The following is a 53748-nucleotide window of genomic DNA, read 5'->3' as shown; positions in this document are numbered from 1 at the left end:
CCCGTGCTCCCGTGCTCCCGTGCTCCCGTGCTCCCGTGCTCCCGTGCTCCCGTGCTCCCGCGCTCTCGCGCTCCCGCGCTCCCGCGCTCTCGCGTCCCCGTGCGCCCGTGCGCCCGTGCGCCCGTGCTCCCGTGCTCCCGTGCTTCCGTGCTCAGGCGCTCTCGTGCTCCGGCGCTCAGGCGCTCTCGTGCTCCCGCGTACTCCGCGCTTCGTCCCCGGTGCATTTGTGATCCACTCCGCAACCTGGATCGAAACTGCAGCCGCCTCCGCGCTGCGCGGTGCTTTTGTGATCCAGCCCGATGCGCGCGGGTGCGTTTGTGATCCAGTCCGATGCGGGCGGGTGCGTTTGTGATCCAGTCTGATGCGAGTGGGGGCGGGTGGATGAGGCGGGCGGATGCGGGGTGCGAGTCCTCCTGCACAATCGGGCAGATCGACGAGTTGTCCACGGATGCTGGGTTTCCGGGGATCACGGGATGCGCGCGTCGGCGAGCATGGGCGGATGCGACACAGAGTCACACTCCCGGAGCAGTTGGGCCGGCACTTCAGCGTCAGGCAGGCGGCGTCCGCCGGCGTCGGTCGGGGCAGAGCGGATGCCCGTGACCTGGCGCGCCCGTTCCACGGCATCCGCTCTCTGAAGGAGCCGGAGACGTTCCACGATCGGGTGCGCAGCTATGCGCCGCGGATGCGCCCGGGGCAGGTGCTGGTCGGGCGCAGCGCGGTGCGCTGGTGGCGGATGCCCTGCCCTCGCGGATGGGATGCAGATGCGGACCTGGAGATCGCCGTGCCGCAGCAGCTGAGTCCGCCGCGCACCGCCGGTGTCGCCGGCCGCCATCTTCAGGCGTCGCGGGCTCAGCCCTGGACCGTCGGATCGGTCGCGGTGGTCGATCCTGTCGCGGCGGTGTTCAGCTCTGCCGGGCACCTGAGCGTGGCCGACGCCGTGATCCTGCTGGATGCCCTGCTGACCGACGCCGACAACTATCCGGGGCTGGTGGACAAGCATCCGATCTGCACCGTCGCCGAGATCGAGGAGCGCCTTCGCTCGTGGAATCGGTTCAAGGGCAGCGCGACCATCCGCGAGGCGCTGCCGAGGGCACGGGCGCATGTGGAGTCGCCCAAGGAGACCGAGACTCGCCTGGCGATCGTCGATGCCGATCTGCCTGAGCCGGTCGTGCAGTTCGAGGTGAATGACGGTGACCGTCTGATCGCCCGCGTGGATCTGGCGTATCCGCAGTGGAGGATCGCCATCGAGTACGAGGGCGACGGCCATCGCACCGACAAGGAGCAGTGGCGGCGCGACATCCAGCGTCAGCGCGAGCTCGAGGACCGCGGCTGGATCGTCATCCGCCTCACCCAGGCCGATCTGAACGCTCCCGCGACATTCCTCGCCCGCATCCGCCGTGCGATCGCCTCACGCACGGTCTGATGCACGGCATCCGCCCCGCATGCTGGTGCGGGCTGGATCAGAAGTGCATCTCACTGCCTTGGGCTGGATCGAATCCGCACCCCGCAGCGCGGTGCGCGGTGGGTTTTTGATCCAGGTTGCGGAGTGGATCGAAAGTGCACGCGCGTTGTGGCGAGGTGCCAATGCGGGCTGCGGAGGGCTGCCACCAGGTGCCGGTGCGGGCTGGATCAGAAGTGCATCTCACCGACTCGGGCTGGATCGATTCCGCACCGCGCAGCGCGGTGCTGGGTGGGTTTTTGATCCAGACCGCGGAGTGGATCGAAAGTGCACGCGCGTGCTCTCAGCGGGCGAGCAGCTCCAGGGTCTGGATGCGGCCGGGGGCGGTGTCCAGGGGCTCGGAGTCGAAGGCGCCGGCGACCGGGGAGATCATGATCTCGTCGACCTCGTGCTGGGCGGCGAACGCCTCCAGCCGCGCGCGCACGTCGTCACCGGTTCCGATGAACCAGTTCGCGCGCATGCCGTCGATGAGAGCCTGCTCAGAGCCCGGAGCATCCGAACCGGCCTCCGCCAGCCCCGCCTGAGCGTGCTCGACGGTCTCCAGCGGGGTGAGCGGCCGATTCGAGCGCAGCCGCGCCATCATGCGCAGCTGCGGCAGGGCCCGCGCCGACGCCTCCTCGGCAGTCGGGGCGGCCACGACGTTCGCCGTCAGGAACGTCCGGGGCTCCGAAAGCGTCTCCGACGGCTGGAACTGCGAGCGGTACAGGTCGAGCGCGCGCTCCAGCCCGTGACCCGAGAAGTGGTTCGCGAACACGTACGGCAGACCACGGGATGCCGCCAACTGCGCCGAGTAGTCGCTGGAGCCCAGCAGCCAGAGCTCAGGAGAGCCGGATGCCGCGGGCGTGGCCCGCACGGTGTACTCGCCGCCGCTGGTGAACTGCAGCGTCGCGCCCTCGGCGTGCAGCATCAGGCCGATGTCGTGCACGTGCTGCGGGAAGCGCTCCACGTCGCCGGAGGTGCCGGACTGCCGCAGCAGCTGCGTGATCACCGGGTCGCTGCCGGGCGCGCGTCCGATGCCCAGGTCGATGCGCCCGGGAGCGAGCGCCTCCAGGGCGGCGAACTGCTCGGCGACGATCAGCGCGGCGTGGTTGGGCAGCATCACCCCGCCCGAGCCCACCCGGATGCGCGAGGTGCGGGCGGCCGCCGCGGCGATCAGCACCGGGGGAGTGGTGGAGGCCACCGACGGCATGTTGTGGTGCTCGGCGAACCAGTACCGCCGGTACCCGAGCTCATCCGCGCGCTGCGCGAGCGCCATCGAGGCGTTCACCGCCTGCCCGCTGGATTGCACGACGCCAGTTTCAGAAGCAGCGCCGGTTCCAGGATCACCACCGGAAGAGGCAGCGCGAACGGGAACGAGGTCGAGGACAGACAGCGCGAGAGAAGACATCATCCAGCCCAACGCGCGACGCGCACAGCGCATTCCAAGCGACGAGCGGATGCGCAGAACCCGTCCGTCTGTACAGTGTCCTTGTGTCATCACAACGACGTCCTCCAGGCTCACAGGCTTCATTGCGTGAAGCCAACCGGCGTCGTGTGGTGGCTGCGATCAAGAAGCAGGGCAGCCTCACCCAGGTGGAGCTGGCGGGTGCGACGGGCCTGTCTCCTGCATCCGTCTCCAACATCGTGAAGGAGCTCGCCGCGGCCGGCGTGCTGCGCACCACACCCAGCACCCGCAGCGGTCGGCGGGCCACCCTCGTGTCGTTCGCACGGGCGGTGGGCCTCGTCGCCGGCATCCACGTCTCCGCCCGTCATCTGCGCGTGATGGTGGCCGATGTCAACGGCACCGTGCTGGGCGAGAACCACATGCCGCTGGCGCGCGATCACCGCGCCGACAACGAGCTGGACCGCGCGTCGCTGCTGCTCTCCGACATCCTCGGGGGTCTGGAATCCGGTATCGACGAGCTGCGCGGCGTCGGCGTCGCGCTGTCGGCGCCCATCGATCGCGACACCGGTCGCGTGGCCGGCCGAGGGATGCTGCGGGGCTGGACCGGCGTGGACATCGTGGATGTCGTGCACCGGCGGCTGCGGCAGCCGATCTTCCTCGACAACGCGTCCAACCTCGCCGCGCTCGCCGAGTCCAGGCTGGGGGCGGCGCGCGGCCAGCAGAACGTGGTGTTCCTCGACGTCGGCGACGGCGTGGGCTCCGGTCTGCTGCTGGAGGGTCGGGTGCTCCGCGGGCACAACGGCATGGCCGGCGAGCTGGGGCACACCGTCATCGACGAGGACGGCCCGGTGTGCAGGTGCGGCAACCGCGGATGCCTGGAGGCGGTGGCCGGCGGCCCCGCCATCCTCGAGCGGCTCCGCGACGAGGGCGGGGTCACCAAGATCGGCGACATCGTGGTGCGCGCGATGGGCAACGACCCGGCGTGCCTGCGTGCGCTGGCGGAGGCCGGCAAGCACATCGGCGTGGCCACGGGCAACCTCTGCAACCTCTTCGATCCCGAGCGCGTGGTGGTCGGCGGCGACCTCGCCAGGGCCGGCGAGCTGCTGCTGGGGCCGATCCGCCAGGCGATGGAGGCCACGACGCTCGCGGGCGGCGACCTGGTGCCCGACGTGGTGCAGGGCCAACTGGGGCTGAGCGCCTCGGCGATGGGTGCCGTGGTACGCGCGATCGACGAGACGAATGTGAGCGGCGCAGTGCTCTGATCACAGTCCGGACACGATGTGTGCAAATCCTTGAGTTCAAGTCTTGACGTCAAAGTGTGAATGCTGTCATGCTCAGGATGTCGCCACAGTGGTCGGCACAGCAACGGAGGTTTTCGATGAAGATCACACCCATGCGGGCGCTCGTCGCGACGACGACGATCGCCCTCTCGCTCGGAATGCTCTCGGGGTGTTCCAACGGCACCCAGACCGGCGGTGACCAGCCCGCCGCCAGCGCGAAGGACGGCGCGGCCACGATCGGCCTGCTCCTGCCCGACAACGTCACCGAGCGCTACGCCAGTGCGGACAAGCCGTACTTCGAGAAGAAGGTCAAGGAGCTGTGCGCGGACTGCACGGTGCTCTACGCGAACGCTGACGGCGATGCCGCCAAGCAGCAGCAGCAGGCCGAGTCGATGCTCACGCAGGGCGTCGACGTGCTGGTCCTCGACCCGTTCGATGGCAAGGCTGCGGCGGCCGTCGTCAACCAGGCCAAGGCCAAGAACGTGCCGGTCATCTCCTACGACCGCCTGATCGACAGCGCCGACGTCTCCTACTACGTCTCGTTCGACAACGAGAAGGTCGGCGAGCTGCAGGCGCAGGCCCTGGTCGACCAGATGAAGAAGCTCGGCCTTCCCGCCGATTCCGGCATCATCATGGTGAACGGCTCGCCGACCGACCCGAACGCCGCCCAGTTCAAGAAGGGCGCGCACAGCGTCATCGACGCCTCCGGCCTGACGGTGCTCAGCGAGTTCGACACACCCGGATGGGAGCCGCCGAAGGCTCAGGACTGGGTGTCCGGCCAGGTGACCAAGTTCGGCAACAAGATCACCGGCGTGTACGACGCCAATGACGACACCGCCGGCGGTGCGATCGCCGCCCTGAAGGCCGGCGGCATCACTCCGCTGCCGCCCGTCACCGGTCAGGATGCCTCGCTCGCCGGCATCCAGCGCATTCTCGCCGGCGACCAGTTCATGACGGTCTACAAGGCGTTCCTGCCCGAGGCCAACCAGGCCGCCGAGCTGGCCGTCGCCCTGGCCAAGGGCGAGAAGCCCAAGGCCGACACCACGGCCGACACCGCCAGCGGCGCGTCCATCCCGTCGTTCCTGCTGAAGCCGGTCGCGGTGACCGTCGACAACATCAAGGACACTGTGGTGAAGGACGGTCTGTACACGATCGACCAGATCTGCACGGCAGCGTACGCCGACGCGTGCGCCGCGCACGGCCTGAAGTGACCAACCCCGCGGTGCCGGCTCCGGCCGGCACCGCGGTCTCACAGCGAAAGGGAGCCGCAGTGGCTTTAGCATCCGATCTCGATGAGCAGCACGACGCGGTGCGTGAGCCCGTGCTGTCCATCCGAAGCATCTCGAAGGGCTTCGGCGCCGTCCGGGCGCTGACCGACATCGACCTCGACGTCTATCCCGGCGAGGTCGTCGCGCTGGTCGGCGACAACGGCGCCGGCAAGTCCACGCTGGTGAAGATCCTCGCCGGCGTGCACCCCGCCGACAGCGGTGTGATCACCTTCAACGGCGCACAGGTCTCGATCCCGTCCCCGACCGCATCGCGCGAGCTCGGCATCGCCACGGTCTTCCAGGACCTTGCGCTCTGCGACAACCTCGACGTGGTGGCCAACCTGTTCCTGGGTCGCGAGCGCGGCGGGGTGCTCGTCGACGAGGAGCTCATGGAGGAGCAGGCCTGGACCCTGCTGCGCCAGCTCTCGGCGAAGATCCCCTCGGTGCGGATCGCGGTGGCGTCCCTCTCCGGCGGCCAGCGCCAGACGGTCGCCATCGCCCGTTCGCTGATCGGCGAGCCCCGCGTGGTGATCCTCGACGAGCCCACCGCGGCGCTCGGCGTCGCGCAGACCGCGGAGGTGCTGAACCTCATCGAGCGGCTGCGCGAGCGCGGGCTCGGCGTCATCCTGATCAGCCACAACATGGCCGACGTGCAGGCCGTCGCCGACCGCGTGGTGGTGCTGCGGCTCGGTCGCAACAACGGCGTGTTCCGCACGGCCGATGTCACCTACGAGGACATCGTCGCGGCGATCACCGGCGCCACCGACAACCCCGTCAGCAGCCGCAGTGCCGCCAACTCGGCCGGGAAGGACGCAGAATGAGCGAGCACACGAAGGACAACTCCGCGCCCACGACCATCGCCGTCGATCTGCAGGACGAGCGGGTCATGCGCGGCGAGGGGCTGGGCGGCGTGGTGCGCGGCTTCGGCACGCGTGTGCGCACGGGGGATCTCGGCTCGCTGCCGGTGTTCCTGGGGCTGATCGTCATCTGGGTCGTGTTCCAGATCCTCAACCCGCGGTTCCTATCGGCGACGAACCTCGTCGACCTCACGCTGCAGTGCGCGGCGCTGGGCGTGATCGCCCTCGGCGTGGTGGTCGTGCTGCTGGTCGCGCAGATCGACCTGTCGATCGGCTCGCTGGCGGGCCTGTCGTCGGCGATCCTGGGCGTGGCGTTCATCAGCTGGCAATGGCCGATCTGGGCTGCGGTCGTGGTCGCCCTGCTGGTCGGCGCCGCGATCGGATACGTCTACGGGTTCCTGTTCACGCGGTTCGGGGTGCCCACCTTCGTGGTGACTCTGGCAGGTCTCATGGGCTTCCTCGGCCTGCAGCTGTGGGTGCTGGGGCCCACCGGCACCATCAACCTGCCGTACAACTCGTGGATCGTGCAGTTCGCGACCACGTGGTTCCTGCCGCCGTGGCTCGCGTACACGGTCGCCGGGCTCGTCGTGCTGGCGATCGTCTTCACGGACGTGTCGAAGGCCCGTCGCCGTGCGAAGTCGGGGCTGTCCACCGGGCCGGTGTCGCTCATCGTGATCAAGGCCGTCGTCATCGCCGTCGTGGCCGCAGCCGCGATCACGTGGCTGGCCACCAACCGCGGCGTCGCGGTGTCGTTCCTGCTGTTCATCGTGCTCGTCGCCGTCATGGCGCTGCTGCTGACCCGCACGCGCTGGGGGCGCTGGGTCTACGCGGTCGGCGGCAACGAGGAGGCCGCGCGTCGCGCGGGCATCAACGTGAAGGGGATCTACATCTCGGCGCTGATGGTCGGCACCGTGCTGGCGACTCTCGGCGGCCTGATGCTGGCGGCGCGTCTGACGGCGGCGAGCATCTCGACCGGCGGCGGCACGACCAACCTCGTCGCCATCGCCGCCGCGGTGATCGGCGGAACCAGCCTGTTCGGCGGGCGCGGATCGGCCTGGTCGGCACTGCTGGGCATCTTCGTCATCCAGTCCATCGACAACGGATTGACGCTGCTGAGCCTCGACTCGTCCGTGCGGTTCATGGTCACCGGCGCGGTGCTGCTGCTGGCCGTGATCATCGACTCGCTCTCGAGGAGGTCCCGCGCGCAGCACGGTCAAGCCTGACCTGCTGACCCGGAGGGATGCCCCGCCACACCCGTCTCGGTGTGTGGCGGGGCTTCTGCATGCCGGTGGTGGTGATAGCATTTGCTATATGTCAATCGGCGGGGGAGTTCTCGAGGGCATCCGTGCGCAGTCGGTGGAGGCGGATGCCCTTCAGCGGCGTGCTCGGGATCTGCTGCTGGATGCCGTCCATCGAGCCGCTGCGGAGGGGCTCTCGCAGAGGGAGATCGCGCAGGTCGTGCGTCGAAGCCAGCCCGAGGTCTCGCGGCTGCTTCGGCAGAAGCCCCCGGGGCCGTTGGCGCTTCGAGTGTGGGATGAGCGTCGCGCGATGTCCACGGCACTGGCGAGGTACGGCATCACGAACGCGAGGATCTTCGGCAGCGTCGCCACGCGGTCGGAGCGGGAAGGATCGGATCTGGACGTACTGGTCGACACTCCGCAGGTGCTCAGCCTCGGGACGCTGTCTCGCCTCGAGCAGGAACTGTCAGCGATGGTCCACGCGTCTGTCGACGTGGTTCCCGTACGATCGCTCCCCGAGCATCTGCGTGACCGCGTGCTTGCTGAGGCCGTGCCACTGTGAGTCGCACCATCGACGAACTGGTGCGCGAGGCACTCTCGCATCTCGAAGCGGTGCACCGACACTTGGCCCGAGGGTCGGTGGAAGACGAGACCGTCGCATACGCCGTTTCGCTGCGCATCGCGGCGATGATCGAGACGCTCCATCGGGGCGCACCGGATCTGACGGACGGCTTCTTCGGCGATGAATGGGCGGTGATCTGGGGGATGCGCAACCGCATTGCGCACGGTTATGCGTGGGTCGACATCGAGACTGTGCGGGCGACCGTGGAGGAGGATCTTCCCGGTGTCGAGGCGAAGCTGAGGGCCTTGTCTGGAATGTCTGCCGACGCAGAGGCTGATCCGGAGGTCTGACCCTGCCCTCGTCGCCGAGAGCACGGTACCTCGCCGAGCGCACGGGTCGTTCGCGCGGATTTCCCGTGCGCTCGCCGAGATCCCGTGCTGTCGACGTCCAGCAAGGGTGCGCGCATTAGCCTCTTCTCATGGACGCGAGCATCTTCTTCGTCATCGTCGGAGCCGTCGCGGTGGCGGCGGTCGCACGATGGCGGGGCTGGCCCGCGCCCCTGCTGGTCACGGTGGTCGCGCTCGCGGCATCCTTCATCCCGATCGTGCCGAACATCTCGATCGACGGGCACGTGCTGCTGAACCTCGTGCTGCCGCCGCTGCTGTACTCGGCGGCGCTGGATGTCTCGTTCGTCAGCTTCGCGCGCGCGATGCCGCAGATCCGCCGGCTCGGGATAGGCCTGGTCGTGGCCACCACGATGATCGTCGGCCTGGTCGCCTACCTGCTGCTGCCGGAGCTCGGCGTGTTCGGCGCGCTGCTGCTGGGCGCGATCGTCGCGCCGCCGGATGCCGTGTCGGCCGCCGCCATCGGCCGCAAGCTCGGGCTGCCTCGGCGCATCATGACGGTGCTGTCGGGGGAGAGCCTGATCAACGACGCGACTTCCCTGACGCTGTACCGCGTGTTCGCGGCGGCGGTCGTCGCAGGGCCGGCGGCGTTCCACATCTGGTCGACGGTCTGGCAGTTCGTGCTGGCGGTGGTCGTGGGTGTGCTGATCGGCGTGGTGTTCGGCCTGGGCATGCACCAGCTGCGCATGCGCAGCGACGACGCCGTGATCAACGGAACCGTGGGGCTGCTGGCGCCGTTCGGGGCGTACGCGATCGCCGAGCAGCTGGGCGGCTCCGGCGTGATCTCGGTGGTGGCCATGGGGCTGTTCGTCGGGTTCAACGCCCCGCGCACGAGCTACACGACCAGGCAGCAGGAGGCGCCGCTGTGGCTGAGCGCCGACTTCCTGCTGGAGTCGTTCGTGTTCGCGTACATCGGCCTGCAGCTGCCGCGGGTGATCGGCGACCTGGCCGACGGCGAGGTTGGACCCGTGATCGTGCTGTCGATCGTGGTGCTGCTGGTGGTGCTGGTCGTGCGCCCCCTGTTCGTCTACCCCGCGAGCGTGTGGGGGCAGTGGTGGACGCGTCTCAAGCTGCGCAGGTGGCAGCGGATGCGGGAGTCCGGCGTCTCCGAGGCCATCGCGGAACGCCGCGGCCGGCATCCGCTCACCGAGGAGCAGTTGAGGCAGCAACTGGCCGAGACGAAACTGTCCTGGCGCGACAATGCGGTGATCTCGTGGGCCGGGATGCGCGGCGTGGTCACACTGGCGACCGCGCTGGCCGCGGCCGACCTCGCCCGGATCGGCGACCAGGCGTCGCATGCGATCGTCGTCGTCGCGTTCGTCGTGACGGTGGGAACGCTGCTGCTGCAGGGGCTGACGCTGCCGTGGCTGATCAAGGCGCTCGGGGTGGTGGACGGGCGGGAGGCCGCCCAGGATGCCAGGCAGCTGGCGGCCGTGCGCGTGCGCAGCCGTGAGGTGGGCAAGGCGTACCTGCGCGACATGCGCAAGCAGTGGGCGACACAGCACGGCGAGGAGTCGCTGAAGACGTTCGACGCGTTCGCGAAGCGGCTGATCCGGGTGGAGACGGATGCCGAGACCAGCCAGATCGACCTGACGCCGCGGCCGTCGTACGAGCAGTTCATGACCATGTCGAAGGGCTGGCTGTCGGTGCGCCGTCAGCTGCTGCTGACCGAGCGCGATGCCGGCAACCTCAGCGAGGAGGTCATGCACGAGCTGGTCACGGCGATGGATGCCGAGGAGCTCGCGCTCGACACCCGCGCCGCGACGAGGCCCCAGTCGCGGGTGTAGAAGCCCCCGGAGCGCCCCGCCCCTCGTGAGGGCAGGGCGCTTCGGCGAAGAAGGTCAGCGCGTGGCGGCCGGCTCGCCGGCATCCACGTCATCCGCCTCTTCGATGTCCTCCGCGAACGGAAGGCCGTTGCGGCGAGCGTTGTACAGGTCGAGGTCGAGGATGCCCTCGCGCTTGGCCACGATGGTCGGGACCAGCGCCTGGCCCGCGACGTTGACGGCGGTGCGGCCCATGTCGAGGATCGGGTCGATGGCCAGCAGCAGGCCGACGCCTTCCAGGGGCAGGCCCAGGGTCGAGAGCGTGAGGGTCAGCATGACGATCGCGCCGGTGGTTCCTGCGGTGGCGGCGGAGCCGAACACCGAGACGATGACGATCAGCAGGTACTGCAGCGGGCTCAGCGTGATCTCGAAGAACTGGGCGACGAAGATCGCGGCGATGGCCGGGTAGATGGCGGCGCAGCCGTCCATCTTGGTGGTGGCGCCCAGCGGCACGGCGAACGAGGCGTAGCCGGAGGGGACGCCGAGGTTGCGCTCGGTGACGCGCTCGGTCAGCGGCAGGGTGCCGATGGAGGAGCGGCTGACGAAGCCCAGCTGCACGGCCGGCCACACGCCGGAGAAGTACTGCTTGATGGAGAGTCCGTGGGTCTTCACGAGGATCGGGTAGACGACGAAGATCACCAGGGCCAGGCCGATGTAGATGGCGCCGGCGAACCAGGCCAGCGCGGTGAGCTTGTCCCAGCCGTACTTGATCACGGCGGAGCCGATCAGGCCGAAGGTGCCGATCGGGGCGATGCGGATGATCCACCACAGCACGCGCTGGATGATCTTCAGCAGCGACTCGGTGAAGGCCAGGAACGGCTCGGCTTTCTTGCCGGCCTTGAGGGCGGCGATGCCGACGACCGCGGCCACGACGATCACCTGCAGGATGTTGAATCCGACGTTGGAGGTGAGCGCGCCGGTCTCATCGGCGGAGGTCGAGACGGAAAGGCCCAGGAAGTTCTGCGGGATGAGTCCGAGCAGGAAGTTCCACCAGGTGCCGACGGTGTACGGATCGCCGGTCTTCAGGCCCGCGCCGGCCTTGCTGCCCGGCTGGATGACCAGGCCCAGCACGATGCCGATCGACACGGCGATGAACGCGGTGATCGCGAACCAGAGGAGGGTCTGACCGGCCAGGCGGGCGGCGTTCTGCACGCGGCGCAGGTTTGAGATGCTGGCGACGATGGCCGTGAAGATCAGCGGCACGACGGCAGCCTTCAGCAGGGTGACGTACGAGCTGCCGATGCGGTCGAGGGTGTCGGAGAGGATCGTGTGGTTCTCTCCGGTGGCTCCGGCGGCAGCGCCGATGAGCCCTGTGGCGATGCCGAGGACGAGGGCGGCCAGGATCTGGAACCCGAACGAGGTCAGCAGCTTGCGGACCGGTCCTCGGGTGTCGGGCGCCTTGGGAGCGCGTGCGGTGGTGGTCATCAGTTCTCCATGTTCAGGGAGTGGGGCACGCCAACGTTAGGAGCTTCCACAGCGCCCCGGGCGAGATGTGTCACCGCGTGACGTCACATTTCAGGCTGGATGCCGGGGACCGCCGCTCATTGAGCGAGCGCAGCGAGACGAAATGCGACCGATGCGGGCAGCTGCGTCGCTGACCCTGTCGCCAGTACTGAGCGATCTCAGCGAGCCGAAGTGAAGCGTTGTCCCGTCGTCCGGAGCACCCATCACTGGGTGAGGTCACGGCGTGACGAGCTGCAGCTTCGGGAAATACGTCGAGTAGCGGTTCCTGTCGCGCGTGAGCAGGGTGTAGCCGTGAACCAGCGCATGCGCACCGATGTAGAAGTCCGCGATCGGAGTCGGACGTGTCCCACCATTGCGTCGGTAGCGTTCGAATGCCTTGCCGGCGAGGAAGCCCGCGGGGTAGGAGAGCGGCTCTCGATGGAAGTACCGTTCGGGCAGCGCGTCATCGAGTTCTTCTGCACGCTCGAACCCGACGGACACCTCGGCATACACGATGGGATTGATCAGCACTCGACCGCGTTCGAACGCTGCTGTGAGTTGCTCCGTCGACCATTCGACCCAGCGCGGATCCTCATCGAAGACGTCCAGAAGCACATTCGTGTCGACGAGAGTGCCGTTGTCACTCATCGCGGAGCAGCGCCATGATCTCGTCGGTGCTCATGCGGCGCGTCTGGCTGGTCGCGCGCCCGCGCATTCGGGCCACCACTCGTTCTGCCGGGCTGAGGTCGGACTGCGTGTGGACGATTCGAAGGGTCGCGCCATCTTCGACGACCTCGATCTCGTCGCCCTCGACGAGTCCGTGACGGTGGCGCAGTTCGGCCGGGATCGTGACCTGTCCCTTGCTGTTGAGCTTCATGGCGGCTCCTTCTGGATGTAACACCATGATACGTCTACCACGTATTACAACGGAGTTCACCACCCGCTGCGCCGACGCCCATCCGTCGCCGACGTGATGAACATCTCCACGGTCACCTCGTTGAGCAGTTCTCCCGGATGCACGTTCAGCGCGTCCGCGACGCGGACCAACGTCTGCACGCTCATCATCGCGCGGCCCTTCTCGTAGCCGCGGATGTTCGACGAGTCGATCTGCGTGCGCGCCGCCAGCTCGTCCTGCGTGATGCCGCGGTGCTTCCGTGCTGCGGTCATCAGCTCTCCCATGCGAACAGCAGCAGGAGACGAGACGCGGGGCACCCCTCAAGCGTCGGCAATGTCCGTGACTTGTGCCAGGGTTAACAAACTCGGGTACTTGTACCTATTCGGTGAGATTGAAAGGCAGCGACGTGGCAAATGGTTGATGGATCGAACATTGATTCGCCACTTGCTGCGTTGCGGACCACAGCAAGCCACACCATCGCGGTTCCGCACCTGGTCGAGCTTCTCAGAGTCGTACCCGCGGGTGCGTCGTTGGAGGAATACCGCTCTGCGGTGGTGGACGAGAACGTGTTGGCACGCCCGACGCTGGCAGGCCGTCAGCGCAGCTTTCGACATCTCCGCGAGCTGTATCTTCTCGACCCGCGGCGGCGGTCCTTCGCTGCCTTGCGACGGGTTTGGGATGTGGATGTTGACGCACAGCCGTTGCTGGCCGGTGTCTTTGCGGTTACACGTGATGAGATCCTTCGTGCTTCCTACGCCGCCGTCGTTCGAACCCCGATCGGCGCAGTGGTGACGTCTGCCGCTCTGACCGAAGCAGTGCGGATGCAGATCGGCGACAGTCTGTCTGACTCGACCCTGAACAAGACCGGTCGGAACACGGCCGCTTGTTGGACGCAGACCGGCCACCTCATTGGTCGCACCAACAAGGTGCGTGCCGCAGTCGAGAGTCGCCCAGTTGCTATCGCGCTGGCGGCGTACCTCGGCCACCTCTCCGGAGGCCGCGGAGTGGGTGTCCTAGAGAGCCCGTCCTCACTCGTCCTAGACCTCCCTTCCGGAAGGCCGCTTGAAGTGCTGCGTCAAGCTCACGCCCAGGGGCTCCTTGACCTCCTTGTGGCAGGGAATGTCGTGGATGTGAGCTTCTCGATGCTGGAAGGCTCGCTATGAGTCGCGTCTCCGATCTCGTCTATGCCTACAAGGCTGAGTTGTCTCTGACCTGGAAGAGCAAGGTCTCGGGTGGCGAACGGGTTTGGATGCTTGTCTATCCACCAGGCCTGGAACGCCAGATGCGGCACGCTCAACCGGACATCGAGTTGGCGACTGCCCAGGCCGGCCGCGTCTGGGCTGTACTCGACGTCAGCGACGACTTCGGGCTTTGGCTGTCTGCTCACCGGCATGCGGAAGCGTTCTACGAGGACCCAAGCGACCTCACTCCGTCGATCCTGGATCAGTTTGAGACAACACTTGTCGCGCGCATCCGTCAGGCTCTCGAAGCGGCACCTGAGAACGCTGTCGTGGCACTCGTTGGCATCGGCTCGATCTTCCCGTTCCTACGTGCATCGAGCGTGATCAAGTCCATCGAGTCCGCGGTCACCGGTCGCCTTCTCGTCCTTTTCCCCGGGATTCATGACCCGGAAACTCATTCATTCCGCTTGCTCGACGCACGCGATGGGTTCAACTACCGCGCTCGTGTCATCGATCCACAGAAGGACATCGCGTGACGACCAACAATGACCTCTTCGTCCGGCCTCCACTCAGCTTCGAGATCCCGAATGACGGCGTAACCAATGTGGACCGTCCCGAGGACTCCAACCAGTGGGACGTCCTCAAGTACGAGCTGGAGAGCTTCGTCTGCGAGGGCGAGTATGAGCACGGCCTCCAACGCATTCTTGACTCCTACACCGGGCACCGGAATCGGACGACGCAACCTGCCGTGTGGGTGTCGGGTTTCTACGGCAGCGGCAAGTCCCACCTCGTCCGCGTCCTCCAGCATCTGTGGGCCGATACGAAGTTTCCGAACGGTGCGACCGCGCGCGGTCTGACGAGCATCCCCCAGGACATCAGGACCAGTTGACAGAGCTGACAACTCTCGGACGACGTGACGGCGCCGCACCGTGGGCGGCAGCAGGCGCACTCGATCGCAGCGGCGACACCCTCAACTCGGTGTTCCTTTCGATCGTCCTCGGGGCGGCAGGACTGCCCACGCGCGTCGCCCCCGCGCAGGTTGCTCTGTGGCTCGCGGGCAATGGGCACCTCAACGCCGTTCGTGATCACGTTGCGGCCAACGGCGGCGACCTCGTCGAAGAGCTGGGCGAGTACAACCTCAGCACGCTGCTCGCGAACGCGATCCTCGTTGCCGACCCGCAGTTTGCCGCGACGGCCAAGGACGTGCGCGCCGCGCTGCGCAGCCAGTTTCCGCCGGGCACCCGTTCGTTCTCCACGGACGAGACGATCGCGCTGCTCAAGAAGATTCTTGAGTACGTCGGCGGTGGCCAGATTCCGCCGTCGCTGATCGTCCTCGACGAGGTGCAGCAGTACATCAGCGGCGATGGCGGCCGAGCGATGGAGGTGCAGAACCTCGTCGAGTCCGTGTCGCGCGAGCTGAACGGTCGTGTGCTGCTTGTAGCCACTGGCCAGCAAGAGTTGACTGCTGATTCGACGCTTCAGAAGATTCAGGACCGTTTCACCGTCAAGGTCGTGCTCAAGAACCAGGACGTCGACGCCGTTGTCCGCCGTGTGCTCCTCAGCAAGGAACTCGCCGAGAAGCCCGGTCTTGACACCACATTGGCGTCAGTTGCGGGGCAGATTTCCCGCCAGCTCATCGGCAGCAGGATTCAGCACACCGCGGCGGACGACAAGGACCTCATCGAGGACTACCCGCTGCTTCCGTTGCGCCGTCGTTTCTGGGAGAGCGTGCTCCGCCAAGCCGACGCCGGCCGCGCTGGTCAGCTGCGTTCCCAGCTTCGAATCGTGCACGAGGCGAACCGCCATGTCGCTCCCGAGCCGGTGGGCACTGTGGTCGGCGCCGACTTCCTGTACTCGCAGAAGAACGAAGACCTCAACGGCGCGGGCCTTCTTCTTAAGGAGACGCAGACGCTGATTCACGAGCAGGGGCAGAAGGACCCCTTGCGCGGCCGCATCCTCGGCCTCATCCACCTCATCGGTCTGCTCCCGACATCGGGTCATGGCGACATCGGCGTCCGCGCGACGGCAGACCATCTCGTCGACCTCCTCGTCGAGGACCTCGCCCACGATGGGGACCGGCTCCGGCAGCAGGTGCCTGCGGTGCTCGAAGCGCTCGCCGAAGAGGGCGTCATTCAGCAGGATGGCGAGGAGTTCCGCCTTCAAACTAAGGCGGGCCGCGAGTGGGACGAGGCATTCCGCAGGCACCACGCTCAAGTCACGGACAGCGAGGTAAGCACAGATCGTGATTCGCTGTTGCTCACTGAGGTCGGACGGTCGATACCCGCTTCGATCCAGCAGGGTCGTGCCAAGGAATCCCGCAAGCTCGCGCTGCACGCCGACGCCTCGCTTCCGCCGGAGTCCGATGCGATCTCGGTGTGGTTGCGCTCCGAGTGGGACGAGGGCATCACGGCGAAGCAGTTCGACGAGGACGCGCGCAGCCTCGGAGTTGACTCGCCGATCGTTCTCATCCACCTTCCTCGACTCCAGGCTCCCGCGTTCGTAGCGGCAGTCCGTAACAAGCTCGCCGCGCACCGAGTGATCGACCAACAGGGAATCCCGCGGGACGACGAGGGGAAGCAGGCGCGAAGCGCGATGCAAACCCGCCTCGACCGTGCGACGGACCAGGTGAATGCCCACGTTCGTGACGTAATCTCCAAGGCAAACGTACTCCTCGGGGGCGGGACTTCGCCGAGCGGCGTCAGCCTGCGCGAGCGGATCGAGGCGGGCGCACAGTCCGCCGCGACCCGCCTATTCCCGCGGTTCTCCGAAGCTGACGACGACCGGTGGTCGATGGTTAGGGACCGAGTGAAGAACGGGTCGGCAGCTGACGCGCTGAAGGTGCTCCAGTTCGATGCCGACCCAGAGCAGCATCCTGTTGTCAAAGAGATTCTCGGCCACGTCGGCCCGGCGGGCACGTCCGCGAGTGAGGTCGAGAAGGCCCTGACATCGAAACCGCTCGGCTGGCCGCGCGACGCGCTCATGGCCGCCCTCGGCGTTCTCCTCGACACAGGAGTGATCTGTGCGACGCTCAACGGGAGCGACGCGACCACGGCCGATGTACTCAAGCAGACCCGCCTCGGCAACGTGCAACTCCGCCGCGAGGTCACGGTGCTCAAGCCCGCCGAGAGAATCCAGGCACGACAGGTGCTGAGCAACCTCGGCTTCCCAACCGACAACGACGGGCTCGTCTCGGCCGTCGAACGGGTCGTCCAGTCGCTCGTCGACCGCGCGAAAGGCGTCAGCGGCCATGCTCCGCTCCCTGACATCACAGTGCCAGGCAGCATCCAGGTGATCGTGAGCGCGTCAGGAAACGATCGCGTGCACGCCCTGCTGGCAGCAAAGAGTGCCCTCACGAGCTTCAGCGACCAACTCGGAGACCTGGAACGCAGGCTCAAGAGTCGCACGCCTTCGCTCGAACTGGCGCGTTCGCTTGCGTCCTCGGCCGCGGGGCTGGAGCCCGCGTCGGCAGCCCGTGAGCGGCTCTGCGTGCTGACTGCGAGCCGTGATCTCCTTACCGAGGCCGATCCAGTCGCCCCGATCGTGAAGGAACTTGCCGAGGCGCTCCGCGATGCGATCCACGAAGCCGCAGTGGCGTTGCGCGACGCCCGAGCAACGGCCGTAGCAGGCCTCGAACAGCAGCCGGCATGGACGGCTCTCGACGATGCGCAGCGCGAGGCTCTCCTCATGGAGCATCACCTCAGCACCGAAGTGGAGCCAAACCTCGCAGATGCAACTGCCGTCCTGACTGCGGCACAGGCTCGGCCGCTCCAGGGATGGACCGCTGAACTCGACGCCATCCCACAGCGGGCTTCGCGGGCACTGGAAGCCGCTATTCAGTTCGCGACACCTGTGGCCAAGGTGACAACGGTGCGCGTTTCAGCGGCGAGCCTGAGAAGCGCCGAAGAAGTAGAGCGATACGTCGAGGCACTGCGGGTAGAACTTCTCGACGCCCTGAATAGCGGTAATGACGCCGTGGTGGTGAAAGGCTGACCATGACGACGGCAACAACCAAGGTCCTCAACTCCGACCAACGACGATTTCTCGACGCCCAGACGCAGCGCGCTCGCGAGGCTGCACAGCGGGCTGCCGAGGATGCTCTGCGCGCTCTCGCTGTCGCCGAGCCGAGCCGTCCGAACTACTTGAGTGACGAGCAGAACAACCTCCGGCTTGCGCTACGCGACAAAGCACGGCAGCTCGGCGATGACACCGCACGCACGGGTGCACTCACCAACCTCGTGCACGACATCGCCTACGAGCAGTGGCATCGCCTGCTGTTCGCTCGCTTCCTGGAAGTCAACGGTCTATTGCGGCATCCGGACTACCGCGATATTCCGTTGTCATTGGACGACTGCGGCGATCTCGCGCCTGACCTTGGCGAACCGGACGCCTGGGCCGTTGCCGCACGGTTCGCCTCGGAGATCTTGCCCGGTGTGTTCCGCCTCACCGACCCCTCGGTACAAGTCCGGTTCGCCGCCGAGCACCGCGACGCGCTGGAACACCTGCTTATCGACATCCCATCCGAGGTGTTCACAACCGAGGATGCGCTCGGCTGGGTGTATCAGTTCTGGCAGACAGCCGAGAAGAAGCGCGTCAACGACTCAGGCGTCAAAATCGGCGGGGCCGACCTCTCTCCCGTCACGCAGCTGTTCACCGAAAACTACATGGTTCGGTTCCTGCTGGAGAACTCACTCGGTGCATGGTGGGCTGCACTTCACCCCGAGTCCTCGCTCGTTGACGGCTGGGAGTATTTGCGTCGCAACGAGGACGGCACACCCACGGCGGGCGCGTTCAGTGCGTGGCCCGAGCGTGCTGCCGAAGTTACGGTAATAGACCCCTGCTGCGGCTCCGGTCATTTTCTCGTTGCAATGTTCGGAATGCTCTGGCGTATGCGTGCCGAGGAAGAGGGCCTCACGCCGGACGAAGCGCAGGATGCCGTCCTCCGGGACAACCTCCACGGGCTCGAACTCGATCCGCGCTGCACCCAGATCGCGACTTTCAACGTGGCGCTGGAGGCATGGAAGCAGGGTGGGTTCCGTGAGCTTCCCGCCCCGCATATTGCTTGCTCTGGTGTTCCCGTGCGGGGCACTAGAGAGGAGTGGCTTGAGTTTGCCGCTCACGATGAGGAGCTTGCGAAGGTGCTCGGGCGCCTTCACTCGTTGTTCCGCAGCGCTGACACCCTTGGGTCGTTGATCACGCCGCAAATCAGTGACCTGGAGGGAACACTCTTCGGCTCTGATATGAGCATTGGTGCAACCTGGGATGATGTCGGTGCTGCTCTTGGCCGGCTACTTGCACGCGAGCGGCAAGAGGCGACAGTATTGGGTCACGTTGCTTCGGACGTAGTGGAGGCAGCGAGCCTGCTGTCCCGCAACTACACTTTGGTGGCCACCAATCCGCCGTACTTGCAGCGGCAGTCGATGGATGCCCGGCTTGTCAGCTACGTGGACCTGCATCACCCGGCGGCCAAGGCAGACATCTCGACCGCATTTATTGAGCGAGCACTGAATTTCGCGTCGGCGGGCGGTTCGGTTGCTGTCGTGTCGCCACAGAACTGGGGGCTCGTGAAGAGCTACACCAAGTTTCGAAAGGCTCTTCTGGCTAAGGAGTCGTTCGCGATCGCGGCGCGACTGGGGGCTGGTGCCTTTCGTCAGATTTCCGGGGAGGTCGTTAAGGTTACTCTCACGGTCATGTCGCGGAGGGTGCCGGAGGCCTCCCACCAAATATCTGCGTTGCTTGCGCACAAGGAGCGTGGGGTTGAGGCCAAAGCTGCTCTCTTAAGGAGCGGACCAGTCTCGCGAGTTGGTCAAGCGGACCAAGTGAGGAACCCCGACTCACGCATCACGCTTACACGGGTGGACGCGGCGACACTGCTCGAGTTTCGTGCAAGCGGCCTCAACGGAACCACTACAGGCGACTATGCGCGGTACGGCCGTTGTTTCTGGGAAGTTAACGACTTCACCCGCTGGGAGTATCAGCAGAGCACGGTGCGTTCGACGCGCCCGTTCGGGGGGCGGGAGCACGTAATTCTCTGGTGCAATGGCAATGGCCCACTTCAGGACGATCCTGGAGCAACAATTCGTGGTAAAGCGGCGCTTGGAAAAAGTGGCGTTGCTGTCTCCCAGATGGGGATGCTTCCCGTCACGCTCTATTCGGGAAATCACTTCGACAATAACACCGCGGTGATTCTTCCTCGCGACCCTGCTGATCTTCCGGCGATCTGGGCATATTGTTCAAGCGACGAGTTTGGCGAAGATGTCCGCGATATCGACGACACACTTAAGGTCACCAATGCAACAGTAGTCAAGGTCGCGTTTGACAAGGAGCGATGGCAGAAGGTCGCGGAGCAGGTTGGGTCGCTGCCGAGTCCTGCTTCGGACGATCCGACGCAGTGGCTGTTTCGAGGTGACGTGGCATCGTCAGATCATCCGCTTCAGGTGGCCGTCGCACGGCTCCTTGGGTACATGTGGCCTGAGCCCCACGGAGACTCACTGGACGACCTGTCCGACTCAGATGGCATCGCAGCGTTGATGGCACTCCCCGGCGAACCAGACCTTGCTACGCGGCTCCGCGAACTTCTCGCTCGTGCGTACGGCACGGAGTGGTCCAGTGCGCTTGAACGGAAGCTAGTGATCGAGGCCGGCGGCAAGAACGGGCGACTGGAAGACTGGCTTCGCGACTCGTTCTTCACCCAGCATGTGAAGGTCTTCGACAACCGACCGTTCCTGTGGCACATCTGGGATGGGCGGAAGGACGGATTCTCGGCAATCGTCAACTACCACCGCCTTGATCGGCGGACCCTTGAGAAGCTCACTTTTACTGCGCTCGGCGCATGGATTGACCGGCAGAAGCATGAGGTGCGGGCGGAGCGAGCCGGTGCCGATGCCCGACTTGCCTCGGCTGAGGAACTTCAGCGCAAACTCAAGCTGATCCTCGAAGGCGCGCCGCCGTACGACATCTACGTGCGATGGAAGTCGATGGCTGAGCAGCCAATCGGCTGGGCGCCTGACCTCGACGACGGTGTCCGTCTCAACATTCGGCCGTTTATCACTGCTGGCGTGCTGCGCTCCAAGGTCAACGTGCACTGGAAGAAAGACCGCGGGACGAATCCCGACGGGTCGGAACGGCACAACGATTTGCACCCGACGCTTGAGGAGCGCCGTGCCGCCCGGCGCGAGGCGGGAGGTGCCGAATGACGCTCGTCCGCGCCGTCGTCGCCAAAGCCCTCCGTGACGCTGCTGCCTTCAACGCGGGGGCGAACTCGGCCCCAGCGGCTGTTCTGTGGGCCGACCCTGAGCACACCTGGGAGCCAGTGATAGGCCTCCTCCAGGAGGCAGTGCCCATCTTGGTGCTCGGAGAGTACGACCCCGCAGCCGCACGAGGTCCCGCGCTTTGGCTTCGAGCCGTTCTTGCCTCACCCGAGTCAGCGGAACTGCCAACCCATCTCGCCGAACGGGATGAGCGCAATCCGTGGGTGATCTACCTGCCTGGTGTCAGCCGAGGTTCCGTCGACGAGGCAGCGGTCCTCGATGACTCGCTCGCGCCACTGGCCGAGGTTGCGATCCGCTCGAACTGGTGGCCCTCCGCCCATGGCCAGACGCCATGGACGCCGCACTCGTTCCTCGCGTCGAAGCAGGGCGCCGGGCTCGACATCGCGAGCGACAGTGCAACGAAGGCGGCCCTCGCTCAGGTGCTGGACAAGTTCCTCTTCGAGGACATCGACGACCTCAGGCGTATGGGGCGCCTCGATTCCTCTCGCCTGCACCACCTCGTGCTCGATGACACGGTTCGCACCCTCCTCGAATGGATGAACGACCCGGATGAGGTGAGGGCTTCGCTCGAAGGTGCGCAGTGGCAGGCCCTTGTCGCCTCCTGCAAGTCCGTTTACGGCTTTGGCCCTGAGAAGGACGGCGCGCTCACCGCAGCCAGCAAGCTCGGCGGCCGAAGGGGCGAGTGGGGAGCTGTCTGGCAACGGTTTGCGGAGAACCCAAGCCGTTACCCGCACCTTCCTGCTTTGCTCGATCAGGCGCGGCCCTCTGTGGTGCCGCTCTTTGGAGACGCCGACCCACACCCTGACTCGTGGCCCTCATGGAACCGCGACGAGGAGGACGCGCTTAGGTCGGCGCTCGATGCATTGGGAACTCATCCCGACCCACGTGGTCGCGTTCAGGAGCTCGCTGCCGAACACACGTCGCGCGAAGAAAGCGTCTGGGCTGCTCTCGGACAGGCGCCCCTTGCGCGGGCAGTTGGCCACCTCGCGGAACTGGCAGACCGTGTCGCGACCGCTTCGAAAGCAACAGACCTCAAGACTCAGATTGCCTGGTTTAGCGACGAAGGCCACGTGATCGATGGCCTCGCGCTGCGGACGATCGCGACGGCCAAGACCGCGCAGGATAGGTCCGCTGTCACTCACGCGCTCGCCGCGATCTACGACCCCTGGGTCGATCAGTCGGCACGAGCATTCCAAAAGGCCGCAGTTGGCAGGTACAGCGGCCAGACGGGCCTCGACATAGTCGCCGGAACGTGCGTGGTCTATGTCGATGCACTGCGGTACGACCTGGCCGCCCGTGTTGCTCGCCGGCTGTCAGATCTCGCGGTAGTTGTGGAGCCGCGCCAGGCAGCATTCCCCAGCGTCACGCCAACCGGCCAGCCGGCGGTGGCACCGATCAAAATCAGCATCGCTGGCGGCGCTGCTTTCGACGCGGCCGATGATCAGGGGCGATCTGTGAAGGGTGCAGTGCTGCGGTCGGCCCTCGCCGCAGCAGAGGTGCAGTTCCTCGACTGGGACACCGCTCAGGTCGGAGACCCGGCCGGAAAGGCCTGGACGCAGACGAACATGATCGACTCGCTGGGCCACTCGCACGGGCACCAGATGGCGGACCTCGTCGACCACCACCTCGACCTCGTCGCCGAGCGGGTTCGTGCACTGCTCGACGCAGGCTGGCGCAAGGTTGTCGTGGTCACCGATCACGGCTTCCTCTTGCCCGGCCGAGCAGCGCAGAAGGTCAACCTCCCGATACAAGTCACGGAAGGCGATGCTGCTCGTAAGCCGCGTGTGGCGCGGTTGAAGGCTACCGCGGCGCGCCCGGACTTTCCGATCCTGGCCTGGACTTGGGACTCGTCCGTTGACATGGTCAGCGCACCGGGAACTGCTGCATTCGAGTCGGGCCGCCTGTACGAGCACGGCGGTTTGAGTCCCCAGGAGTGCGTGATTCCCGTCGTCACCGTGACGCGTGGTCGTTCGGCCGCTGCACCCGTCCAGATTGAAGCTGTTCGATGGACCGGACAGCGATGCCGCATCGACTACGGCCCTGCCGAGGCCGAAGTGGTTGCCGAAGTTCGGCTTCGCCCCGCCGACGCATCGAGCGCCGTCGGCGGTCCGAAGCCGCCCACCGAACCGGGCGAGGTCAAGGTGCTGGTCGACGAGGAACAGGCCCCTGCCGGGGCGAACGCATGGGTCGTACTACTCGACTCGAGCGGTGGAGTTCTAGCGCAAGCGCCAACCACGGTAGGAGGCGTCGAATGACCGAAGCAGTCACACTCGACGAGATCGACACGACCGCAGCGTCAGCCTTCGAGGGGTACGTCGTTCGCAAGGATCTGGCTCAGCAATTCAAGGGTGCGTATCCCGTCCCGACTTACGTCGGAGAGTTCCTCATCGGACGCTACTGCGCCACGACCGACCCGGAGGAGATCGAAGAAGGGCTTCAGGTCGTGCGGCGGCTGCTCGCCGACCGCACTGTGCGGGCTGGTGAAGAGGAGCTCTTCAAGTCGCGCGCGCGTGAGCGCATGACTGTCAAGCTCATCGATCTCGTCAAGGCCCGTCTCGATGCGAAGTCGAACGCTTATGTCGCCGAGCTGCCGAGCCTTGGACTCCGAGACGTGCGTATCGACGATGCCGTTGTCCGCGAGAACGAGCGCATGCTGACTGGTGGCTTCTACGCCGAGGTCGACCTGGTCTACGACGCCGCGATCGCTGACGAGAACAACGGCAAGCCTTTCGCTGTCGGGTCGCTTCGCCCCATTCAGCTGTCAACCCGCGACTCGCTCTCGCGTTTGGCCGAAGGTCGCTCACGGTTCACTACAGAGCAGTGGAAGCACCTCCTGCTTCGGTCAGTGGGCTTCGAACCTGCGCAACTCACCGAGCGCGAACAAGACGTGCTGCTGCTGCGCATGGTCCCGTTCGTGCAGCGGAACTTCAACATGGTCGAACTAGGACCTCGTGGCACCGGCAAGTCCCACCTGTTCCAGCAAGTCTCGCCCTACGCGCACTTGATCTCCGGCGGCAAGGCGACCGTTGCCCGGATGTTCGTCAACAACGCCACTGGACAACGCGGCCTCGTCGCACAGTACGACGTCGTCTGCTTCGACGAGGTCTCCGGCGTCTCTTTCGACCAAAAGGACGGCGTCAACATCATGAAGGGCTACATGGAGTCGGGTGAGTTCTCTCGCGGCCGTGAGTCCATCCGGGCTGACGGTTCGATCATGTTGGTCGGGAACTTCGACGTGGACGTCGCCCACCAGCAGCGGATCGGCCACCTGCTCTCGCCGCTGCCCCCGGAGATGCGCGATGATACGGCCTTCATGGACCGCATCCATGCCTACCTACCCGGCTGGGATGTTCCCAAGCTCAACCCGACCTACTTCACCCAGCACTTCGGGCTCGTGAGCGACTTCCTCTCCGAGTGCTGGTCGCGCCTTCGTGACCAGTCGCGCCTTACCTCGATCCAGGGCCGGGTCAACTATTCCGATGCGCTGTCTGGCCGAGACCTGTCGGCCGTCAACAAGACGGTCGATGGCCTGCTCAAGCTCGTGTATCCCGACGCTGAAGCCGCGATCTCCGATGAGGACCTCGAATGGGCGGTGCGTATCGCTCTGGAGTGCCGCCGTCGCGTCAAGGAACAGCAGCGCCGCATTGGCGCAGCAGAGTTCCGCAACACCCAGTTCGGCTACCGCCTCGGCGAGGGAGTCGAGCAGTTCGTCTCGACTCCCGAGCTCGCGAGCCCCGACTCGATCGGCCTTGATCCACTGCCCCCTGGCCAGGTGTGGGCGATCTCTGAGGGTGGCGGCGACGTTGGCCCGGGACTCTACCGAATCGAGGCGGCGGACACGCCCGGCTCTGGCGCACGCGGTCTCCTCAACCAGGCCGCACCCGCCACGCTCCGGGAGAGCTTCAAGGTCGCGGAGCAGAACCTCATCGCCCAGGCGAGACAACTCGTGGGCGACCGCGACCCGCGCGAGCATAACCTCACTGCTCAGATACGCGCGCTCGACGCAGCCAAGACTGGCGCCGGGCTCGGACTGCCGATCCTTCTCTCGCTGGCCTCGGCGATGCTCCAGCGGTCTATCCGTGGCGGCCTGATCGCTGTCGGCAACCTGTCGCTCGGCGGTGGCGTCGAGACGATCCTCAACGCAGCGCAACTCGCCGAGCACGCGATGGAAAAGGGAGCGACGGCCCTTTTGCTCCCGGTGTCAGCTCGCCGCCAACTCCTCGACGTCAGCGACGAGGTCGCTACAAAAGTCTCGTTCATTTTCTACAACGACGCACAGGATGCCCTCGTGAAAGCGCTCGACGAATAGGTTCACCGCGCTCAAGGACCCGACGGCCCTGGTCCGATCAGATGCCCGAAGCAGTGCGTTACGGGAAGTTCAGGTTCTTGCGCCTCAACCCACCTTTGCCCTGCGACATGACGAACGGCGGGTGAGCTGACGACATCCGATGGATGGCCTTCTCGTACTGCAAGCACAGGTCGCCCATCTCTGTCGCTGTCAGGTTGCCGTTCGCGAATGCGATCGCACGCGCGTCATGCATATAGATCGCCCGAGCTTCGAGCGGACGGGACGCGATCCGGTGATCCTTCGCCAGCAGGATGAATCCGGATGCTGTTCCGGATGCGATCCACTCGTCGTCCGACATCGCCTGGGCGCGCGCATCGCCATATTCTTCTGCGAGGGTGCGAGCATTCCACCCGGCACCACGCAACCGCGCGATCAGCAGCTTCCCGCCCAGTGAGCGGTCGAGCAGGAAGCGGGCGTCGGCCATGGTCTCAGGCGGCCTGAACCCAGAGCGATCGCATCTCGGCATCCGACAGTCCGAAGTCGTCTCCGACCTCCATCATCGACTCACCGGCACGCACCCGGCTGACCACATCTTCCACGCGTACCCCCAGCTTCGCGATGGTCGGCTGGCCGGAGTTCCGCAGCGGGTCGACGACGACTGCGGCACCCTCGTACGTCGGAAGCTGCACGGACTGGACCAGTCCGTTGCTGTACGTGATCGTCTGCAGGTACTGTTCGACCACGTCGCGGAACACGCCCTGATGGTTGCGGACGACCACGAGGTCGCGATCACCGTTCTCGAACAGGATCTCGGCGCCGTCGGTCTTGAGACGATCGCTGAGCAGCGCGTGCTCCAGGCCCAGCTCATCGCGCAGGATCTGAACCGCGGGTCGGATGCGTGCCATGGGCAAGCCGGCCCGGCGGAACGCTTCGACGACGTATCCCTCGGCGAGAGCGTCGAACGGAACGGTGAATCCTCGGCCGTTGCCGACGCCCGTCAGAATCGGCTCGCTCCAGCCCCACTTGCCCTCGCTCCGCTGGCGAAAACGGTGCCCGTGGGCCCACCGTGCGAACGACGAAGCAGGCGCGCGGATGATCTGCGCCGCCTCGTTCAGCGAGTAGATCGGCGTCGTGTAAGCCGTCTCGGTTGCTCGTGTTTGCATGCAAACAGTGTACTTCTCATCGCATGGTGATAGGCGGCATTTCGGCGACTGACTCGCGGCTGACGTAGCCGGTAGCGATTGACGTGTTCTCCTGACACGATCGATGTAGGCGTATGGCCGGAGGCGGAACTCGGATGACTGTTGCAACGATCGAAGTCGATACAGATGCACTCCGAATGGCGAAGGAACTCACCGGGAGCTCCTCGGATCGAGAGACCGTTGAGCTCGCTCTGCGAACGCTTATCGCCGTTCGGAATCAGCCCGCTGCGGTCGAGCGAATCATCGGCCGGACGTCCGTCACTCCGCCCCACCCAGCTCGTCCATGAACCCGTCGACCACGCCTGGCACCAGGTGCGTGGAGATGACCATCGTCACGGCGCGGGCGACGGTCGAGCGCAGCGCGTCGGGCACCGTATGAATGCCTGATGCCGAGCGCGTCACGAACCCGGTGCGCTCGAGGTTCAGCATCCGCAGGCCGGGCTCGTCGGCGATGAAGTCGGAACCGTTGCCCAGCGCCGCGACCACGCGGGAGACGGTGTCCGTGACAGTGAAGCGCTCGCGGTCGTCGTCCAGGCCGATGTACGCGTTGGCGATCACCTGCGCGGCGACCAGTGCGGCCAGGAACTCGGTCAGCTCGAGGGGCATCCGGTCGTGCCACGCGTCGGCAGTCACGCCCGGCCGCACGCGGGTCGGGCTCAGCTCGATCACCTCGGCGATGATCAGCGCCTGCCACCAGGCCGACAGCAGCGGCAGCTGGTTCATCGACGTGACGTGCTCCACGCCGTCCGCCGCCGGCATCCGCCTGCTCACGCCGACAGCGGAGACGCCGATCATCGCTGCGACCCGCTGGATGTCGGCACGGCGCAACGCGCCCGTCGACGAGACTGGCCGCCCCGCCCCGATCCACTCCAGCAGCCTGCCGACGCTGAAGACGACCGGCAGTCGCCGCAGCACCCGGTGCCTCTCCTCCTCGGGAATGTCCTGCCCGCCGGCCAGCGCATCCTGCAGCAGCGCGCCGCCATCGCCCTCCGACCCATCGAGCAGCACATCCTCGAGCGCATCGTGCGCGTCGGCCCAGCCGGCACGATCTGAGGCCAGGCGCATGTGCACGTAGTCGTGCAGCGTGTCCAGCGCGTCGAACAGCGCACCTTCGGCGTCGTCGGGCTCCTCGCCCAGCATCTCCGCGAACGTCTCGACATCGTCCGGATCGTCGAGGTCGATCACCCACTCACGCGCCAGCTTCTGCAGCGAGCGGAACATGCGGAGCTCGGTGCCCACGTCGGGTGCAGCGATCTCGTCCTGCTCGTCCAACCACGCTTGGAAACTCAGTGCCAGCGCCTCGTCTGCCCTACGGGGGGCGGCAGCGCGGCCGCCCGCGCCGTTCGCGGCCGGCGGCAGCACGGCATCCGCCTCTCCATCCGTCAGAGCGGATGCCGCCACCTCGACCACATCGCGACCCCTCACCCGAGCCTCGGCCAGCACCGACGCCGCGACGGCCAGCGCTGCGCCGACCATCACGTTCTGCCCGTTGTGACGCACGATCAGGGAGTCCAGCGAGTCGAAGGCGCGCCCCCTGTTCGACAGCGGCACGATGTCGCGCGACGCCGCCACCGCCTCCTTCGAGGGCCAGGCGGGCACGCGCATCCGCTGCCGGACGGACGCCAGAGCCGGGTCGGTGTGCCGGGAGTCGAGCAGGCCCAGCGCTGCGCCGATCACGTGCGAGACCGCCGGCATGCTGTCGGTCTCCTCGATGGGGACGTCGTCCAGGATCTTCTGCGCCGCGCGCAGATCGTCGTCGCCGATCGCCATCGTGAACCTGCGCAGCACCGACAGCGCCAGCGCCCGATGCTTCCCGACCGGCGTGAACAGCATGAGATTGTGGCGCTCCGTCGCGCGCGCCAGCGCCGCGTTGACGGCATCCAGATCCGACCCGTCCAGGTTCTCGAGGTCGATGCCCTCGTCGGCCAGCAGCGGAGCGATCTGGTCCAGCATCCGCTTGGCCATGCCGGGCTGACGCCGCACGCCCATCGCGGCCATCTGCCTGCGGAACTCGGGATCGTCGAAGGGGGAGGTCACCCGGTCAGCGTACGGAAGCGGATGCCGGAATGCACGCGGTGGGGATGTCGGTGCCGCCAGATACCTTGGTAGCGATTCAGTTCGCCGATCAAGTGGAGGGCACGAAATGACTGCAGAGCCATCCGGGGAGGTGATCCTCTACCAGCGTGAGGATGGCGCTCCCGCGTTGGAAGTGCGGCTGGATGGCGACACTGTGTGGCTGACGCAAGCTCAGCTTGTCGACCTCTTTGGGTCGTCCAAAGCGAATATCAGCGAGCACATCGCGAATGTCTTCGAGGAGGGTGAGCTGTCCGCGGGGGCAACTGTTCGGGAATTCCGAACAGTTCGAACCGAAGGATCTCGTGAGGTTGCGCGAAGCATCACTCACTACAACCTCGACGTCGTCATATCTGTCGGCTACCGAGTCAAGAGCCGGACTGCCACACGGTTCCGCATCTGGGCCACCGAACGTCTACGGGAGTACCTCGTCAAGGGCTTCACGATGGACGACGAGAACCTGAAGAACCTGGGCGGCGGTCGCTATTGGCGTGAACTGCTTGATCGCATCCGCGACATCCGAAGCAGCGAGAAGGTGCTGTATCGGCAAGTGCTGGATCTGTACGCCACGAGTGTCGATTACGACGCGAGTGCTGAAGAGTCCAAGCAGTTCTTCGCAGTCGTTCAGAACAAGCTCCACTTCGCGGCGCGCGGACACACAGCAGCAGAAGTCATCGCGGCCCGGACGGATGCCTCGAAACCTGAGATGGGCCTGACCTCGTTCGCTGGAACGAGACCACGAAAGTCTGATGTGTCCGTTGCCAAGAACTATCTGGACGAGGGCGAGTTGAGGAAGCTCAACACGCTTGTCTCCGCGTACTTCGATGCGGCTGAGTTCCGTGCGCAGAGTCACGAAGCGACGTACATGAAGGACTGGATCGGCCACCTGGACCGCCTGATATCGGCGATGGATGCTCCGGTGCTGGACACGCGCGCAACGCGAGATCGAGGGGAAGGGCTGACACGCTCGCCTTCCTGATCGGTCTCGAATGCTCTGAAGTCAGGTGGAGGCCGCGACCACTGCATCCCTTCAATGTCAGGGCATCAAGGTAATGACCGGGTATCGGGGTATCCCGATGCCTGCTCAGCCCCGCTCCGCCAGCACAAGCAGCTCGCCGACCTCGCAGCGCAGGGCATCGCAGATCGCGCGCAGCGTGGAGTAGCGGATCGCCCGTGCCCGGTCGTTCTTCAGCACCGACAGGTTCACGATGCTCACGCCCACCCGTGCGCTCAACTCGGTCAGCGTCATGTTCCGCTCGGCAAGCAGCTCGTCGAGCCGACAGTGGATGCCGGTGAACTCGTCGTCCGCGTCGGCGGGGCTCATACCAGGCCGTCCGTCTCGCGCTGCAGGCGCTCCTTCTCGAGCTGCAGTTGCCTGCCGTAGCGGAAGATCGCCGACAGGGCGAACAGGCCGACCGCCACCGCGAAGGGCCAGAGCGGGATGCTGAGCTCGAACGGCACGGTCATCTCCGGCTCCCACTTCAGCGATCGCGCGGCCAGCGTCATGCCGATCGAGGTGACCAGAGTGCTCAGAGCGCCGCCGACCATGACCGCGATCGATGCGAACCCGAACGTGCGGGACACAGCGGGGTGGAATGGGTCTCGCATCCCCGCCCGTCGGGTCGCGGTGTAGATCGCCCAAGCGATCGCGGCGGAGGCGAGGATGCCCATCAGCGTCCCCAGATATACCGTGAGTCGCGGGCCCACGGGCACGTTCTCGAGCCAGTTCTGGCAGTACGAGATCGGTGCAGGTCCCTGAGCGGGGGAGAGTTCGACGTGGAAGGTGCCGGTCGCGTCACAGGTGGGGCTGTGCAGCGCATCCTGCTGCTCGGCGACCCATTGCCCGGCCGCTCCCTCCAGTGCGATTGAGCCGGAGCCGAGGCGCTGGAGGCCGGACATCACGATGCCGAAGGCCGCGACACCCAGGTATGCGAGCGACGCGTTGCGCGTCACGTCGAGTGCGAGCGTGGTGCTGCCGCGCCGGCGCGCGCGCCAGATCGAGAAGGCCACGATCACCCCGGTGATCGCCAGCCACAGGGCCAGCCAGCCGAGCCCTTGAAGCAGGTCCGTCGATGTCAGCTGCATCAGACCAGCCCCTCCGTGTCGCGCGTCAGCGCGGCGACCGCGATGCTCACCGCGCCCGTCGCGACCAGGCCCAGCGTGATCGCCTCGGCCAACGGCATCCTTCTCGCCCTGTCCATGTCCCCACCCTCCGTAGCGATGGCTGTTGTTATCGACTTTCGTTAACATAACGACAATCGATATGGAGGTCAATCGTCTTCTGCGTTTCGTCTCGCTTCGCTCGCTCAACGACCGGGAACGGGACACCTCCATGAAGCTGAGGGCGCAGGGACGTTCCGGAGTGAGCATCGGGGAGGAGCGTTCTTCGACTCGCTGCGCTCGCTCAGTAACCGGGGGTCCCCGCTCTGCGAACGAAGGAAGCTTCGCGCAGCCCGTCCCACCACGATCCGGAGCCCGTCCCGGAACGAGAGGTATGCCGACGGCGAACACGGCCGTTCGGGCCTCGCGCTCTCGTTACTCTCGATGTACAAGGCACCACTGCCGCTTCGCCGCGTGCGAAAGGAAGTCACAGCATGTTCGAGAGATTCACGGACCGAGCCCGTCGAGTGGTCGTCCTCGCCCAAGAAGAGGCGAAGATGCTCAACCACAACTACATCGGCACCGAGCACATCCTGCTCGGCCTCATCCACGAGGGCGAGGGTGTCGCTGCGAAGGCGCTCGAGAGCCTGGGCATCTCCCTCGACGCCGTGCGCGAGCAGGTGCAGGACATCATCGGCCAGGGTCAGCAGCAGCCGACCGGGCACATCCCCTTCACCCCGCGCGCCAAGAAGGTGCTCGAGCTGTCGCTGCGCGAGGCGCTGCAGCTCGGCCACAACTACATCGGCACCGAGCACATCCTGCTCGGCCTCATCCGCGAGGGCGAGGGCGTCGCCGCCCAGGTGCTCGTCAAGCTCGGCGCCGACCTGAACAAGGTGCGCCAGCAGGTCATCCAGCTGCTCTCCGGCGCCCCGGGCGGCCGCGAGACGGCATCCGTCGGCGCCCAGACCAACGACGGCCAGTCGGCCGCCCAGGGCGGGTCGCAGGTGCTCGACCAGTTCGGCCGCAACCTCACCCAGGCCGCCCGCGAGGGCAAGCTCGACCCGGTGATCGGCCGCGAGAAGGAGGCCGAGCGGGTCATGCAGATCCTCTCGCGCCGCTCCAAGAACAACCCCGTCCTGATCGGAGAGCCCGGCGTCGGCAAGACCGCCGTCGTCGAGGGCCTCGCGCAGGCCATCGTCAAGGGCGACGTGCCCGAGACGCTGAAGGACAAGCAGCTCTACTCGCTCGACCTCGGCTCGCTCATCGCCGGCTCCCGCTACCGCGGCGACTTCGAGGAGCGCCTGAAGAAGGTCACCAAGGAGATCCGCACCCGCGGCGACATCATCGTCTTCATCGACGAGATCCACACCCTGGTGGGTGCGGGCGCCGCCGAGGGCGCGATCGACGCCGCCAGCATCCTCAAGCCGCTGCTGGCACGCGGCGAACTGCAGACGATCGGCGCGACCACGCTCGACGAGTACCGCAAGTACTTCGAGAAGGATGCTGCGCTCGAGCGCCGCTTCCAGCCGGTGCAGGTCAACGAGCCCACGCTGCCGCACGCCATCAACATCCTGAAGGGCCTGCGCGATCGCTACGAGGCGCACCACAAGGTGCAGATCACCGACGGCGCCCTGGTCGCCGCGGCGAACCTCGCCGATCGGTACATCAGCGACCGCTTCCTGCCCGACAAGGCCATCGACCTGATCGACGAGGCAGGGGCCCGCCTGCGCCTGTCGATCCTGTCCTCCCCGCCGGAGCTGCGCGAGTTCGACGAGAAGATCGCCAAGGTCCGCGAGGAGAAGGAGGCCGCCTCCGAGGAGCAGGACTTCGAGAAGGCCGCTGCTCTCCGTGACCAGGAGAAGGAGCTGCTCGGCGAGCGGCTGCGCCTGGAGAAGCAGTGGAAGAGCGGCGACGTGTCCTCTCCCGCCGTCGTCGACGAGGGCCTGATCGCCGAGGTGCTCGCGCAGGCCACCGGCATCCCCGTCTTCAAGCTCACAGAGGAGGAGTCCAGCCGCCTCGTGTTCATGGAGAAGGCGCTGCACCAGCGCGTCATCGGTCAGGAAGAGGCCATCGCGGCGCTCTCCCGCACGATCCGCCGCCAGCGCGCCGGCCTCAAGGACCCGAAGCGCCCCTCGGGCTCGTTCATCTTCGCCGGCCCGACCGGCGTCGGAAAGACCGAGCTCGCCAAGGCGCTCGCCGAGTTCCTGTTCGACGACGAGGCAGCCCTGATCTCCCTCGACATGTCGGAGTTCGGCGAGAAGCACACCGTCTCGCGGCTGTTCGGAGCCCCTCCGGGATTCGTCGGCTTCGAAGAGGGCGGCCAGCTCACCGAGAAGGTGCGCCGCAAGCCGTTCTCCGTGGTGCTGTTCGACGAGATCGAGAAGGCCCACCCGGACATCTTCAACTCGCTGCTGCAGATCCTCGAAGAGGGTCGTCTGACCGACGGTCAGGGCCGCGTGGTCGACTTCAAGAACACCGTGATCATCATGACGACCAACCTCGGCTCGTCGGCGATCGCCGGTGGCCCGGTCGGCTTCCAGGTGGAGGGCAACTCGCAGACCACCTACGAGCGGATGAAGGGCAAGGTCGACGAGGAGCTCAAGCGCCACTTCAAGCCCGAGTTCCTGAACCGCCTCGACGACATCATCGTGTTCCCGCAGCTGAACAAGGACGAGCTGCGTCAGATCGTCGGCCTGTTCGTCAAGCAGCTGGGCGACCGCCTGCTGGACCGCGACATGACCGTCGAGCTGTCGGATGCCGCCAAGGACAAGCTCATCGACATCGGCTTCGACCCGACGCTGGGCGCCCGCCCGCTGCGCCGCGCCATGCAGCGCGAGATCGAGGACCAGCTGTCCGAGAACATCCTGCACGGCGAGCTCAACACCGGCGACCACGTGAAGGTCGACGTCGTCGACGGCAAGTTCACCTTCCACTCCGCTCCGCGCGGCGAGAAGGTCGCGGTCGGCGTCAGCACCACGCCGTCGATCTCGGCCACCCCGGACCTCGCCGCCGGCTGACGCCCTGCGACTCGCGCACAGGGGGGGCGGATGCTGCACAGCATCCGCCCCTCGGTCTGTCTGCGCTGCGCACGCGGCATCTGCTCGGGCTTGCTTTCGCGGGGTCCGAATGGCTGGCTCACGCGAGGTGAGGCCGCCATCTGGGACCCGCGAATCGGGGCCCGCGGAGTTCGGGCGTGTCGCGGGGTCCGAATGGCTGGCTCGCGCGTGGGGAGGCAGCCAAGTGGGACCCGCGAATCGGGGCCCGCGAACGGTGATCTCGTCGAGCGGGAGCGGTGCGCCGCACGACCACGACCTCGCGGGTTCTAGTCTTGATGCGTGACAGAGTTCTCCCTCCGGCCCGCGCGCACGTCCGACATCACCGGCATCCATCGCCTGCTGGAACCGCTCGTCGAGCGCCGCATCCTGCTCGGCAAGGATCTGGCGATCCTGTACGGCGCCGCGCAGGAGTTCATCGTCGCCGAGGTCGGCGGCGAGCTGATCGGCTGCGGCGCACTGCACGTCATGTGGGAGGACCTGGGCGAGGTGCGCACCCTGCTGGTGCGCGAGGACTTCCTGCATCTGGGGATCGGCCGTGCGATCGTCGAGGCGCTCGAGCGCCGCGCGCTCGACCTCGGGCTCAGCAGGCTGTTCTGCCTGACCTTCGAGACCGGCTTCTTCACGCGGCGCGGGTTCGAGCCCATCGGCGAGCACATCGTCGATCCCGACGTGTACTCGCAGCTGCTGCGCAGCGGCGACGCCGGCGTGGAGGAGTTCCTCGACCTCGCGCACGTCAAGCCCAACACTCTCGGCAACACCAGGATGCTCAAGCACCTGGCGTCCAGCAGCGCCGGATAGCCTGGACGCATGGCCCGCCAATCCGCCGCAGTGTACCGACGTCGGCGGCTCGTGGTCCTCGTCGCACTGATCCTGCTGATCGCGGCTCTGGCAGGCGGGATCTGGTTCGTCATGACGCAGCCGTGGAGGACGGATGCCGCACCGGCGTCCACCCAGTCGTCCGCACCGGCGACGGATGCCGAGACCCCGTTCGCCACGGATCCGGCCTCGCCGCCGGCATCCGCCGACCCGGCAGTCGACGCACCCAGCCCGGATCCCTCCGAGACGCCCGGCGTCGTCGCCTGCGTGGCCGCGGATGTCGAGGTGAAGGCTGTGACGGATGCCGTGACCTACGCTGCCGGCGTGATGCCGAAGATCTCGATCTCGCTGACCAACAAGACCGACAAGGACTGCACGCTGAACGTCGGCTCCAACATGCAGAGGTTCACGGTCACCAGCGGTCAGGACGTGTGGTGGCGCTCCACCGACTGCCAGACCGACCCGAGCGCCCAGATCGCCACCCTCGCGGCCGGTGCGACGGTCAGCACCAAGATCCCGGTGGTCTGGGACCGCACCCGCTCAGCGGTCAACACCTGCGACAAGCCGAACCGGCCCCGCGCACCCGGCGGCGGTGCCTCGTACCACGTCACGGTGTCCATCGGCGGTTTCGACAGCGCGGGGTCGCAGCAGATTTTCCTGCGCTGAGCTGCATCCCGTCCAAGTTCGATGCGCGCCAACCGGAATTTTGGGATACCATAGGGGAGTGGTTCTCCGAACTGAGCGGTGAAACCATCCCCAGTGGTGTCGTCTTCAGCGTCCCCAGCGCTTCGACACTCATCGCTGCGAGAGCCAGAGGGCCCCCTCGAACATCCCCAGTCCCCAATGGTGGAGTCGAAGGGGCCCCACTCCTTACTCCGGGCAGGCTCTTCTAAGCTGGATTCATGGCGAAGAAGAGGTCCGGCGCGAAGCGGCCCGCCCCCCAGGATTTCCGCTCCGAGGCTCTCGCCCAGGCGCTGGAGAAGCAGGACATGGCAGCAGTCGCCCTCGCGCTCCGCAATGGCAACACCGTCGTCCCGCTGATCAAGCCCGGTCCGCGCGACCGGCCGCTGGACGGCGGCGAAGTGTGGACGTACCGCGATGCGAACACCGGTGAGGTGGCGCTGCTGCTGTTCAGCGACGCCAAGAACAAGCCCGACAACCTGCCGCCCGGCGTGGGAATCTACTCGCCGGCCTGGCTGAAGAGGTTCCTCACCGTGCACCGCGAAAAGATCACCACGGTGTTCCTCGACATCGCCGGCCCCCACCCCATGCAGGCTCACCCCGAGGAGCTGCTGAAGGCCCTGCAGGCGTAGCTCAGAACGGCGGGATGGCGGCATCTGGCCTGCGCTGGGTCATCCGCTGGCGGATGTCGTTCAGCGCCGACCGCAGGGTCTGGGAACGATCGTCGATCACCTGCTGATAGCCCAGCCGCGCGGCCTCGCTGCGGCGGTGTGCCGCCTGCGTGACGGGCCGGATCTCGCCGGCGAGCGACAGCTCGCCCACGGCGGCCACCGTGCGCGGCACGGACTGCTGCCGGATGGCACCCGCCACGGCCACGGCGATGGCCAGATCTGCGGCGGGCTCGGTGAACCGCACCCCGCCCACGGTGGACACGTACACGTCGAGCTTGGACGTCTCGATGCCGGCCCGGCGCTCCAGGATCGCCAGCACCATGGCCACGCGCGACGAATCCAGACCGTGCACCACGCGCCGTGGGTTGGGGGCGTTGGTCTCGATGGTGAGCGCCTGCACCTCCACCGGCAGCACGCGACGGCCCTCCATGGCGATGGCCACGCAGGTGCCCGGTTCGGCGGCGCCCTGCGAGAGGAACAACCCGCTGGGGTCGGGGACCTCGGCGATGCCGTCGCCGGTCATCTCGAAGCATCCGACCTCGTCGGTGGGGCCGAAGCGGTTCTTCAGCGCGCGGATGAACCGCAGCGCGGTCTGCCGGTCGCCCTCGAAGTGGCAGACCACGTCGACCAGGTGCTCCAGCACACGGGGACCTGCGACCGTGCCGTCCTTGGTGACGTGCCCCACGATGATCACCGGCAGTCCGCGGTCCTTCGCGATGCGGATGAGGGATGCTGCCACCTCGCGCACCTGGCTGGGCTGCCCGGCCGCGCCGTCGATCAGCCCGCTGGCGACGGTCTGCACGGAGTCGACGATCACCAGGTCGGGCTTCACCTCGTCGATGTGCCCGAGGATCGTGCCCAGGTCGGTCTCGCTGGCCAGGTACAGCTCGTCGTGCAGGGCGTTGGTGCGCTCGGCGCGCAACCGCACCTGCGCGGGTGACTCCTCGGCGCTGGCGTACAGCACGCGCCTGCCCGAGCGAGCCGTGGCCGCCGCCACCTCCAGAAGCAGCGTGGACTTGCCGACGCCCGGCTCACCACTGAGCAGGATGGCGGCGCCCGGAACGATGCCGCCGCCCAGCACCCGGTCGAACTCGCCCACACCACTCGAGCGACGCGGTGCGTCGGCGGTGGTGATCTGGGTGATGGGGCGCGCGGCGCGCTCGGCGGATGGAGCCACGGCATCCGTCTGCCGAACGATCCCGGTCTTCGCGCCCTGCTCCTGCACGGTGCCCCACTGCTGGCACTCGCCGCACCGGCCCACCCACTTGGCCGTCGTCCAGCCGCACTCCGTGCAGACGTAGGCGGGCGGCGCGGGCTTCCGGGTGACCATGCAGCAAGGCTATCCGCGGGGCGGACATTGGGCGGGGCGACGCTTCGACAGGCTCAGCGACCCAGGTGGGGTGGGCTCAGCGACGGTAGGTCCCTCAGGCCTTGCGCCCGACGTCCTTCAGCATCCCGGCCACGACCAGCGCGAACGCGCCGACCAGCACCAGCAGCCACAGGCCCAGCGAGTACGAGTTGGACTCCGCGTGGTACGTCGCACCCATCACCAGCGGGGGGAAGTAGCCGCCCAGGCCGCCGGCCGCGGCCACCACGCCGCTGACCGCGCCGACCTTCTCCTTCGGCGTGGACGGGCCGATCCAGGCGAACACCCCGCCCATCCCGAGCCCCATCGCCGAGGCCATCAGGAGGAACGTCACCCCGGTCAGGATGCCCTCGGCCGGCTGCTGTCCGACGATGTACGCCAGCGCGACGATGCCGCCCAGCGAGATCAGCGAGATGATCTTCGGGCCGAACCGGTCGGCCAGCACGCCGCCGACGGGCCGCGCCACCACGGCCGCCGCCGCGAACAGCGCGGTGCGCATGCCGGCGCCCAGCACGTCGACCTCGTTCGGGTAGATGGTGGTGAGGTACTTGGGCAGGAAGTTCGAGAACGCCACGAAACCGCCGAACACGATGCCGTACAGGAACGCCATCTCCCAGGTGACCGGCAGCTTGAGCGCACCAGTCACCTTGGGCACGAGCTTCTCGCGGTTGGGCTCCCACAGCGGCGACTCGCGCATGAATAACCACACGATCACGGCCATCACCACCAGCGCGCCCGCGATGATCAGGTGCGTGGGGAGGTAGCCGATGTCCTCGGCCAGGCGCGGGGTGGCCAGCGCCGAGACCGCCGTGCCGATCATCCCCATGCCGAAGACGCCGTTCGCGAAGCCGCGGCGATGCGGCGGAAACCAGGCGCTGGAGAACGGCACGCCGGCGGCGAAGATCGTGCCCGCCACGCCCAGGTAGAACCCGGCGATGATCAGCAGCGGAAAGCTGCGGATGCTGCCGGCCAGCGCCACCAGCAGCACCGCCGGCGCCGACAGCAGCAGCACGGCGGTGAACATCTTCCGCCCGCCGAAGCGGTCTGTCATCGCGCCGATGACCACGCGCCCCATTGCGCCGACCAGCACCGGGGTGGCCAGCATGAGTGAGATCTGGCCCTCATCCAGGCCCATCTCCGTGGCGTAGGTCTTCTGCAGCGGGGATATCGACATCCAGGCCCAGAACGCGATCGTGGAGGCGATGGTGGCCAGCAGCACCTGGGCGAATCCGCCCTTGAGACCGGTGGCCTGCGGAGCGGCGGCGGTGATCGGAGCAGTCATCAGGCGTCCCTTCGATAACGGCGACCGTAGCCTGCTTCAGCCCTGATCACCATAGGTATCGCCGGAGAAAATCGGATCATCGCCCGGATGAATAAACACGGCCCGCCCTTGTTTACGTCCGGGACCGAAGGCAGGATGCTGAAGTACCACGTGCACTCCGGAAGGAGCAGAGATGACCCCCGGCATCACCACTCGAAGGGCTCCGGCCAACGACGGCCTGCTGGCCGAGACGCTGCTCACGATGGGGCGCTTCGTGCGTCCAGGAGAGTTCTCGCCGGACCTGCGGTCGGTGTTCCTGCAGGGCGGTCGCGCGGGCGACGCGTTCTACCGCGACCGCTGGTCGCACGACAAGGTGGTCCGCTCCACGCACGGCGTGAACTGCACCGGATCGTGCTCGTGGAAGGTGTACGTCAAGGACGGCATCATCACCTGGGAGGCGCAGCAGACCGACTACCCGTCGGTCGGCCCCGACTCCCCGGAGTACGAGCCTCGCGGCTGCCCGCGCGGCGCAGCCTTCAGTTGGTACACCTACTCGCCCACGCGCGTGCGCTATCCGTACATCCGCGACACACTGGCCCAGCTGTACCGGCAGGCCAAGGCGCAGCATCCGGATCCTGTCGACGCCTGGGCGTCGATCGTGGAGGATCCCGAGAAGGCCACGTCGTACAAGCGCGTCCGCGGCAAGGGCGGCCTGGTGCGCACCAGCTGGGACGAGGTGATGGAGATCGCTGCGGCAGCGCACGTGCACACCGTGAAGACCTACGGCCCCGACCGCATCGCCGGGTTCTCGCCCATCCCGGCCATGTCGATGGTGTCGCACGGCGCCGGCTCCCGGTTCATGAACCTGATCGGCGGCACCATGCTGTCGTTCTACGACTGGTACGCCGACCTGCCGGTCGCCAGTCCCCAGGTGTTCGGCGACCAGACCGACGTGCCCGAGTCCGCGGACTGGTGGAACGCCGGATACCTGATCATGTGGGGCTCGAACGTGCCGGTCACCCGCACCCCCGACGCGCATTTCATGACCGAGGCCCGCTACCGCGGCCAGAAGGTCATCACGGTCTCTCCCGACTACACCGACAACACCAAGTTCGCCGACGAGTGGGTCTCGCCGCATCCGGGAACGGATGCCGCGCTGGCGCTGGCCATGGGCCACGTCATCCTGCGCGAGCACTTCGTCGAGAAGCGCACCGAGCGGTTCCAGGACTACATGCGCCGTTACACCGACGCGCCGTTCCTCGTCGAACTCGAGGAGCGCGACGGCTCTCTCGTGCCGGGCAAGTTCGTCACGGCATCCGATCTGTCCGGAGCGGATGCCGCCCAGCCGCGCGCCGACTTCAAGCCGGTGCTGATGGACCAGGACGGCACCCCGGTCGTGCCGAACGGTTCGCTGGGCCACCGGTTCAGCCCCGAGGACGAGGGCCGCTGGAACCTGGACCTGGGCGACGTCGTGCCGCCGCTCTCGGTGGCCGACCTTGCGAGCTGGGACGGGACGGCGGCGGAGATCCTGCTGCCGCGCTTCGACCTGGACCCCGAGCCCGGCCAGGAGCACGCCGGCGGCTCCGGTGTGATCGCCCGCGGCGTGCCCGTGCGCACCGTCGCCGGTAAGACCGTCACCACGGTGTTCGATCTGATGCTGGCCCGCTACGGTGTCGGCCGCGACGGGATGCCCGGCGAGTGGCCGACCGGCTATGACGACGCCACCAGCCCCGGCACCCCGGCGTGGCAGGAGGAGCACACCTCGGTGCCCGCCGAGCAGGCCATCCGCATCGGGCGCGAGTTCGCCGACAACGCCGAGCGGTCGGGTGGCCGCTCGATGATCCTGATGGGCGCCGGCACCAACCACTGGTTCCACTCCGACACCATCTACCGCACCTTCCTCGCGCTGACGACGATGACCGGATGCCAGGGCGTGAACGGCGGGGGATGGGCGCACTACGTGGGCCAGGAGAAGGTGCGCCCGCTCACCGGCTACCAGCAGTACGCCGGTGCCTCCGACTGGGTGCGCCCGCCGCGCTACACGATCGGCACCGCCTTCTTCTACCTGTCCACCGACCAGTGGCGCTACGACGGGCTGCCCGCCGACCAGCTCTCCTCGCCGCTGGGCCGCGGCACCTTCCACGGCCGCACCACCGCCGACTGCCTGGTCGAGTCCGTGCAGCGGGGGTGGATGCCGAGCTACCCCACCTTCGACCGCAACCCGCTCGACCTGGTGGCCGAAGCCGAGGCGGCGGGCAAGGATCCCGCGCAGCACGTCGTGGACAGCCTGGATGACGGCTCGCTGCACTTCGCCGTGGAGGACCCGGACGACCCGGCCAACTTCCCGCGCGTGATGACCATGTGGCGCGCCAACGTGCTGGGCTCCTCGGGCAAGGGCAACGAGTACTTCCTCAAGCACCTGTTGGGCACGGATGCCGCCGTGCGCGCTCCCGAGGCGGCCGAGGGCTCCCGTCCGGTGTCGATGACGTGGCACGAGAAGGCGCCCGAGGGCAAGCTCGACCTGCTGATGACGGCGGATTTCCGCATGACCAGCACCACGCTGTTCAGCGACATCGTGCTGCCGGCGGCCACCTGGTACGAGAAGTACGACCTGTCCTCCACGGACATGCATCCGTTCGTCCACGCGTTCAACCCGGCCATCGCACCGCCCTGGCAGACGAAGACCGACTTCGAGACGTTCCGCATCCTCGCCGAGCGCTTCAGCGAGATGGCCCGCACCCACCTGGGCGTGCGGCGCGACGTGGTGGCCACGCCGCTGCAGCACGACACCCCCGATGCGATGGCCACCCCACACGGCCGCGTGCAGGACCTGCCGCGGGTGCCCGGCGTCACCATGCCGAAGCTGAAAGTGGTCGAGCGGGACTACCCGAACCTCGCCGAGCAGTGGAAATCGCTGGGCCCGCTGAGCGGCGAACTGGGCATGACCACCAAGGGCGTCACGTACCACCCCGAGCCCGAGATCGCGTGGCTGGCCGAGAAGAACGGGCAGGTCGCCGCGGGCCCGTACGCCGGCAGCGTGCGACTGGACTCCGACCAGCGCGCCTGCGAGATGATCCTGGCGTTCTCCGGCACCAGCAACGGCCGCCTGGCCGTGCAGGGCTTCCGGCAGTTGGAGAAGCACACCGGGCAGCAGCTGGCGTTCCTCGCCGACGAGCACGAGGGCACGCACCTGTCGTTCCAGGACGTGTCGGTGCAGCCGCGCAGCGTGATCACCTCGCCGGAGTGGTCGGGCTCCGAGCACGGCGGCCGGCGGTACACGGCCTTCGCGATCAACGTCGAGCACCTCAAGCCCTGGCACACGCTCACCGGCCGGCAGCACTTCTACCTCGACCACGACTGGATGGACGAGCTGGGCGAGGCGCTGCCGATCTACCGCCCGCCGCTGGACATGGCGCGCCTGTTCGGCGATGTGGTGCCGGGCACGGCATCCGGTGCCGAGGTCAACGTGCGCTACCTGACCCCGCACTCCAAGTGGTCGATCCACTCGGAGTACCAGGACAACCTGTTCATGCTCTCGCTCTCGCGAGGCGGCCCCACGATCTGGATGAGTCCGCAGGATGCCGAGAAGATCGGCGTGCGCGACAACGACTGGATCGAGTCGTACAACCGCAACGGCGTGGTCGTCGCGCGGGCCAACGTGTCGCACCGGATGCCGGAGGGCACGGTGTACATGTACCACGCGAAGGACCGCACGGTCGACGTGCCGATCAGCGAGACCAGCGGGCTGCGCGGCGGCATCCACAACTCCCTCACGCGCATCCTGCTCAAGCCCAGTCACCTGATCGGCGGCTACGCGCAGTTGGCGTGGGCGTTCAACTATCTGGGGCCGACGGGGAACCAGCGCGACGAGGTCACCACGATCCGCCGCCGTTCGCAGGAAGTGCGATACCGATGAAGGGCGCAGTGTCATGAGAGTAATGGCTCAGATGTCGATGGTGATGAACCTCGACAAGTGCATCGGATGCCACACCTGCTCGGTCACGTGCAAGCAGGCGTGGACCAACCGCACCGGCGTGGAGTACGTGTGGTTCAACAACGTCGAGACCCGGCCGGGCGTCGGCTATCCGCGGGGCTACGAGGACCAGGAGAAGTGGCAGGGCGGCTGGGTGCGCGACAAGCGCGGGCGGCTGCGGCTGCGGGCCGGCGGAAGGCTGTCCAAGCTCGCGCGCATCTTCTCCAACCCCAAGCTGCCCGGCATCGACGACTATTACGAGCCGTGGACCTACGACTACGACATGCTCGTGAACGCTCCGGGTGGCGAGCACACCCCCGTCGCACGGCCGAAGAGCCTGATCACCGGCAAGGACATGAAGGTGTCCTGGTCGGCGAACTGGGATGACGACCTGGGCGGCTCCGTCGAGACCATGCAGCAGGACCCCGTCCTGCAGAAGATGAGCGGCGAGGTGAAGGCCGAGTTCGAGAAGGCCTTCATGTTCTACCTGCCGCGCATCTGCGAGCACTGCCTGAACCCGTCGTGCGTGGCATCCTGCCCCTCGGGCGCGATGTACAAGCGGCAGGAGGACGGCATCGTCCTGGTCGATCAGGACGCCTGCCGCGGCTGGCGGATGTGCATCTCCGGATGCCCGTACAAGAAGGTCTACTTCAACCACAAGACCGGCAAGGCCGAGAAGTGCACGTTCTGCTACCCGCGCATCGAGGTGGGCCTGCCTACCGTGTGCTCGGAGACCTGCGTGGGCCGGCTGCGGTACCTCGGTCTGGTGCTGTACGACGGGGATGCCGTGGCCGACGCCGCCGCGGTGGAGGACCCGAAGGAGCTGCTGAACGCGCAGCGCTCGGTGCTGCTGGATCCGCACGACCCCGCTGTGATCGAGGCGGCTCGGCGCGACGGCATCGCGGACGACTGGATCGAGGCCGCCCAGCGCAGCCCCGTCTGGCGGCTCATCCACGACTACGAGGTGGCGCTGCCGCTGCACCCGGAGTACCGCACCATGCCGATGGTCTGGTACATCCCGCCGCTCTCGCCCGTGGTCGACGTGGTCACAGGATCCGGCAACGACGGCGAGGATGCCCGCACGCTGTTCGCCGCCATCGACAAGCTGCGCATCCCCATCGAGTACCTGGCCGAGCTGTTCACGGCGGGGGAGGTGGCGCCGGTGGATGCCGCGCTGCGCAAGCTCGCCGCCATGCGTTCTTACATGCGCGGGGTCTCGATCGACGATGTGCGCGAGGAGTCCATCGCGGAGGCCGTCGGCATGACCGGTCGGGAGATCGAGGAGATGTACCGGCTGCTGGCCATCGCCAAGTACGAGGAGCGCTACGTCATCCCCGCCGCCCACCACGAGCAGGCGCACGACCTGGAGGAGATGGCCTGCTCGCTGGACTTCGAGGGCGGGCCGGGCATGGGCGGTGCCGGCGGGCCGTTCGGCGCGGCCAGCGGGCACGCGGTGCCGGTGGCGGTGGAGAACTTCCACGCGCTGTCGGACCGGCAGACCGCCGACCAGCCGTCCACTCCGGGGCGGATCAACCTGCTGAACTGGGACGGCAACGGCCGGCCGCAGGGACTGTTCCCGCCCGAGGGTGAACGGGCTGCCGAGCGGACGTACGAGGACGAGTCATGACCAGCCTGCTGCCGGGGCGGGTCACGCCTCGCCGCGCGCTGCCGGAGGCCCTGGCCCCGGCATCGCTCACGCGTGAGCAGCGCCGCACCGTGCACATGCTGGCCTCGCTGCTGCTGGACTATCCCGACGCGCAGTGGTTCGAGCGCCTGCCGGTCTTCGAAGCGCATGCGGCGGCTCTGCCGGCATCCGTCGGCGAACCGCTGGGCGAGCTGCTGCGCACGGCGCGCGAGAGCGGAGCATCCGCTCTGCAGAAGATGTACGTGACCACCTTCGATCTCAAGCGCAAGTGCTCGCTGTACCTCAGCTACTACGCCACCGGCGACACGCGTCGGCGCGGCACGGCGCTGGTGACGTTCCTCGACGCGTACCGCGCGGCAGGGTGGGAGTTCGACGCCGACGAGCTGCCGGACTACCTGCCGGCGGTGCTGGAGTTCTCGGCCCGGTCGCAATCCGATGTCGCGGATGCCGTGCTCTCGGCGCATCGTGACGGCATCGAGGTGCTGCGCGCGGCGCTGGAGGGCATGGACTCGCCGTGGGCGGGCGTGGTGCGCGCCGTCACGCTGTCGCTGCCGAAGGTGGATCAGCGCATCCGCGAGCGCGTCGCGGCGCTGGTGAACGAGGGGCCGCCGACCGAGACCGTGGGACTGAGCCTGCCCATGCCGACCTACCGGCCGATGGGGAACTCGATGCCGGTGAGCACCGGACTGATCGGAACGGGGGACCGGCCGTGAGCACCATGCAGATCCTGCTGTGGGTGGCGCTGCCGTACATGTGCGGGGCGATCTTCATCGTCGGGCACATCTGGCGCTACCGCTACGACAAGTTCGGGTGGACCACCCGCTCGTCGCAGACCTACGAGAACCGGCTGCTGCGGTGGGGCTCGCCGATGTTCCACTTCGGCATCCTGATGGTGATCGCAGGGCACGCGGTCGGCCTGTTCATCCCGCGCGAGTGGCTGTACGCCATCGGCATCAGCGAGGAGATCTACCACATCGGCGCCACCGTGCTCGGGTCGTTCGCGGCGGTCCTGACGCTGGCGGGGCTCGCGATCCTGATCTTCCGACGGCGCACGGTGCCGGCGGTGTTCCTCGCGACCACCGTGATGGACAAGGTGATGTACGTCTTCCTCGGCGCGACGCTGCTGTTCGGCACGGCGGCCACGGTCGTGTATCAGGTGTTCGGGCCGGGGTTCCGCTACCGCGAGACCATCTCGCCGTGGATCCGCGAGGCGCTGATCTTCCGTCCGCGGCCGGAGCTGATGGTCGACGTGCCGCTGCTGTTCCAGCTGCACGTGCTGACCGCCTGCATCCTTTTCGCGCTGTGGCCGTTCACACGCCTCGTGCACGTGTTCTCCGCGCCGGTCGGATACCTGTTCCGGCCCTACATCGTGTACCGGTCGCGGGACGAGCACCGCGGTTCTCAGTCGCCCAAGCGCGGCTGGGACCCCGTCGGCGCGGCGCCTGATCCTGCGCGGTTGCGGAGGCCGTGATTATTCACGGCCCGTTTCCGGCCGGGCGTGTCGGGTGTCTGTCATGATGAGTGCATGACAGGCGGAGGGGTCGCTTACGGGCCTATCTCGAGCTACTCGCGGGTGCAGATCCTGCATCTGCTCTTCGAGGCGGATGCCCAGCACGGGCGCGCGGAGCGCGGTCGCCCCGAGCTCACGATCGGCGAGCTGTGCGAGGCCACCGGCCTGCATGCCAACACTGTGCGCGAGCATCTGCAGCGGCTGATCGACGGCGGCTACGTCATCCCCTCCATCGAGCATCGCACGACGCGCGGCCGCCCGCGCACGTTGTACGCCGCGGCCACCGGTGAACCCGAGGCGTCCAGCCCCGTCGCCCGTGACAAGGTCGCCGCGGCTGCACGACGCGGCGACATGATCCGCCGGATCATGGACGAGGGTGAGTCGGAGCTGGGCCGGGATGCCACCTACCAGCTCGACGCCCTCATCGACCACCTCGAGGAGAGCGGCTTCGAGCCCGTCATCGACGAGGACGCGCTCACCGTCGAGCTGACGCCGTGCCCGCATGTCGCCAGCCGCCCCGAGCACCGGCCGGTCCTGTGCCAGGTGCACCTCGGGCTCATGCAGGGCGTGCTGACCCAGGCCGGAGGACCCCTGGCCGCGGACTGCGTGCGCGCCGCCGCCCGCCCCGATGAATGCACGGTGCAACTGCGCCGCACCGCGGCCTGATCCGGCCTCGGCGCCGTCCGCCCCGATACGCCCGCTTCGAGTGCTCGCTTCGAATACCGCGCTTCGCGGGTCGCAGATGTTCGCCTCGCGGGGTGAGAACGCGGCGTGTGCGCCACGGCGACGGGTGGGCAGCGATGCGCCGGACCGCAGCCGAGCGCACTCGCACTAGGGTCTTACCCATGGCAAAGGCGCACGCAGAAACCTCCACCTCGTTCGAGCGCGGGCTTGCCGTGATGATCCAGATCGCGTTGGCAGGGGAGACCAGCGTCGAGTCGGTCGCGGCGGACCTCGAAATCCCGGTGAGTACGGTCTATCGCTACATCCGGAGTCTGCGTGAACTCGACCTGGTCGAGGTGCGCAACGGGAACTACTTTCCCGGGTGGCGGCTGATCGAGCTGTCCGGCCAGTACCTGTCTCATGCCAGGCTGGCAGAGATCGGCGGCTCGATCCTCGAGTCCATCGTCGATGCGACATCCGAGACGGCCGTGCTGACCGTGCGCTCTGGCATCCACGCGATCTGCCTGCGCCAGGCGGTCTCTCCTCACCCCCTGCGCTACGCATTCAAAGTCAATCAGCTGCTGCCACTGCACGCGGGTGCCGGCCAGCGGGCGCTGCTCGCGTTCGCGCCCGAATCAGTGATTGACAACGTATTGGAGCACTCGATGCCGCGCTACACCCACAACACGCTGACTCGCCCCGACCTGCTGCGGCATCTCGACCAGATCCGCCAGAGCGGATATGCGATCTCTCGCGGCGAGCTGAACCAGGGCGCGGTCGCGGTCGCCCTTCCAGTCTTCTCCAAGGGTGAGATCATCTGTTCGCTCGCGGTCGCCGGCCCCGAGACGCGGTGCTCCAGCGCGGCCTGGCGCCAGCAGGCGATCACCGCGCTGCGCGCGGGGGTGAAGCTGCTGTCCGAGGCGGTGTAGCCAGCGGATGCGACGAGCATCCCGACCCCGCACGGCGCATCCCCGCGCGCCGCGTGACGTCGTCGACGACGGCTGAACGCGCGCGTTCTCAACATGTGGAAATCGCTCCTTCAGTGTGCCCCCGGGCACACCTACGGTTCCAGAACACCGCTGCATCGTCGCGCGGTGATCGTCGCCCGAACCGCAGTGATTCACGAACACTCGCTCCCGCTCAGGGGCTCCAACGAAGGAGATTTGCTCATGCTCAAGTCCACACTACGGCGGGGCGTCCTCGCGTCCGTCGCCGTCGCGGTACCCGCAGTTCTCGTGCTCGCAGGCTGCTCCGCCTCCGCCTCCGCCCCCGAGCCGACGGCGGCTGCCGGTGCCGAGGCGCCGCTGTTCAGCCAGCTGCCGACCGACGTGCAGAAGGCCGGCGTGATCGAAGTCGCCAGCAACGTCGAATACCCGCCGTTCGAGTCCTTCGACACCGACGGGAAGACCGTGATCGGGATCGACCGCGATATCGCTGATGAGCTGGAGAAGCAGCTCGGGGTGAAGCTGAACTTCAACCACATCTCGTTCGACGCGATCATCCCGGGACTGACCGGCGACCGCTACAAGCTGGCGATGTCGGCCATGTCCGACACGGTCGAGCGGCAGCAGCAGGTCGACTTCCTCGACTACTTCAATGCCGGCGGCTCGATCATGCTGCCTCCGAACACCGACGGGTCCGTGAAGACTCTCGCCGACCTGTGCGGCAAGGAAGCGGCCGTCGTGCAGGGCACCACGGAGGTCGATGACGCCGCGAGCGCCAGCGAGAAGTGCGTCGCGGACGGCAAGCAGCCCATCAAGAGCACCATCTACCCCGGCCAGAGCCAGGCTGTGCTCGCGGTGCAGAACGGTCGGGCAGACGCCGGACTTTTCGACTACACCGCCGCGTCCTACGTCGCAGCTCAGAGCAAGGCAGGTCTGACAGTGCTGCCGCCGTATCAGGCGGGTCCGTTCGGCATCGTGTTCCCCAAGAACAGCGCACTCATCCCGGTCTTCCAGAAGGCGCTCGTCGCTGTCGAGAAGAGCGGTCGCTACCTCGAGATCCTGAAGAAGTACCAGCAGGATGGCGGCGCCGTGACCGAGTTCGCCATCAATGGAACCAAGTAATGACCGACCTCGATCGGAGCCGGGACGACCTGACGGTCGTCCCGGCTCGTTACCCCGGACGCTGGGCGGCGGCCGTCGTGATGCTCGTGATCGCGGCGCTGATCGGAATCAGCATGGTCGCGAACGAACGCTTCGGCTGGGACGTGGTCGCGCAGTACCTCTTCGCTCCTCCCATCGTGGCCGGCCTGATGACCACACTGATGCTCACGGGTGCGTCGATGCTGATCGGCATCGTGCTCGGCATCCTGCTCGCGGTCGGGCGGCTGTCGCCGAACCCGATCGTCGCCGGCGCGGCCTGGCTGTACTCCTGGTTCTTCCGCGGCACTCCGCTGCTGGTGCAGCTGTTGTTCTGGTTCTTCCTGTCGGCGCTGTACCCGAAGATCGTGCTCGGAGTGCCGTTCGGACCCGAATGGCTCCACTTCGACACGAACTCATTGATCACGCCGCTCACAGCAGCCCTGCTGGGCCTCTCTCTGAATGAGGGCGCGTACATGAGCGAGATCGTTCGCGCCGGCATCATCGCCGTGCCCCGCGGACAGACCGAAGCGGCCGAGGCGATCGGCATGACCCGGATGCAGGCGATGTTCCGCGTCGTGCTGCCGCAGGCGATGCGAGTCATCATCCCGCCGACCGGGAACGAGGTGATCGGGATGCTGAAGAACACCTCGCTCGTTCTGGTGATCGGCTACTCGGAGCTGATGACCGCAACGCAGAGCATCTACGCACGGACCTTCGAGACCATTCCGATGCTCATCGTCGCGGCGATCTGGTATCTGGTGATGACAGCGGTGCTCTCCATCGCTCAGCACTACATCGAGAAGCGCGTCGGCCGCGGGTTCGAGCAGACGGTGCGCGTGCAGAAGCCTGCCATGACGGTCACCGAGGCCATCGCGACGCAAAGGAGAGTCAAGGCATGAACGCGTACGAACCCATGCTCCGCGCGATCGAAGTGAGGAAGAGCTACGGACATGTGGAGGTGCTCAAGGGCATCAGTCTCGACATCCCCCGCGGAAGCGTCGCGTGCCTGCTCGGGCCCTCCGGATCCGGCAAGAGCACCTTCCTGCGCTGCATCAACCACCTGGAGAAGATCGACGGCGGCGAGATGTGGGTGGCGGGTCAGCGCGTGGGCTACCGACGCGTCGGCAGCAGGCTGCATGAGCTCAAGGGCCGCGAGATCGCGAAGGCGCGCGCGGCGATCGGCATGGTCTTCCAGCAGTTCAACCTGTTCCCGCATCGCACCGTGCTCGAGAACGTCATCGAAGGGCCGCTCGTCACCAGGCGCGCCAACAAGGCGGACACCGTCCGCACGGCCCGTGAGCTGTTGAGCCGGGTCGGTCTGCTCGACAAGGTGGACCGCTACCCGGCTCAGCTGTCCGGGGGGCAGCAGCAGCGCGTCGCGATCGCTCGTGCGCTATGCATGGACCCCGAGCTGATGCTGTTCGACGAACCGACGTCGGCGCTGGATCCGGAGCTGGTCGGCGAAGTGCTCGACGTCATGAAGGATCTCGCCGGCAGGGGCATGTCGATGGTCGTCGTCACTCACGAGATGGGCTTCGCGCGCGACGTCGCAGACGTCGTCCATTTCATGGCCGATGGTCTCCTCGTCGAGAGCGGCCCGCCCAGCCAGGTCATCGACGACCCGCAGCACGAGAGGACCCGGTCCTTCCTAGCGAAGGTGCGGGAGTGACGCGTTATCAAAATATGAGAATCACCATTTGTACATGTCGAAAAGCCAATCTAGGTTCTCTTCTGAAAGGAGCGAAATGACTGCCATCACCATCGGGGCTCAGCCCATCACTCTCGAGCAATTCCTCGCCGTCGTGCGAGGTGACGCCGGGGTGCGCATCGCTCCCGAAGCCATCACGGCCATGGCCGGCAGTGAGAGCTGGCTCACCGACATCACCGACGCGATGCGCGCCGGTGAAGAGGTCGCGCCGGTGTACAGCATCAACACCGGTTTCGGCTCGCTCGCCGGCCGCCAGGCCTTCGGGGACATCGAGGATGCCTACGAGCTCTCCCGCCGGCTCATCCTGTCCAACGCCAGCGGCATCGGACGCTACCTCGATGAGGATGTGGTGCGCGGTTCCATGCTGGTCCGGGCCGTGAGCCTCACCCGCGGCTACTCGGCCGTCCGCCTCGTGGTGCCGCAGACGCTTCTCGACATGCTCGACAAGCACGTGCACCCGGCCGTCCCCGAATACGGCTCGCTCGGCGCCAGCGGCGACCTCATCCCGCTCGCCCACCTCGCGATCGTCATGTCCAAGGGCAAGGGGGAGGACGTCGAAGCCGACAGCGGCGAGGCGTTCCTCGACGGCGAGGTCGTCTCCGGCATCCGAGCGATGCAGCATGCGGGAATCGACCGCATCGTGCTCGGCCCGAAGGAGGGCCTCGCGCTCACGAACGGGACCTCGTTCTCGACTGCGCAGGCGGGGCTCGCGCTGGCCGACGCCATCAACGTGCTGGAGACCGCGCAGATCACTGCGGCCATGTCCATTGAAGCGCTCACCGGTTTCGGGGATGCATTCCTCCCGCAGATCCACGAGGCGCGGGGACACAAGGGGCAGATCGCGGTCGCAACCCGTATCCGCGAACTGCTCGACGGCAGCCGGCTCATCGACGGGTCCGAGCACGACGACCCGGTGGGACAGCCGCCGCAGGATGCCTACTCCCTGCGCTGCACGCCTCAGGTGCTCGGTCCGGTCAAAGACACTCTCGACTTCGCGCGCGGCATCATCGAGACCGAGATCAACGCGGCCACGGACAACCCGCTGATCTTCACCGACCTGCCGGCCACGCGCAGCCTCAAGGCGGTCTCGGGCGGGAACTTCCACGCCGAGTACGTCTCGTTCGCGTCGGACTTCATCTCGATCGTCACCACGGAGATCGGCAACATCGCCGAGCGGCGCATCTTCCGCCTCACCGACGGCACGCTCAACCGCGGCCTTCCCGATTATCTGATCGCGAGTGAGAAGGTCGGCATCGACTGCGGCTTCATGCTGCCGCAGTACTTGGCCGCAGCTCTCGTCTCCGACTGCAAGACCCTCGCGCACCCGGACAGCGTCGACTCGATCCCGACCAGTGCCAACCAGGAGGACCACGTGTCGATGGCGAACAACGCCGGCCGCCACGCGCGCCAGGTGGTCGCCAACATCGAGGGGGTCATCGGCATCGAACTGCTGATGGCGGCGCAGGCTCTGGAGCTGCGCCTGCAGGTGCTGGGCCTGACCACTGACGCGCTCGCCCCGGCCACTCGAGCGGTGCTCGAGCTCGTGCGCTCCACCCGGTCGGCCGATGGGCGTCCCCTCGACTTCATCACGCAGGACGTCGTCCTGTATCCGCGGGTTCGGGCCGCAATCGAACTCGTCCACAGTGGCGCCGTGCTCGAAGCAGTGCGCGGCGCGATCAACAACAAGCAAGGAGCAGCATCATGACCATCGCACAGGACGAAGTGGCAACGATCACCACGAAGCATCCGGGCGGGAACGCCACCGGTGTGAAGTTCGGTGAACCGCCCGCAGTGGCGCCGGAGATCCTCTACGAGGTCAAGGCGCAGCGCGGTGAGACCCTGCGTTGCAAGGGCTGGAAGCAGGAGACGATCCTGCGGATGCTCGAGAACAACATGGAGGTCGCGGAGCACCCCGAGCAGCTCGTGGTGTACGGCGGCATCGGCAAGGCCGCCCGCAACTGGGAGTCGTACCACGCCATCATCGATGCGCTCAAGAACCTCGAGGACGACGAGACCCTGGTGGTGCAGTCGGGCATGCCCGTGGCCGTCTTCGAGACGCACGAGCTGGCACCGCGCGTCGTCATGGCGACGACGAACTTCGTGCGTCCGGATTGGAAGACGTTCTACGAGCTGCACGACAAGAACCTGACGATCTTCGCGCAGTACACGGCCTCGCCGTGGGAGTACATCGGCACCCAGGGCGTGATCCAGGGGACGTTCGAGACGCTGCGCTCCGTCGCTAACATCCACCTCGACGGCACCTGGGAGGGCAAGGTCCTCGTCTGCGCCGGCATGGGCGGCATGGGCGGCAACCAGCCGCGCGCCATGACCATGCTGGGCGGTGTCTGCATCTGTGCCGACGCCGACGAGAACGTGGCCAAGCACCGGCTCGAGGTCGGCTATTGCGACGTGGTCGTGCATGATTTCAACGAGGCCGTGAAACTGGCCAAACAGGCCGCCGCCGAAAAGCGGGCGCTCGGCATCGCGCTGATCGGCAATGCGGTGGACGTGCTGAAGAAGGCGCGCGATACCGGCTTCATGCCCGACATCATCACGGACATGACCCCGGCGCACGATCCGCTGTCCTACATCCCCGACGGCCTGACGGTCGACGAGGCGCGCGAACTGCGCAAGACCAACCGCGACAAGTATTTCAAGCTGGCCGGCGCCTCGATGATCGAGCAGCTCCAGATCATGAACGAGTTCTACGACAAGGGCGTTCAGGTCTTCGAATACGGAAACTCGCTGCGCAAGGAAAGCCGCGATGCCGGCATGCCGGTGGACGAGGCGATGAAGATTCCCGGCTTCGTCGCCGCCTATATCCGCCCGCTCTTCTGCGAAGGGCGCGGACCATTCCGCTGGACCTGCATGTCGCGCGACGCCGGCGATCTCGCCAAGCTGGACGACGTGGTCGAGGAAATGTTCGCCGACGACGATCTGGTGCGGGGCTGGATCCAGCTTGCCCGCAAGCATATCCCGATCGAGGGCCTGCCGGCGCGCATCTGCTATCTCGGCTTCGGCCAGCGCAAGGCGTTCGGCATGCGCGTCAACGAGATGGTCCGTTCGGGCGAACTGAAAGGGCCGGTCGCCTTCTCGCGCGACAATCTGGACTCCGGCTCGATCGTCAATCCGACCTTCGAATCCGAGCGGATGAAGGACGGCAGCGACCTGATTTCCGACTGGCCCTATTTGAATGCGCTCTTGAACGTCGCCGCCGGCGCCGACCTCGTGGCGATCCAGGAGAACTACTCGATGGGTGAGGCCGTTCACACCGGCGTCACCATGATCGCCGACGGCTCGGCCGAGGCCGACGTTCGCTTGGCGGCCTGCCTGACCACTGACAGCGGCATCGGCGTGGTTCGCCATGCCCAGGCGGGCTATGATATCGCCCGCAAGACGGCTTCCGACCGGTTCACCAAGGACGGCGTGCAGGTTCCGTTGTGGTGGACCCCCACCGCGACCTTCGGGCCGGACGACGCCAAGGCGCCGCACAAGCAGACTAAATAAGCATAGGCAGACTAAATAAGCATAGGAAGGCACCGCCATGGGCAAGATCACGGCGCTCATCGAAAACGCAGGCCAGGTCCTG

44 protein-coding genes are annotated in these 53748 nt (G+C 66.8%); 32 read left to right on the top strand and 12 right to left on the bottom strand.

Features of this window, described 5'->3' with window-relative positions; translation table 11 throughout:
* Positions 1 to 499: 499 nt before the first annotated feature.
* Entirely contained in the window at positions 500 to 1423 is a 924-nt protein-coding gene (locus Q0568_RS13675; RefSeq protein ID WP_298862776.1) for a hypothetical protein, read from the top strand.
* A gap of 319 nt (positions 1424 to 1742) precedes the next feature.
* On the opposite strand, the gene Q0568_RS13670 is transcribed toward Q0568_RS13675, so the two are convergent.
* On the bottom strand, positions 1743 to 2846 hold the full coding sequence (locus Q0568_RS13670) for an LLM class flavin-dependent oxidoreductase (protein ID WP_298862773.1): 1104 nt from the start codon (positions 2844 to 2846) through the stop codon (positions 1743 to 1745).
* Positions 2847 to 2929: 83 nt separating this feature from the next.
* On the opposite strand from Q0568_RS13670, the gene Q0568_RS13665 reads away from it, so the two are divergent.
* The 7 genes from Q0568_RS13665 (at position 2930) to Q0568_RS13635 (ending at position 10239) form a co-directional block, all read left to right on the top strand.
* Entirely contained in the window at positions 2930 to 4105 is a 1176-nt protein-coding gene (locus Q0568_RS13665) for an ROK family transcriptional regulator (RefSeq protein ID WP_298862771.1), read from the top strand.
* A 116-nt stretch (positions 4106 to 4221) separates the two neighbouring features.
* Positions 4222 to 5334 carry a sugar ABC transporter substrate-binding protein gene (locus Q0568_RS13660; RefSeq protein ID WP_298862767.1) on the top strand — a complete coding sequence of 371 codons (1113 nt, stop codon included), beginning with the start codon at positions 4222 to 4224 and terminating at the stop codon, positions 5332 to 5334.
* 59 nt (positions 5335 to 5393) lie between these two features.
* The gene (locus Q0568_RS13655; RefSeq protein ID WP_298862765.1) at positions 5394 to 6212 is read left to right on the top strand and encodes an ATP-binding cassette domain-containing protein; all 819 of its coding nucleotides are present in this window, start codon (positions 5394 to 5396) and stop codon (positions 6210 to 6212) included.
* Positions 6209 to 7471: a sugar ABC transporter permease gene (locus Q0568_RS13650; protein WP_298862762.1), complete on the top strand. Its 1263-nt coding sequence runs from the start codon at positions 6209 to 6211 to the stop codon at positions 7469 to 7471. The genes Q0568_RS13655 and Q0568_RS13650 overlap by 4 nt, the downstream gene beginning before the upstream one ends.
* 88 nt (positions 7472 to 7559) lie before the next feature.
* Complete coding sequence (locus Q0568_RS13645) at positions 7560 to 8048, top strand: nucleotidyltransferase domain-containing protein (RefSeq protein WP_298862759.1); 489 nt, start codon at positions 7560 to 7562, stop codon at positions 8046 to 8048.
* Complete coding sequence (locus Q0568_RS13640; protein WP_298862755.1) at positions 8045 to 8398, top strand: HepT-like ribonuclease domain-containing protein; 354 nt, start codon at positions 8045 to 8047, stop codon at positions 8396 to 8398. Before Q0568_RS13645 ends, Q0568_RS13640 begins: the two co-directional genes overlap by 4 nt.
* 128 nt (positions 8399 to 8526) lie before the next feature.
* Positions 8527 to 10239, top strand: a complete 1713-nt coding sequence (locus tag Q0568_RS13635) for a cation:proton antiporter (RefSeq protein ID WP_298862752.1) — start codon at positions 8527 to 8529, stop codon at positions 10237 to 10239.
* 54 nt (positions 10240 to 10293) lie between these two features.
* On the opposite strand, the gene Q0568_RS13630 is transcribed toward Q0568_RS13635, so the two are convergent.
* The 4 genes from Q0568_RS13630 to Q0568_RS13615 form a co-directional block, all read right to left on the bottom strand.
* Positions 10294 to 11700: a dicarboxylate/amino acid:cation symporter gene (locus Q0568_RS13630; RefSeq protein WP_298862749.1), complete on the bottom strand. Its 1407-nt coding sequence runs from the start codon at positions 11698 to 11700 to the stop codon at positions 10294 to 10296.
* Between the two features lie 255 nt (positions 11701 to 11955).
* Entirely contained in the window at positions 11956 to 12366 is a 411-nt protein-coding gene (locus Q0568_RS13625; protein ID WP_298862746.1) for a type II toxin-antitoxin system VapC family toxin, read from the bottom strand.
* Positions 12359 to 12595: an AbrB/MazE/SpoVT family DNA-binding domain-containing protein gene (locus tag Q0568_RS13620; protein WP_298862743.1), complete on the bottom strand. Its 237-nt coding sequence runs from the start codon at positions 12593 to 12595 to the stop codon at positions 12359 to 12361. Before Q0568_RS13620 ends, Q0568_RS13625 begins: the two co-directional genes overlap by 8 nt.
* A 56-nt stretch (positions 12596 to 12651) precedes the next feature.
* Entirely contained in the window at positions 12652 to 12885 is a 234-nt protein-coding gene (locus tag Q0568_RS13615; protein ID WP_298862740.1) for a helix-turn-helix transcriptional regulator, read from the bottom strand.
* Between the two features lie 141 nt (positions 12886 to 13026).
* On the opposite strand from Q0568_RS13615, the gene Q0568_RS13610 reads away from it, so the two are divergent.
* From Q0568_RS13610 to brxL, 7 genes are read left to right on the top strand one after another with little or no spacing between them, the layout of a single operon-like run.
* Positions 13027 to 13776: a hypothetical protein gene (locus Q0568_RS13610; protein WP_298862736.1), complete on the top strand. Its 750-nt coding sequence runs from the start codon at positions 13027 to 13029 to the stop codon at positions 13774 to 13776.
* Positions 13773 to 14330 carry a BREX protein BrxB domain-containing protein gene (locus Q0568_RS13605; protein WP_298862733.1) on the top strand — a complete coding sequence of 186 codons (558 nt, stop codon included), beginning with the start codon at positions 13773 to 13775 and terminating at the stop codon, positions 14328 to 14330. The genes Q0568_RS13610 and Q0568_RS13605 overlap by 4 nt, the downstream gene beginning before the upstream one ends.
* Complete coding sequence (locus Q0568_RS13600; RefSeq protein ID WP_298862730.1) at positions 14327 to 14683, top strand: hypothetical protein; 357 nt, start codon at positions 14327 to 14329, stop codon at positions 14681 to 14683. Before Q0568_RS13605 ends, Q0568_RS13600 begins: the two co-directional genes overlap by 4 nt.
* Positions 14680 to 17784 (top strand): BREX system P-loop protein BrxC, encoded by a 3105-nt coding sequence (gene brxC, locus Q0568_RS13595; RefSeq protein WP_298862727.1) that lies wholly within the window; start codon positions 14680 to 14682, stop codon positions 17782 to 17784. Before Q0568_RS13600 ends, brxC begins: the two co-directional genes overlap by 4 nt.
* A gap of 2 nt (positions 17785 to 17786) precedes the next feature.
* Positions 17787 to 20987 (top strand): hypothetical protein, encoded by a 3201-nt coding sequence (locus Q0568_RS13590; RefSeq protein WP_298862724.1) that lies wholly within the window; start codon positions 17787 to 17789, stop codon positions 20985 to 20987.
* Positions 20984 to 23317, top strand: coding sequence for a BREX-1 system phosphatase PglZ type B (gene pglZ / locus Q0568_RS13585; RefSeq protein WP_298862719.1), 2334 nt, complete (start codon positions 20984 to 20986; stop codon positions 23315 to 23317). The genes Q0568_RS13590 and pglZ overlap by 4 nt, the downstream gene beginning before the upstream one ends.
* Complete coding sequence (gene brxL / locus Q0568_RS13580) at positions 23314 to 25371, top strand: protease Lon-related BREX system protein BrxL (RefSeq protein ID WP_298862716.1); 2058 nt, start codon at positions 23314 to 23316, stop codon at positions 25369 to 25371. The genes pglZ and brxL overlap by 4 nt, the downstream gene beginning before the upstream one ends.
* 58 nt (positions 25372 to 25429) lie before the next feature.
* Here brxL and Q0568_RS13575 read toward each other — a convergent pair whose 3' ends face one another.
* The gene (locus tag Q0568_RS13575) at positions 25430 to 25834 is read right to left on the bottom strand and encodes a hypothetical protein (protein ID WP_298862711.1); all 405 of its coding nucleotides are present in this window, start codon (positions 25832 to 25834) and stop codon (positions 25430 to 25432) included.
* Between the two features lie 4 nt (positions 25835 to 25838).
* Positions 25839 to 26513 (bottom strand): DUF433 domain-containing protein, encoded by a 675-nt coding sequence (locus Q0568_RS13570; RefSeq protein WP_298862708.1) that lies wholly within the window; start codon positions 26511 to 26513, stop codon positions 25839 to 25841.
* A 113-nt stretch (positions 26514 to 26626) separates the two neighbouring features.
* Here Q0568_RS13570 and Q0568_RS17220 point away from each other — a divergent pair, with 113 nt between their 5' ends.
* Positions 26627 to 26839 (top strand): type II toxin-antitoxin system VapB family antitoxin, encoded by a 213-nt coding sequence (locus tag Q0568_RS17220; protein ID WP_366941342.1) that lies wholly within the window; start codon positions 26627 to 26629, stop codon positions 26837 to 26839.
* On the opposite strand, the gene Q0568_RS13565 is transcribed toward Q0568_RS17220, so the two are convergent.
* Positions 26811 to 28589: a hypothetical protein gene (locus tag Q0568_RS13565; protein WP_298862704.1), complete on the bottom strand. Its 1779-nt coding sequence runs from the start codon at positions 28587 to 28589 to the stop codon at positions 26811 to 26813. The two genes, Q0568_RS17220 and Q0568_RS13565, sit on opposite strands and share 29 nt — an antisense overlap.
* A gap of 106 nt (positions 28590 to 28695) precedes the next feature.
* Between Q0568_RS13565 and Q0568_RS13560 the strand changes: the two genes are divergently transcribed.
* The gene (locus Q0568_RS13560; RefSeq protein ID WP_298862701.1) at positions 28696 to 29604 is read left to right on the top strand and encodes a virulence RhuM family protein; all 909 of its coding nucleotides are present in this window, start codon (positions 28696 to 28698) and stop codon (positions 29602 to 29604) included.
* A 105-nt stretch (positions 29605 to 29709) separates the two neighbouring features.
* Here Q0568_RS13560 and Q0568_RS13555 read toward each other — a convergent pair whose 3' ends face one another.
* Both Q0568_RS13555 and Q0568_RS13550 read right to left on the bottom strand, forming a co-directional pair.
* Positions 29710 to 29949, bottom strand: coding sequence for a helix-turn-helix domain-containing protein (locus tag Q0568_RS13555; RefSeq protein WP_298862698.1), 240 nt, complete (start codon positions 29947 to 29949; stop codon positions 29710 to 29712).
* Entirely contained in the window at positions 29946 to 30710 is a 765-nt protein-coding gene (locus Q0568_RS13550) for a hypothetical protein (protein WP_298862694.1), read from the bottom strand. The genes Q0568_RS13555 and Q0568_RS13550 overlap by 4 nt, the downstream gene beginning before the upstream one ends.
* 509 nt (positions 30711 to 31219) lie before the next feature.
* On the opposite strand from Q0568_RS13550, the gene Q0568_RS13545 reads away from it, so the two are divergent.
* The 4 genes from Q0568_RS13545 to Q0568_RS13530 all read left to right on the top strand — a co-directional run bounded on the left by Q0568_RS13545 (position 31220) and on the right by Q0568_RS13530 (position 35910).
* On the top strand, positions 31220 to 33742 hold the full coding sequence (locus Q0568_RS13545; protein WP_298862692.1) for an ATP-dependent Clp protease ATP-binding subunit: 2523 nt from the start codon (positions 31220 to 31222) through the stop codon (positions 33740 to 33742).
* Between the two features lie 318 nt (positions 33743 to 34060).
* Positions 34061 to 34579 (top strand): amino-acid N-acetyltransferase, encoded by a 519-nt coding sequence (locus Q0568_RS13540; RefSeq protein WP_298862690.1) that lies wholly within the window; start codon positions 34061 to 34063, stop codon positions 34577 to 34579.
* A gap of 9 nt (positions 34580 to 34588) precedes the next feature.
* Positions 34589 to 35263: a hypothetical protein gene (locus tag Q0568_RS13535; RefSeq protein ID WP_298862688.1), complete on the top strand. Its 675-nt coding sequence runs from the start codon at positions 34589 to 34591 to the stop codon at positions 35261 to 35263.
* A 236-nt stretch (positions 35264 to 35499) separates the two neighbouring features.
* The gene (locus Q0568_RS13530) at positions 35500 to 35910 is read left to right on the top strand and encodes a dehydrogenase (RefSeq protein ID WP_298862686.1); all 411 of its coding nucleotides are present in this window, start codon (positions 35500 to 35502) and stop codon (positions 35908 to 35910) included.
* 1 nt (position 35911) lies between these two features.
* Here the strand turns inward: Q0568_RS13530 and radA are convergent, their stop codons facing one another.
* Together radA and Q0568_RS13520 are read right to left on the bottom strand one after the other, a co-directional pair.
* Positions 35912 to 37279, bottom strand: a complete 1368-nt coding sequence (gene radA / locus Q0568_RS13525; protein WP_298862683.1) for a DNA repair protein RadA — start codon at positions 37277 to 37279, stop codon at positions 35912 to 35914.
* A 94-nt stretch (positions 37280 to 37373) separates the two neighbouring features.
* Positions 37374 to 38597 (bottom strand): MFS transporter, encoded by a 1224-nt coding sequence (locus Q0568_RS13520; RefSeq protein WP_298862680.1) that lies wholly within the window; start codon positions 38595 to 38597, stop codon positions 37374 to 37376.
* Between the two features lie 172 nt (positions 38598 to 38769).
* Between Q0568_RS13520 and Q0568_RS13515 the strand changes: the two genes are divergently transcribed.
* From Q0568_RS13515 to Q0568_RS13465, 11 genes are all read left to right on the top strand, one after another.
* Positions 38770 to 42492, top strand: coding sequence for a nitrate reductase subunit alpha (locus Q0568_RS13515; RefSeq protein WP_298862678.1), 3723 nt, complete (start codon positions 38770 to 38772; stop codon positions 42490 to 42492).
* 13 nt (positions 42493 to 42505) lie between these two features.
* Positions 42506 to 44176 carry a nitrate reductase subunit beta gene (narH, locus tag Q0568_RS13510; RefSeq protein ID WP_298862675.1) on the top strand — a complete coding sequence of 557 codons (1671 nt, stop codon included), beginning with the start codon at positions 42506 to 42508 and terminating at the stop codon, positions 44174 to 44176.
* Positions 44173 to 44907, top strand: a complete 735-nt coding sequence (gene narJ / locus Q0568_RS13505) for a nitrate reductase molybdenum cofactor assembly chaperone (RefSeq protein ID WP_298862672.1) — start codon at positions 44173 to 44175, stop codon at positions 44905 to 44907. The genes narH and narJ overlap by 4 nt, the downstream gene beginning before the upstream one ends.
* A 5-nt stretch (positions 44908 to 44912) precedes the next feature.
* On the top strand, positions 44913 to 45665 hold the full coding sequence (gene narI, locus Q0568_RS13500; RefSeq protein WP_298862782.1) for a respiratory nitrate reductase subunit gamma: 753 nt from the start codon (positions 44913 to 44915) through the stop codon (positions 45663 to 45665).
* Positions 45666 to 45719: 54 nt separating this feature from the next.
* The gene (locus Q0568_RS13495; protein WP_298862669.1) at positions 45720 to 46370 is read left to right on the top strand and encodes a helix-turn-helix domain-containing protein; all 651 of its coding nucleotides are present in this window, start codon (positions 45720 to 45722) and stop codon (positions 46368 to 46370) included.
* 179 nt (positions 46371 to 46549) lie between these two features.
* Positions 46550 to 47296 (top strand): IclR family transcriptional regulator, encoded by a 747-nt coding sequence (locus Q0568_RS13490; protein ID WP_298862666.1) that lies wholly within the window; start codon positions 46550 to 46552, stop codon positions 47294 to 47296.
* Positions 47297 to 47536: 240 nt separating this feature from the next.
* Complete coding sequence (locus tag Q0568_RS13485) at positions 47537 to 48433, top strand: ABC transporter substrate-binding protein (protein ID WP_298862663.1); 897 nt, start codon at positions 47537 to 47539, stop codon at positions 48431 to 48433.
* The gene (locus tag Q0568_RS13480) at positions 48433 to 49350 is read left to right on the top strand and encodes an amino acid ABC transporter permease (RefSeq protein ID WP_298862660.1); all 918 of its coding nucleotides are present in this window, start codon (positions 48433 to 48435) and stop codon (positions 49348 to 49350) included. Before Q0568_RS13485 ends, Q0568_RS13480 begins: the two co-directional genes overlap by 1 nt.
* Entirely contained in the window at positions 49347 to 50120 is a 774-nt protein-coding gene (locus Q0568_RS13475; RefSeq protein WP_298862657.1) for an amino acid ABC transporter ATP-binding protein, read from the top strand. The genes Q0568_RS13480 and Q0568_RS13475 overlap by 4 nt, the downstream gene beginning before the upstream one ends.
* A 76-nt stretch (positions 50121 to 50196) precedes the next feature.
* Entirely contained in the window at positions 50197 to 51864 is a 1668-nt protein-coding gene (locus tag Q0568_RS13470) for a histidine ammonia-lyase (RefSeq protein WP_298862654.1), read from the top strand.
* The gene (locus tag Q0568_RS13465; RefSeq protein WP_298867400.1) at positions 51861 to 53666 is read left to right on the top strand and encodes a urocanate hydratase; all 1806 of its coding nucleotides are present in this window, start codon (positions 51861 to 51863) and stop codon (positions 53664 to 53666) included. The genes Q0568_RS13470 and Q0568_RS13465 overlap by 4 nt, the downstream gene beginning before the upstream one ends.
* Positions 53667 to 53748: the final 82 nt, after the last annotated feature.

It is taken from the genome of uncultured Microbacterium sp., assembly GCF_937927635.1.
In the GTDB taxonomy this organism is placed as follows: Bacteria; Actinomycetota; Actinomycetes; order Actinomycetales; family Microbacteriaceae; genus Microbacterium.
The sequence above is the reverse complement of the archived record's forward strand: the minus strand, read 5'-3'. Positions and strand labels throughout refer to the sequence as shown.

Bases quoted from the DNA above. Each gene is read 5' to 3' on its own strand.
- Q0568_RS13605 (WP_298862733.1), top strand. From the start codon at position 13,773: ATGAGTCGCGTCTCCGATCTCGTCTATGCCTACAAGGCTGAGTTGTCT.
- Q0568_RS13610 (WP_298862736.1), top strand. From the start codon at position 13,027: ATGGTTGATGGATCGAACATTGATTCGCCACTTGCTGCGTTGCGGACC.
- narJ (WP_298862672.1), top strand. From the start codon at position 44,173: ATGACCAGCCTGCTGCCGGGGCGGGTCACGCCTCGCCGCGCGCTGCCG.
- Q0568_RS13555 (WP_298862698.1), bottom strand. From the start codon at position 29,949: ATGAGCCCCGCCGACGCGGACGACGAGTTCACCGGCATCCACTGTCGG.
- narH (WP_298862675.1), top strand. From the start codon at position 42,506: ATGAGAGTAATGGCTCAGATGTCGATGGTGATGAACCTCGACAAGTGC.
- Q0568_RS13550 (WP_298862694.1), bottom strand. From the start codon at position 30,710: ATGCAGCTGACATCGACGGACCTGCTTCAAGGGCTCGGCTGGCTGGCC.
- Q0568_RS13515 (WP_298862678.1), top strand. From the start codon at position 38,770: ATGACCCCCGGCATCACCACTCGAAGGGCTCCGGCCAACGACGGCCTG.
- Q0568_RS13575 (WP_298862711.1), bottom strand. From the start codon at position 25,834: ATGGCCGACGCCCGCTTCCTGCTCGACCGCTCACTGGGCGGGAAGCTG.
- Q0568_RS13470 (WP_298862654.1), top strand. From the start codon at position 50,197: ATGACTGCCATCACCATCGGGGCTCAGCCCATCACTCTCGAGCAATTC.
- Q0568_RS13495 (WP_298862669.1), top strand. From the start codon at position 45,720: ATGACAGGCGGAGGGGTCGCTTACGGGCCTATCTCGAGCTACTCGCGG.
- Q0568_RS13535 (WP_298862688.1), top strand. From the start codon at position 34,589: ATGGCCCGCCAATCCGCCGCAGTGTACCGACGTCGGCGGCTCGTGGTC.
- Q0568_RS17220 (WP_366941342.1), top strand. From the start codon at position 26,627: ATGGCCGGAGGCGGAACTCGGATGACTGTTGCAACGATCGAAGTCGAT.
- Q0568_RS13475 (WP_298862657.1), top strand. From the start codon at position 49,347: ATGAACGCGTACGAACCCATGCTCCGCGCGATCGAAGTGAGGAAGAGC.
- Q0568_RS13645 (WP_298862759.1), top strand. From the start codon at position 7,560: ATGTCAATCGGCGGGGGAGTTCTCGAGGGCATCCGTGCGCAGTCGGTG.
- Q0568_RS13530 (WP_298862686.1), top strand. From the start codon at position 35,500: ATGGCGAAGAAGAGGTCCGGCGCGAAGCGGCCCGCCCCCCAGGATTTC.
- Q0568_RS13675 (WP_298862776.1), top strand. From the start codon at position 500: ATGCGACACAGAGTCACACTCCCGGAGCAGTTGGGCCGGCACTTCAGC.
- brxL (WP_298862716.1), top strand. From the start codon at position 23,314: ATGACCGAAGCAGTCACACTCGACGAGATCGACACGACCGCAGCGTCA.
- Q0568_RS13635 (WP_298862752.1), top strand. From the start codon at position 8,527: ATGGACGCGAGCATCTTCTTCGTCATCGTCGGAGCCGTCGCGGTGGCG.
- Q0568_RS13620 (WP_298862743.1), bottom strand. From the start codon at position 12,595: ATGAAGCTCAACAGCAAGGGACAGGTCACGATCCCGGCCGAACTGCGC.
- Q0568_RS13670 (WP_298862773.1), bottom strand. From the start codon at position 2,846: ATGTCTTCTCTCGCGCTGTCTGTCCTCGACCTCGTTCCCGTTCGCGCT.
- Q0568_RS13465 (WP_298867400.1), top strand. From the start codon at position 51,861: ATGACCATCGCACAGGACGAAGTGGCAACGATCACCACGAAGCATCCG.
- narI (WP_298862782.1), top strand. From the start codon at position 44,913: ATGCAGATCCTGCTGTGGGTGGCGCTGCCGTACATGTGCGGGGCGATC.
- Q0568_RS13590 (WP_298862724.1), top strand. From the start codon at position 17,787: ATGACGACGGCAACAACCAAGGTCCTCAACTCCGACCAACGACGATTT.
- Q0568_RS13560 (WP_298862701.1), top strand. From the start codon at position 28,696: ATGACTGCAGAGCCATCCGGGGAGGTGATCCTCTACCAGCGTGAGGAT.
- Q0568_RS13650 (WP_298862762.1), top strand. From the start codon at position 6,209: ATGAGCGAGCACACGAAGGACAACTCCGCGCCCACGACCATCGCCGTC.
- Q0568_RS13485 (WP_298862663.1), top strand. From the start codon at position 47,537: ATGCTCAAGTCCACACTACGGCGGGGCGTCCTCGCGTCCGTCGCCGTC.
- Q0568_RS13545 (WP_298862692.1), top strand. From the start codon at position 31,220: ATGTTCGAGAGATTCACGGACCGAGCCCGTCGAGTGGTCGTCCTCGCC.
- pglZ (WP_298862719.1), top strand. From the start codon at position 20,984: ATGACGCTCGTCCGCGCCGTCGTCGCCAAAGCCCTCCGTGACGCTGCT.
- Q0568_RS13615 (WP_298862740.1), bottom strand. From the start codon at position 12,885: ATGACCGCAGCACGGAAGCACCGCGGCATCACGCAGGACGAGCTGGCG.
- Q0568_RS13490 (WP_298862666.1), top strand. From the start codon at position 46,550: ATGGCAAAGGCGCACGCAGAAACCTCCACCTCGTTCGAGCGCGGGCTT.
- radA (WP_298862683.1), bottom strand. From the start codon at position 37,279: ATGGTCACCCGGAAGCCCGCGCCGCCCGCCTACGTCTGCACGGAGTGC.
- Q0568_RS13570 (WP_298862708.1), bottom strand. From the start codon at position 26,513: ATGCAAACACGAGCAACCGAGACGGCTTACACGACGCCGATCTACTCG.
- Q0568_RS13660 (WP_298862767.1), top strand. From the start codon at position 4,222: ATGAAGATCACACCCATGCGGGCGCTCGTCGCGACGACGACGATCGCC.
- Q0568_RS13520 (WP_298862680.1), bottom strand. From the start codon at position 38,597: ATGACTGCTCCGATCACCGCCGCCGCTCCGCAGGCCACCGGTCTCAAG.
- Q0568_RS13625 (WP_298862746.1), bottom strand. From the start codon at position 12,366: ATGAGTGACAACGGCACTCTCGTCGACACGAATGTGCTTCTGGACGTC.
- Q0568_RS13630 (WP_298862749.1), bottom strand. From the start codon at position 11,700: ATGACCACCACCGCACGCGCTCCCAAGGCGCCCGACACCCGAGGACCG.
- Q0568_RS13480 (WP_298862660.1), top strand. From the start codon at position 48,433: ATGACCGACCTCGATCGGAGCCGGGACGACCTGACGGTCGTCCCGGCT.